Below are 56,387 nucleotides of genomic sequence, written 5' to 3'. Positions count from 1 at the left end.
GGTTACCGCGATGGTGATTGCAGCCCCGGGAATGATGGCAAGCCAAGGTGCGCTGCCCAGATATTGCTGGGCGCCATTGAGCATGTTGCCCCAACTGGGCAGTGGCGGCTGGATCCCGTAGCCGAGGAAACTGATGTAGGCTTCCATGAGAATGGCGCGCGCGACCGTCAAGGTGGAAGCGACGATAATCGGCCCCATGGCGTTGGGCAGTATCTCGCGGAACATGATGTGGGTGCCGCTCAATCCCAGCATTCGCCCGGCCAGGACGAACTCGCGTTCGCGTAACGAGCGGACTTCCGCTTCGACGATGCGGGCAACCTCCATCCAACTGGTGAGAGCGATAATGACGGTGATCATCACGGGACTGGGCTTCAGTGCGGCAGCCAGCGCCAGCAGCAGAAAGATCGATGGGAATGACAGGAATCCATCGACCATGCGCATCAGCGTGGCCCCGACCCAGCCACCGCGATAGCCGGCAATTACGCCGACCAGGGTGCCGATGAGCGTCGACAAAACCATGGCAAAGAAACCGACCAGCAGCGAGATTCGTCCCGCCATCAAAAGCCTTGCCGCCACGTCGCGGCCAAGCGGATCGGTACCTAGAAAGTGGTAGCCCGTCAGCGGGGGGGCAAAGCGGGCCCGCAGATCGATGAACAGTGAGTTATAAGGCAGGAGATGGGGGCCGAGGACGCAAGCGAGGCTCAGGAAGATGATCATCGCCAACCCGAGCAGCGCCAAGCGATGCCGCATGAAACGAAGTGCCGCGCGGTTGTTTCTCCATCGGCTTGGAGCTGCATTTGCGGTGAGAGCGGTCATATCGGCTGTCTCCTGTCGGGGAAGTTGCGCGCTCAAGCCAGGCGAATGCGCGGATCGACAATAGCGACGACAATGTCGGCGATCAGGTTTCCAAGCAGAACGAGGATGGCGGAGAACATCAGCAGCCCCATCACAACCGGATAGTCGCTGTAACCAAGGCTATCGAGGAACAACCGTCCCATTCCTGGCCAGGTAAAGACGGTTTCGGTCACGAGCGCGCCAGTGAGGACGCTGGGAAGCTGCATCCCGGCCAAGGTAATCATCGGCAAAAGTGCGTTGCCGACGACATGCTTCATCAGAATCCGGCGTTCACTCAACCCCTTGGCCCGGGCCGTCTTGACGAAGTCCTGGCTAATGGCGTCGAGAGTCGCCGTCCGCATGTAGCGGCTCCAGATCGCGACATGGACCAGCGACAGCACGATACTTGGCAGGATCAGATGGTGGAGGTAGCCCAGGATCGAGCCATCGCCGATCTCGGACATATTACCCGCGGGCAGCCAACCCAACTTCAGGGAAAAGACGTAGATGCCGACGAGTCCGAACCAGAAGGTAGGGACCGACAACGCGACCATGGCCCCGACAGTTGCGAGATAGTCGAACAGCGAGTAGCGGTGCGTGGCGCCGCGGATTCCGATCCAGGCGCCAATGGAGATCGCAATCGCGGTTGAGGACCCCATCAGCAGCAGCGTGGCGAAGAGATGGCTGCCAATGACCTCCAATACCGGCGCTCCGTCGCGGAAGGAGTGACCCCAGTCGCCCCGCACCAGCCGCCATGCCCAGTCCAGATATTGGATCCATATAGGCCGATCGAGGCCCAGCAGCCCCTTGAGACGCTCGATATCCTGCTGGGTCATTCCGGGATCGAGCCCAAATTGCGCCAGCGGGCCGCCGGGAAGGAGGTTCAGAATGCCGAAGCCGATGATCGAAATGATCACAAGCAGCACCAGGCTCTGCGAGAGGCGATTGAGCAGGAAGCCGCGCATTCGAGTCCTCCGTTGTGGGTTGACCATTTTAGTCTGTTGCCGCCGCCGCGGCGGAATCGGGCGGGGCGGCGGCAACTGCGTAGATTAGGCCTTCCACTGCCAGGCCGCGGCATTCCACGACGCGGTGCGGGTGTTGGCGTTAGGTTCGAAGCCGTCTAACCCTTTCTTGCGCCCGAGGACGATTGTGTACGCGAACAGCGGCAGGAAGGGCAGATCGTGGCGCACCACTTCCTGCACGCGATTATAGATCCCGCGCCGTTCTTCCGGATCGAAGCTGCGAGCGCCCTTTTCGAGCAGGGCATCGACCTCAGGGTTGGAATATTGCCCGGTGTTCGAACCGTGTCCGCCTTGAGCGGCGATTGCCTTCGTATGGAGCCGGTTTGTGGCGTCGGGGTCCGCGGCAATCAGATAGGTGACGCCCACCATGGCGGTGTCGAATTGCGACTTCAGCCAGAACTCGCCCCACATGACTGCAGCCGGCAAATTCGAGATCGTCATCTCGACGCCGATCTCGGCAAACGTCTGCTGCAGGAACTGCTGCGTCTGCTCGCGGAGGTTGTTGCCAGAAGTTGTTGAGTTGGAGAAGGACAGTCGCACCCCATCCTTGGCGCGGATTCCATCCGGCCCCGGCGCCCAGCCGGCCTCATCAAGGATTTGGCGCGCCCGGTCCAGATTGAACTCCTGAACCGGCAAGTTCGGGTCGTAGTAGTAGGACTCCTTCGGCATGAAGGTCTCGGTGAGGGTGCCCACGCCGTAATAGATCGTGTCGACAATCGCCTTCCTGTCCAACGCGGCGTAGAGCGCCTGGCGCACTGCCAACTCCTTGAACTGCGGGCGGCCCAAATTGAGGTAGATCGACTCCAGCGATGCCCCTGTCTCCAGTGTCACCACGCGGTCTGGTAGTTCGCGGGCTTCAGTATAATGGTCGGCGGTGATGAACGACTGATCGACCAGGTCCACGTCGCCGCTCTTGAACTGCGTGTAGAGCACCGTCATGTCGGGGATGTATTTGAAGATGAGCTGCTCGACATAGGGACCTTCGCCGGCGTACTCAGGATTGGCGACGAGCTCGATATGATCGCCCGCGACGCGCTGGCTCCATTTGAATGCGCCGGTGCCGACCGGCGCCTGGTTGAACGCGGCTGTATTCGGATCGGCCTCTTTCTCCAGAATGTGCTTGGGCACAATGAAGGTTTCGGCCAAGAACGAAAGATAGGGCGCAAAAGCCTCCTTCATCCGCCATGTGATCTCTGTGGGCGAAACCACTGTGATGTCCTGCACGAGCGAATGGCCGCTCGTGCGCCAAGCGCGAAACTTCGGGTTCGTGATGAGTTCAAGAGTGAATTTCACGTCCTCGGCCGTGAAGGGCTCACCGTCGTGCCAGCGGGCATTGTCGCGCAACCGGATGCGCCAGTTGAGACCGTCCTCCGAAATGCCGCCGTTCTTCTGGCTTGGCACCTCGGCTGCGAGGTTTGGATGTAGGCCACCTTGGGGATCCATGCGGACCAACGCATCGAAAACCGAGAAATGAACCGCGTCATCGACTTCGATATGCGCCATCAGCGGATTGAACACGGTCGGCTCTTGGGAGAGGCCGACGACGACGCGACCGGCCGGGCCGGCAGGAGGGGTCTTGGCGAAGGCGGGCTTGCCCAACAGATTGGGCGCGATGATGCCTGCAGCCCCACCTAGCGCCATCAGTCGCAGCGCTTCGCGCCTCGAGTAGTTGGACGTAGTCGATGAATTTTTGGTCATGGCAGTTCCTCTCTTGTTATCTGTTATGCGTTTGCTGCTACTGGACGGGCATTGCCCGGCCGCTCTCCTGGAATTGCCGCTACCAGTTGGCGCGTGTAGGCTGCTTGCGGGTTCAGGAATATTTGCGAGGGCGGCCCGCGCTCGACGATCCGGCCCTTCTGCATCACAGCGATTTCGTCGCAGATCTGGCTGGCGACGCGCAGGTCGTGCGTGATGAAGACCATCGACACGCCGGTCTCGCGCTGGATCTGGTCCAGAAGCTGCAGGATCTGCGCCTGGATCGACACGTCGAGTGCGGAGACCGCCTCGTCGGCAATCAACAGCTTCGGCTTGAACATCAGCGCACGAGCGATGCCGATGCGCTGGCGTTGCCCACCCGAGAACTCGTGCGGGTAGCGGCCAAAAGCGCCGGCATCGAGACCGACATGGGCCAGAAGCGCACGCGCTTCATCGCGCGCTTGGACATAAGGCATCCCGTGCGCCATCGGGCCTACCGTCATGATGTGACCGACCGTCGAGCGTGGGTTCAGAGAAGCGAAGGGATCCTGGAAGATCATCTGGATCTGGGGTCGAAGCGGGCGGAACTTCGCTTCGGAAAGCTTGGCTATGTCACATCCCTCGAACAAGATCCCGCCGCCGTCACTGTCCAGCAGCTTGATCAGCAGCCGACCCAGCGACGATTTTCCTGAACCGCTCTCGCCTACGACCCCCAGCGTGCGGCCGGGCGCCAGTTCGAACGAAACCTCGTTGACCGCTGTCACAACTCGTTGCGCGCCGAATAGCGCGCTGCCGCCGCGATAGGTCTTCACCAGACCCTCGACCTTCAGGATCGGCTCCTTGCTGGCAGCCTCCGGACGAGGGCGATCTTCGCCGGTCAAATGCGGTACGGCTGCAATCAGGCGCTGGGTATAAGGGTGCTTGGGCGACTTCAACACCTGCTCGGCGCTGCCCTGTTCGACGACATGGCCCTTTTCCATCACAACGACGCTGTCGGCGATCTCGGCCACCACGCCGAAATCGTGGGTGATGAACATCACGCTCATGCCCTTGCGCCGCTGAATGTCACGGATCAGTTGCAGGATCTGAGCTTGGGTGGTGACGTCGAGCGCGGTGGTTGGTTCATCCGCAATCAGCACCGTCGGCTCGAGCGCCAAGGCCATGGCGATCATGACGCGCTGCCGCTGCCCGCCCGAAAGCCGGAAAGGGTACTGGTGATACATGAGTTCGGGATCTGGCAGGCCTACTTCAGTGAGCAGCTCGATGGCGCGGTTGCGACAGGTTTGTGGCGTGCCGAAGCCATGCGCGGCCATGACCTCGTCAATCTGCGCGCCCACCGTCATCAGGGGATTGAGCGCAGAGAGCGGGTCCTGAAAGATCATCGACACGACCCGTCCACGCAGATTGCGCAGCTTGTCTGGCGACATGCCGATGATGTTCATCCCCTCCAGCTGGATGACACCCGATGAGAGGCGGATCACCTTTGGCAGAAGCCCCATGATCGCGTTCGCCGTGACCGACTTACCCGATCCGGACTCGCCTATGATGCAGAGGATCTGGCCGCGTTTCAGATCGAAGGAAATGTTCTTGACAGCATGGGTCCGTTCCATGCCTTGCGGCAAATTCACCGTGAGGTCGCGCACCGAAAGCGCCACATCGTGGGGGGCTACAGCCTGGATGCTTGCGACCATCGAGATCACCTCCCCTTTCAACCGAGCGCGTCCACCCTGTTGCGGACCGCTTCATCGCCCTTTGAGCTGAAGCGCCTCACCGTAGCGGCCGTAGTCTGGCCTTCTCGGCGCTTCGCGCGCTGAGGCTGCGAGAGACGGGTTCTGCTCATCCTGGCGGCTCCCTTGTGAAATCCGGTCCGTGTACCGGACTCTGTTCCCCTTCTTGGAGAACTCTCCGAAGGGGCAAGCCCTGCCTATCGGATGTCCTCTGGAGCCTGCCTTCCATAAGGGTTGCTCCGTTCTTCCAGCCAGTTTGACTGTTCCGTTTCCGCAGAGTCTTCGAAACTTGGCCCTCGCGCGGCAGGAACTTCTGAAAAGAACATCCAGTTCGGCATTTCACTCTGTTCCCGTTTCGGCGCGGAAACCGGGATCAGGCAACCATATCCTTCATCCGGCAATACGCGCCCATGAGGGATAGGACCAAGGCTTTCCGGTGTACATCGGCACCGTGTGCAGGCCATGCCGCCGAGCGGATTGGTGACCGTACGGCCCATCGCAATGTTGGCGCTGCCGATCAAGGTCGATGACGGCGCCGTGTGCCGAATTGCCCATGCCGAAGATCACGCGACTGCATGAAGTGTACCCCCGCTTGCCTCGCGCAGCGAGCTTTCGCACAATAATTGCCTGTCCTGAGGGCTGCTAAACGCAGGATATTCCGTCCAGGCACAAACTCCGCAGACTGCCTCTGCAGGCGGCAGGTTAGGATGCTTCAAATTACCGGAGTCCATCCATGTCCGCGCCGCTCATGCACATCGACTGCAGCCCTTCCCTCTCTCGCGAGGCGGACGTCGTCGTCATCGGCGGCGGCGTGGTGGGCGTGTTCAGCGCATACTATCTGGCGCGCCGCGGCCTCAAAGTCGCCCTGGTCGAGAAGGGGCGTATCGCTGCCGAGCAGTCCAGCCGCAACTGGGGCTGGTGCCGTCAGCAGAACCGCGATGCGCGTGAGCTGCCGATGGCGACCAAGAGCCTCGACCTCTGGGAGAAGGTAGCACAGGAGACCGGCCAAGACACCGGCTTTCACCGCTGCGGGCTCCTCTATCTCTCACAAGACGAAAATGAGCTGGCGGGCTGGGCAAAGTGGCGCGATTTTGCGAGAACGGTCGGGGTCACCACGCACATGCTGAGTGCGGAAGAAGCCACAGAACGGGGCAAAGCGACGGGCCGCAAATGGAAAGGTGGCGTGTTCTCGCCAACTGACGGAACGGCGGACCCTTCCAAGGCAGTGCCGGTTGCCGCGCGCGGCATCATGGCGGCGGGCGGCACCCTACATCAGCATTGCGCGGCGCGCGGGCTGGAGTTGAGCGCCGGCCGGGTGAGCGCTGTGGTGACCGAAGCGGGCACCATCCAGACAAAGACCGTGGTCATGGCCGGGGGCGCGTGGGCTTCTTCCTTCTGCAACCAGCTTGGTGTGCGTTTCCCGCAAGCTGCCGTGCGTTCGTCCATTCTGGCCGTGGCACCCGGCGCAAACAGCCTGCCGGATGCCCTGCATACCACGCGCGTCTCTCTGACGCGGCGCAGCAACGGTGGATACGCGCTGGCGATCAGCGGGCGGGCGCGTGTCGATCCAACGCCGCAGCAGTTCAGGTTCAGCCGCGAGTTTGTACCTATGTTCGCCCGCCGCTGGCGCAATCTCGCCCCGGGCGCCTTCGAGGGCTGGCGTCAAGGCCATGAAAGCCTGCGCAAATGGACCCTCGACGACATCACGCCAATGGAACGGAACCGGATTCTCGACCCGAAGCCCGACATTGGACAGATTCGGCTGACATATCGAAGAGCCTGCGAATTGATCCCCGAACTCCACCGCGTCGCGATCTCCGATGTCTGGGCGGGTTATATCGACAGTACACCCGATGGCATTCCCGCAGTCGGTGAAGTGGAGGGGATTCCGGGCTTCATCCTGGCGGCGGGATTCAGTGGTCACGGCTTCGGGATTGGCCCCGGCGCGGGGCATATGATCGCCGACATCATCACAGGCAGCGAGCCTATTGTCGATCCGCGTCCTTATAGGCCCGAGCGTCTGAAGACCGCTGCGTGGGGCAAGGTCGCTGAATTCTGAGAAGACCGTCTTGCCAAGGTACAATCGGTCGCGCACGAGATTGAGGCCACGAGGCGGCCAGCACCAAAAAACAGGGAAGTGACGATGCGCGAATATGAGATTGCCGCCATTCCTGCCGACGGGATCGGCCCAGAGGTGATTGCCGCAGGTCTCCAGGCGCTTGAGGCGCTGCAGCAGCGCTGCGGCGACTTCAAGCTGCGCGTCCAGCACTTCGACTGGGGCTCAGACTATTACAAGGCCCATGGTCGGATGATGCCCGAAGATGGGGTGGCGCAACTGAAGCGCTTCGACGCCATCTTCTTTGGCGCGGTAGGCGCCCCCGATCTGCCTGACGACATCACGCTCTGGGGCCTCCGGCTGCCGATCTGCCAAGGCTTTGATCAGTACGCGAATGTGCGGCCGACCAGGATATTGCCCGGGATTGTTTCGCCGCTGGCGGGCGTTGGCCCTGGCGATCTGGATTGGGTGATCGTGCGTGAGAATTCCGAGGGCGAGTATTCGGGCCACGGCGGCCGCGCCCATCGCGGCCTCCCCGAGGAGGTCGGAACCGAGGTCGCGATCTTCACGCGCGTCGGCGTCACCCGCATCATGCGCTATGCATTCCGGCTGGCGCAGTCACGGCCGCGAAAGCTCCTGACAGTTGTTACGAAATCCAACGCGCAGCGTCACGGCATGGTAATGTGGGACGAAATCGCAGCCGAGGTGGCGCGGGAATTCCCGGACGTCGCGTGGGACAAGATGCTAGTCGATGCTATGACAGTGCGTATGACGTTGAAACCTCGGAGCCTCGATACGATCGTCGCCACCAATCTTCACGCCGACATATTGTCGGACCTTGCAGGCGCGCTCGCGGGCAGTCTCGGCGTTGCACCGACCGCCAACATTGATCCCGAGCGGCGCTATCCCTCGATGTTCGAGCCAATTCACGGCTCGGCATTCGACATCGCCGGCAAGGGTATTGCCAACCCGGTCGCCACCTTCTGGACCGCTGCCCAGATGCTCGAACATCTGGACGAGAGCGCAGCGGCCGTCCGGTTGATGAGCGCTGTGGAAACGGTGACGAGTGAAGGCGTGCTAACGCCCGACGTGGGAGGGACAGCGACCACGCAGGAAGTGACGGACGCCGTCTGCCGGACGATCCGCGGTTCGAACGTGTGACAGGTTTCCAATGAAGCTCGACAAGATCGACATCAAGATCTTATCCCAATTGCAAAAGAACGGGCGGGTCACCAATGTCGAGCTTGCCGATCTGGTCAACCTTTCGCCGAGCCCTTGCCTGATGCGGGTGAAGAAGCTTCAGGCCGAAGGCTTCATCACCGGCTATTCCGCCCAGATCGACGTGTCCAAGCTCGGACAGACTCTAACGATCTTCACCGAAGTCACGCTCAAGCACCATCAACAGAACGACTTCGCGAGATTTCTCACCGCAATTCAGAAAGTCGATTCTGTCATCGAATGCCATCTGGTTTCAGGCGGCTACGACTATCTTGTGAAGTTTGTCACAGCGGGCATAAGCGAGTATCAGACGATCATGGAGCGCATGATCGAATTGGATATCGGAATCGACAAATATTTCAGCTTCGTCGTGCTGAAGTCACCGATCGTGAAATCCCATTTGCCTCTCGACATCATTTTCGACAGATGAGAACGCAGCTCCGGCTCGATTCTCAAGCGCGTGCGCTCGTGCCACGCTCCATCTTGTCGCGCGCGGCATTTGTCGAATCGATGTCACGTTTCAGGGGAGGCCGTCATTGTCACTCGTCTGAACGGTGCTTAGCCTAAAACTTCGACTGCATCTGGACACTTCCAGCGAACGCCTGTTGTCGCCTTATCCTCGTCAAATGATTAAATATATATATCATGCGATGATAAGTCTGCACGCACAGATGCTCGCAGAGTTGCGACAGTCTAGCCTCGGGTCACAGTTGGACCAAAGGCAACAGGCGAAAAAGATGAACAAGATCGACGCTTTGATCCGCCGAAGAGCTGACGATCGCCGGAAGACCGCGCAAGCCTGTGTATCGCGCATTCTCCGGAACGCCAAAGCCCGCGGTGTCGATATCTCCATTGTCGGATCCCTCGCGAAAGACCGTTTCCGCGTCCACTCCGACGTAGATCTGCTGGTTCACGGAAGCACTGATCCCGCGCACCGGGCCATGGTAGAGCGCTTGGTCGCAGACCAGCTTCGGGGAACGAACATTCCCTATGACCTGATCTTTGCCTCAGACGTTTCGTCCGAACGAGTGCAGGAATTGCTTGATGACAGCGTTTAAGCATCCGGCATTCGCAAAACTGTCGCCAAAAATCGCCCGCGGTGCGAAGGAACTGCAGCAAATCGAGGAATATCTGTCGGCTCATGGGAGTGAGATGTCACTGGGCGAATGGGGAGCGGTCGCAGCTGTTTCGCTGGCAGTCCACAATGTCTACAACGGCATCGAGGACATCCTGCTCAGCCTGTCCAACGACATAGACGGCCTCGTTCCCCAAGGGCCTACGATGCGCCAGGATGTGCTCGATCAGATGTCGGCGGAAATTGCAGGCATCCGCCCGGCTGTGCTCGACCCCGAGCTTTATCAGTCCCTGAGTGAGTTGAAGGGATTCCGTCAGTTGGTGAGGCATCGCTACGGCTTTGACCTGAAAACAGACAAGGTGCAGGAAAACCTCGACAGGGTGAAAGAGGCATTTCCGTCTTTCGTCAAGGCCATTGTTTACTTGGAAAGCACTCTTACTCAGGAAACACGCATGACAGTGATGGCGGCGGCGACGGCTCAGGAGGCGGGGCATCTGATGGTCCCTGAACCCAATGGCTCAGTCGTGTGCGCCGGAAGAGATTCTGTGGGCGTTGACCCCTGAGAATTGTCGGCTGGTGGCGCTGATCCATCGGTATCGACCGCAAAGCATCACGGAACTGTGCAGGTTGGCGGCGCCCCCGCAGCCGAACGTATCCGCTCCTTGGCGGCCCTTGAGCGGGCGGGAATTGTCTCAATGGCGGGCTCCAGGCCGAAGAGACCCGAACTCGCCGTGCAACGAGTCACGATCGACCTCGCTGAGCTTCAGAATGGCCGATGCGAGGTCGACGATTCGTGGAAAAAAATCGCCGGACCATCACCTTTGCTGTGCCATGAATAACAGGGGCAAAGTCGATCAGTGGGATGCGCAGCCGCCGCTGACGAGGTTTGGCAAGTATTGGACGTAAAGCCTCACGCCGAGCCGATCGCAGATAGTCCCAAAAGGAGAGCCGGAGTTTTTGGCAAGTTTCATTAGGCCCAGTAAGGTATCACGACAGGCGCGTCCTGCCTGTAAGCGGGTTTCGCCGGAAATCTTGCGCCGGATCACCTGGCATTGAATGTCGCTCTCGGAGCCGTTGGTATACAGAAGATTTCCCGGGCCGAGCGCGGACGGTTGCCAAGTCGGTCTTGTTGGCGCAGCACCTCGGGATTTGCTTCGGGAGAACGAAGCGTCTAGCCTGACACTTAGGCCGGAAACATCCGAAAGACCCGGACTGTGTGAGTTTCGCCCTGGTCGATGCGATGCCCGCTAGATGTCTTCTGGATTGACCGAGGTCGGTTCGGCGATGGCAATGATCATCCCTTCATCGCTGACCGTACGTCCTTGTCTTCGAGGGTTTGATCCAGCGTCATCCGCGTGCGTTCGAGGATTCCATCAATATCGTCGTCTGTGCAGCAGAGCGGCGGCGCATAGCCGAGGATGCCGCTGTTGAAGGCACGGATGACAAGGCCGTTCACCCACGCGCGTTCGAAGATGCGGCGCCCCGGATCGGCCGCCGCCGGCAGCGGCGTCTTGCGTGCCTTGTCGGTGACCAACTCGATTGCTGCCAGCATGCCGCGACCGCGAATATCGCCAACCAGCGGGTGGTCGGCGAACGAGCGAAGGCCTTCCATCAAGCGCTTCCCCACCTTCCGCCCATTCTCGAGCAAGCCATCTTCATAGAGACGCAGGCATTCGAGCCCGACCGCCGCGCTGACGGGATGGGCCGAATAAGTATAGCCATGGCCGACAGCCGCTTTGCCGGCTCCGTCCGCGATCGTATTGTATACGTGGTCCGACATGAAGACGGCGCCCATCGGCACGTAGCCCGAGGTCAGACCCTTCGCCGTGGTCATGAAATCCGGCACGACCTCGTCTTCCTCGCAGGCGAAGAGCGGGCCGGTACGGCCAAAGGCAGTGATAACTTCGTCGGCGACGAACAGAATGTCGTGTTCCTTGCATACGGCGTGCAGAGCCTTCAGCCAACCTGTCGGTGGAACGAGGACACCACCCGAACCCTGGATGGGTTCGGCGTAGAAAGCCGCAACGCGGCCCGCGCCGAGTACTGCGATTTTGGCCCGCAGGGCCGCGACCGATGCATCGATGATCGCCTGCGGGTCGGAACCGACCGGATTGCGATAGGCGTAGTGCGAGGGAATTTTGTGCTGCCAGTCGTAAGGCACGCCGAAACCCGCATGGAAAGCCGGGATCGCGGTCAGACCTGACCCTGCCGTCGAGGATCCATGGTAGCCATACTCGACCGAGATGAACTGGTCTTTTTGCGGCGTACCCTTGGCATGGTAGTAATAGCGAATGAAGCGGATCGTACTGTCGACTGCGTCGGAGCCGCCAAGCGTGAAATACACATGGTTCAAATCGCCGGGCGCCAGTTCGGCAAGCCTGGCAGCAAGGCGAATGGCAGGCTCGGATCCCAGCCCGAAATATCCCGTCGCATAGGGAAGCTCTCTTAGCTGCTTTGCTGCTGCTTCAACGACGCTTTCCTGGCCGTATCCGATGTTTACACACCATAGACCGGCGAATCCGTCCAGCAGGGTTTTCCCGCTTGCATCGGTCACTGTTGCGCCCTTGGCGGATTTGAGCACCCGCACGCCCGTCTCCTCGTGGCTCCGATAGCATGAAAACGGGTGAACCAGATGTGCGCGATCGAGTTCGATCAGCGAGTTTGCCAGCATTTCTTCCTCCGATTCAGTGTAGTGCCTGACTGGCGAGAGCATAAGTCCGGTGTGGTGTGGTTTCGTCCTTCAGGTCGTTTTCCAGCGTGATCTGCTGCGCGGTCATGGTTCATTCCGGGCCTGAATTCTCCTGGGCCCAAGGTAGGCTGCCGCGGACAGCAGTTCCTCCCGACCAGAACCTGAGCGATAGGCGTTTTGACTTTCCTTTGTCGCTGGCGCCGCATCTTATGCCGACGCACGGCTGAAAGATCGCGCTCCCGCCGAAGCTCGAAACGAACTCAGGCGCAACTCTCTGCCAAAGCTCTCACGCAATACAAAACAATCTGCTTCAGGGCGCATCGAATGCGGCGACTAGTCTTCTCCGGTTCTCATTATGATCCTTGCTGTTAAAGGCACGCAGTGCCGACAGGAAGGATCGACGCCCATGACCCAGTTCAGACCGAAATACATCACCTTCGACTGCTACGGTACACTGACCAACTTCGACATGGCCGGCGCGGCGAGACGCGTTTACGGCGCGCAGCTCTCCCCAGCTGGAATGGCGCAGTTCATCAAGGATTTCTCGGCCTATCGCCTCGATGAGGTTCTTGGCGCCTGGAAGCCCTATGTCGAGGTCGTGCACAATTCCGTGGAACGGACCTGCAAGCGCAACGGCGTCGCATTCCGGCCCGAGGATGCCCAGCGCATCTATGCGGAAGTGCCGACATGGGGCCCGCACCCGGATGTGCCGGCGGGCCTGGCCAAGGTCGCCAGGGAAATCCCACTGGTGATCCTGTCGAACTCCATGAAGAGCCTGATCATGTCAAACGTGGAGAAGCTCGGCGTACCGTTCCACATGGTCATCACGGCCGAGGAGACCGGCGCCTACAAGCCTTTGATGAAGGGCTTCGAATATATGTTCGAGAAGCTCGGCTGCGGCCCGGAGGACATTACGCACGTGTCGTCCTCATTTCGCTATGATCTCATGACCGCCTATGATCTCGGTATCAAGAGCAAGGTCTGGGTGAACCGCGGCCACGAGCCTGCGAACCCCTTCTACGAATATACCGAGATCAAGGATATCGGCGGTCTGGCCGGCGCCGTCGGACTGGAGCCTGTTCGGGAATTCGCCTGAACGTCTGTTTGCTGGCGCAGTCGCCAGACCGAGGCGCTCCCAAACGTTAATAATCACTGGTCGCAATAGAGAAGGGGCGGTTTTCACCGCCCCTTTCTTGTTGTTCCAACGCTCTAGGCTAAGTATTTCCACCTGCTTGCAAGATAACTAATTAAGCCCGCCAACATGAAGCGTCTTGACCTCGAGATATTCCTCGATGCCGAGCTGCGATCCTTCGCGCCCCACTCCTGACTGCTTGACACCGCCGAAAGGCGCAACCTCGGTCGAGATCATGCCTGTGTTGAGCCCGACCATACCGAACTCCAGCGCCTCAGCAACACGCCATGACCGCTTGAGGTTGTCGGTGTAGAAGTAGGCGGCAAGGCCGAACGGCGTACCGTTTGCGATCGCGATGGCCTCTTCCTCCGTCTCGAAGCGAAAGAGCGGCGCCACCGGACCGAACGTCTCTTCCGATGCCAGGAGCATCTCGGTGGTAGCCTCTCCCAGCACGACCGGCCGTGCATATTGCTTGCCCTCCGGCACCGTCTCGCTTTGGGCGATGACCCGCGCACCTTTCGCCTGTGCATCCGCGATGTGACGCTCGATCTTATCGATCGCGGCGGCGTTGATCATCGGCCCGATCTCAGTGCCCTCGTCGGTCCCTGCGCCAACCTTCATCCGCGCGACACGCTGGCTCAGCTTTTCGGCGAAAGCATCGTAAACGCCTTCCTGCACGAGAATCCGGTTCGCGCAAACGCAGGTTTGACCACCATTGCGGAACTTGGATGCGATCACCCCTTCAACTGCCTTATCCAGATCGGCGTCGTCAAAGACGATAAAGGGCGCGTTGCCGCCAAGCTCCAGGCTCAGCCGCTTGATGCTATCGGCCGCGCCGCGCATGAGCAGCGCACCGACGCGGGTCGAACCGGTGAACGAGATCTTGCGCACCGTCTCGTTGGCCATCAGTTCGTTGCCGATTTCGATGGGCATACCGGTCACAATGTTGATCACGCCGGCAGGGATACCTGCCCGTTCCGCCAGAACGCCGAGCGCCAGCGCCGAGAATGGCGTAAATTCCGACGGCTTGATGACAACCGTACAACCTGCGGCCAGCGCCGGTGCTACTTTGCGCGTGATCATCGCGTTGGGGAAATTCCACGGCGTGATGATGGCGCAGACCCCGACGGGTTCTTTCAGCACCAGAATGCGGCGATCGGCCGTGGGTGACGGAATGGTCGAGCCACCGATCCGGCGCGCCTCCTCCGCAAACCATTTCACAAAAGATGCGCCGTAGCGGATTTCCGCCAACGCCTCGGCAAGCGGCTTGCCTTGTTCCAGCGTCAGCAGGAGCGCAAGATCCTGTTCGTGCTGACGGATGAGGTCGTGCCAGCGCTCCAGAAATCCTGCACGCTCGGCATGGGTCCTTTTCTTCCAGCCTTTGAACGCCTCGGCCGCAGCGTCGATTGCGGCTCTCGTCTCGTTCTCCCCCATTTCGGGAACGGTGCCGAGAACACTTTGGCTGGCAGGGTCAATGACATCGACCACGCCCTTCGTTTCGCCATCCCACCAGACACCGCCAATCAGCGCCTGCTGGCGGAAAAGGTCGGAATCGTTGAACATACCAATCTTCGTCATCGCATTCATGGTCTTTCCTCTGCTCTTTCAGCTCAATCGTGCCAGCACGGCCTGCGTGATTGTTTCAGTCCTGTCCTTGCCCGCGATCGTGCCAATCCCCCGCGCGGTTGCGGACTCGATTGCCGACATCACTTCTGCCGCAGCCTGCCTCTCGCCCAGGTGCTCGAGCATCATCGCACCGGACCAGATCGCTGCGATCGGATTGGCGACGCCGAGATGCGCGATGTCGGGCGCCGAACCATGGACCGGCTCGAACATGGAAGGCGCGCTGCGATCGGGATTGATATTGGCGGAGGCGGCGTAACCCAGCCCGCCCTGAATGGCCGCTCCAATATCCGTGAGGATGTCGCCGAAAAGGTTCGATGCGACGATTACGTCGAGGCTTTCCGGCGCCAGGACCATGCGGGCGGCAATGGCGTCGATGTGGTACTGCGAGACCTCCACATCGGCATAGTCTTTCGCCAACTCGCGCGTGACCTCATCCCAGAAAACCATGGAGTGTTTCTGCGCGTTGGATTTGGTGACAGATGCGAGCTGCTTGCGACGCGACCGCGCCTGTTCGAAACCGAAACGGATGATCCGTTCGACACCCGTACGCGTGAAGATCGCAGTCTCGACCGCGACCTCATCGGCCGTGCCGGAATGAACCCGCCCACCGGCGCCGGAATATTCGCCTTCCGTATTCTCGCGGATGCACAGGATATCGAAACCATCGGAGCGGAGGGGCCCCTGAACGCCCGGCAACAGCCGGTGCGGTCGTATGTTGGCGTACTGCGTGAACCCTTTCCGGATCGGCAGGAGCAGTCCGTGAAGCGATACAGAGTCGGGCACTTCCGCGGACCAGCCGACGGCGCCGAGATAGATCGCATCGAATTTTCGAAGTGTCTCGATGCCGTCTGACGGCATCATTGCACCGGTCTCCAGATAGTAGGCGCACGACCACGGGAATCTTGTGTCATCAAGGGCGAAACCGCCCCGCTTAGCCGCCGCCTGCAGCACCTGCCATGCCGCCTGCGTCACGTCCTTGCCGATGCCGTCGCCGGGGATAAGCGCTATCTTGTAGGTCTTCATTGATGGGGGTCCTCATTCGCACTAGCGTCATCGGAACAATAATGGACCGCCGGCCGCATTTTCCGTCGTGGATGAGCCGCCCGACGGCGTCGAATCGCGTCAGGCGGAACCTGGAAAGCCGATTGTTCTGGAACGGCCGCGCGCGCTATTCGGCCCGACCTTGAGCACTGAACTCAATCATAAACGCAGACGTAGATCTTGCGCACGGTCTCGATCGTGCGCCAGACGCCGACGAAACCGGGCTTCATTACGAAACTGTCGCCGGCGCGGTAGGTCTTGGTCTCACCGCCCCTCTCCTCGATTTCGACGAGACCCGAAACGATGTGGCAGAACTCGTAGATAGTGCCCTTGATCGAATGCGTCTCGCCGGGCGTCGCCTCCCAGACGCCGGTCAGAACCTTCTCACCTTTCGAGGCATCCTGCGCCCAGGTCTTGAAGGATGGATTGCCCGAAATGAGCCGCTCCGGAGCCGGTAATGCCTCCTTCGGCGCGAAGTCTGGAACTGTGTCGATCGTGATCAGAAGTGACATGTGATGTTTCCTGGTTAGTAGCCGAGTGTCCGATCGACGAGGCCGATCAATTCTTCTCCGGCGCGGTGGCGCCGGATATTGTCCACGACGGATTGTGCCGCCGTATGCGGTTGCGTCACCGAGGCGATGTGCGGCGTTATCATCACCTTCGGATGCGACCACAGCGGATGGTCTTGCGGGAGCGGTTCTGGATCGGTGACATCAAGCATCGCCGCAGATACGTGACCGGTGTCGAGCGCGTCGATCAGCGCGGCCTGGTCCAGTTGCGGACCCCTGCCGACATGCAGCAGCTGCGCCCCGACGGGCAGTAAGTCGAAGAACTCTGCATCGAGCATGCCGTGCGTTTGTTCCGTGAGCGGGAGCAGGCAGACAAGAATATCCGTTTGCTTCAGAAAGCCCGCGAGTTGGTCCGTGCCGTGAAAACAGGCGACGCCCTCTATGCGCCTTTCGCTGCGGCTCCACCCGGCAACCGGAAACTGGAACGGTTCCAAGCGCTCGATAGCTGCGCGGGCCAGCATGCCAAGGCCGAGGAAACCAACCCGGCGTTCGGCCGCCTGTCGAGCGGCAATCGGTTGCCAGAGGCATCTTTTCTGCTGCTCGAGATAGGCGGGCATCTCCCGGTGGAGCGCCAACACGCCGAGCGCGACGTATTCCTGCATCATGCGTATGATGCCGTCCTCGACCATGCGCACAAGCTTCACATGGCTTGGCACCACGTCCTGCTTGAATTGGTCAACGCCCGCGCCGATCGAAAACAGCACTTCCAGATTGCGGTAGCGCGCGATCTCGTCCGGCACCGTCCAGGTGATGAGATAGCGCACCTTCTCCGGCTCCATCTCGTCCCCGGAATGGAAGAATTCCAGATCCGGGAGCTGGCGCGCAAAGATCTCGCGGAAGACCGCAGCACGCGCCGCATCGGAATTGAAAAGAAACGCCATGGTGACCGCCCTTCCTTCAGGCCGCAAGACGCGCGCCGAGCCCCTCGATCATCTTCCGGCAAGCGGCGAGTTCACCAATCTCGATATATTCGTCGGGACGATGGGCACGGCCGATGTCGCCGGGTCCGCAAACGACCGCATCGATGCCGGCCTGCTGATAAAGTCCGGCCTCCGTGCCGTAACTCACGGCTGTCAGCGGCTCCTGCCCCGTCAGCTCCGTCAGAACGGCCGCTAGCTCGCTCCCGTTGGCGGGCGCAAGGGCGGGATAGGTGCTCAACTCGTGCCACGCCACATCGAAGCCGCTGTCTCGCAGGGCGAAAAGCCGGGCCTTGACCGGCTCAAGCAGGGAGGCTGGAGAAACGCCGGGCACGGCGCGCGCCTCGATATCGGCAGTGCAGTGGCCAGGGATGATGTTGACCGCCTGCCCACCGGCGATGACGCCCACCTGCAAGGAAGAATATGGGGGCTCGAAATTTTGATCGAGCGGCCCGTCGGCGAGGGATCGGCCGTAGGCCACGGCGTGCGTGATGACGCCGGCCATGGCATGCACGGCATTGAGTCCGAGATCGGGGCGTGAGGAATGGCCTGATCGCCCGATCACCTCGAGCCGCGCGGCGGCCTTCCCCGTGTGCGCGCGCACAGGCTGCATCCGGCTCGGCTCGCCGACAATCGCGCCAAGCGGCCTCTCGCATAAGCTCGGCAACGCGGCTAGGAGATGCGGCACACCACGGCACCCCGCCTCTTCGTCGTAGGAGAATGCGAGATGAACTGGCTGCCGCAGGGTCATCGCCGCAAGTCCTGGGAGTGCGGCCAATGCGCAGGCGAGGAAGCCCTTCATGTCGGTGGTGCCGCGGCCGTATAGCCTGCCGCCCTCGCGGCGCAGGACGAACGGGTCCGAGCTCCATTCCGGCTCGCCGGCCGGGACGACATCCATATGTCCGGAGATGATGTAGCCCCGACCCTGGCACGGGCCGATCGTGAGGAAAAGGTTGGACCGGTCGCCCTCGGGACCGGGTAGAACCGTCACCTCGGCTCCGGCTGCCTGACAGTAGTCGCGGATCCAATCGACGATCGCGCCGTTTGGGGTGCCCACAACAGAGGGAAATCCAATCAGCGTCGCGAGGATTTCTTCAACGTTCATGGCGGTCCGATCTGCTTGCACACTATCACCGGGTGCAACCAGCCTATCCGTAGGCAGCAGTGTTCCCTGCCGAATCGCGTCGTGCTTTGGCCAAAGATTGCGAAAAAGCACCTCGAACCAGCGAAACCTGCTGGCTTTCCCGTGTAATGCTGCGGCAAAAGGGGCATGTCGCGATATGGTGATCGATGACAGGATCAACACCGCGTGCCTTGCGCATTCGTTGAAGGAGCGGATCGACTGAGATGCAGAGATCAGTACGCCTGAAATCCTTCGAACTGGTCGCGCGGGACATTGATGATGTCGACGTCAAGCTACTGCACGCGCTGTCGATCTCAGTCCGCTGGCCTCATCGGCCGAAGGATTGGGACTTTCTGCGCCGTGCCGGCCGCGGCATTGTTGCCGTTGATGGTATTGGACGCGTTTTCGGCAGCGCGATGTGGTTTCCTCACGGGGACGATTTCGCCACCATCGGCGTAGTGATCACAACGCCCCGCACGCAAGCGCAAGGAGGCGGCCGATGGCTCATGGACTTGGTGCTCGAGCAGTGCGGCGATCGCAACTTGGCACTCAATGCTACCCATGCTGCCTATCCTCTTTATGTCTCACTCGGCTTCACGACCGAGGCGATCGTATACATGCGCCAGGGGGAGGTCCCACAGACGCTCCCAACAATGCCGGCCCTGGACGGTCAATTGCAGGCGCTATCGAGCGACAGGCTGAAGGAGATCACGGCGCTGGATACGCGCGCGTTTGGGACAAACCGCGAGAGGCTGCTCGCGTTGCTCGCGGCCGATGCCTCAATCTGCACTTTGAGCCGCGGCGGCGAGATCGTCGGCTATTCCATATGTCGCGAGTTCGGACGTGGTCACGTGATCGGCCCCATGGTCGCGCGCAACGATCTTGATGCGGTCCATCTCACAGCCGTGCATCTGAAGGAACTGGCAGGACGGTTCGCCCGCGTCGACACCCGCGAGAAGGATGGCGTGTTTGCCGCGTTTCTCCAGCAGTGCGGCCTCGGCATTGCCGAGACCGTTACGACCATGTCCAAAGGGCGCCGCTTTCTGAACCGGGAAGACAATGGGCCTTGGGTCTATGGATTGGCCGGCCACGCCTTGAGCTGAATGCAGGCACGCTGCCGCGCTTCAACCAGCGGTCAGAGGATCAGGTCGATCAGTGCGCGCGTCGATCAACCGGCAAAATGCGGTTGCCGTCACGCGGCCGGAACGGCTGCCGCTTCGAATCTGCTCCGAATCCCGGATTCGGTTTCCGCTGCCGGCATTATGACCGTCCGACGCGCATCCGCCACGCCATCCACGATGACATGGCCGATGCCGCGCGAGCACGGCTCGATGCGCGCGTTGAGGTGATAAATGTCCCGCAGCAGATCGGATGTGATGACGGCCGGCGATGACCCGCATGCGACCAGCCGGCCGTCCGCGATGACCATTGTCTGATCGCTGAAGCGCAGGGCGTGATTGAGATCATGCAGGGCGATCAGCACGACCATGCCTCGCGCCAGAGCAAGTTCCCGCATGAGGCCGAGCACTTCCACCTGCCGAGACAGATCGAGTGCTGATGTCGGTTCGTCCATCAGCAGGATCTCCGGCTCGCGCACCAGCGTTTGTGCCAGGCTGGCGAGTTGCCGCTGGCCGCCGGAAAGCTCGCCAATGTTGCGGAAAGCGATGTCGGCGATGCCGAGCGCCGCCAGTGTCTCGTCGATGCGAGCCAGATCATCGTCGCTCACAGACCAGCCCATACCCTGCTTACGGGCGAGCAACACTGACTCATAGACGGTGAGCACCGCGTTGGCGGACGTTTCCTGTGGCATGTAGCAGATGCCGCTCTTCCCGCGAATGGCCCCCTCGACATGCATTGCTCCCGGTCCGTGCAGGAGGCCGGCGATGCGCCTGAAGAGCGTCGACTTCCCGGCGGCATTCGGACCGATCACGGCCACGATGTCTCCGCCCTCGAACGCTGGCGTCGTCACATCCCGAAGCCGGAGGCTCGTGCCGTAGCGCGCGCCGAGCGCCTCGAGCCGGATCGTCACCATGAGCGCCTCGTGCTGGACAGGATGAGCGAGATGAAGAACGGGATGCCGATCAGCGAGGTGACGATGCCGATCGGGAAGACCGTCCCAGCGATAAGCGACTTGCTGACGACCGAGCTAGCCGACAGGATGAGCGCGCCCGCAAGGGCCGAGGCGGGCAGGAAGAAGCGTTGGTCCTCGCCGATGACCATGCGCGCGATGTGCGGGCCCACGAGGCCGATAAAACCTATGGTGCCGACGAAGGCGACGGGAACGGCGGCGAGGAGGCTCACCAGGATGAGCGTCTCGAGCCGCAGGCGACCGACCTTGACGCCGAAGCTGGCCGCCTTGTCCTCACCGAGCCTCAACGCCGTCAGCGCCCAGGCGCGCCGGGCGAAAATGGGTAAGACTGCGAGGAGAATGAATGTGGTGACTGCAAGCTTCGGCCAGGTGGCCTTGGTGAGGCTGCCCATTGTCCAGAAGACGACCGCCGCCAGCGCTTCCGCCGACGCGAAAAACTGGACGAGCGCGAGCAGCGCGTTGAAGGTGAAAACCAGCGCGATGCCGAGCAGCACGATGGTCTCCGCGCTGACGCCGCGCTTTACGCTCAGCACGTGAATGAGGAAGGCCGCCAGCATCGCCATCACGAAGGCGTTGATCGGCACAACATACTCTACCGCGGCGGGGACTAGCCTCACGCCGAAGGCAAGTGCAAGCGCGGCGCCGAAGCTCGCGGCGGCGGATATGCCGAGCGTGAAGGGGCTCGCCAGCGGGTTGTTGAGGATGGTCTGCATCTGCGCGCCGGCCACGGCGAGCGCTGCCCCGACGACAATGGCCATCAGGGCCACCGGCATGCGGATGTCCCAGAGCACCACGCGCACCTGCTGCGGCACCGTGTCGGGAAACACAAGCGCCCGCACGACCTCGCCAAGTCCGTAGCGGGCGGGACCGACCGCAAGGTCGACGCACAGGCTGAAGAGCAGGGCAGCGCCGAGGCCGGCAAGGATCAACTGCCGCCGCCAGACGAGAGCGCGGTAACGCCCTCGTCCATCGGTGCTGTCGAGCGCGGTGCTGACGGCCGTCGATTCAATCGACATCGGTCAGCGAGACCCAGTGGCCGGGCCTATATGCGACGGGCAGGAATTTCTCGTGCAACTCCCTGAAGGTCGCCTCGGGATCGAGATCGGCGAAAAGATCCGGATGAAGCCACTTCGCCATCTGCTGGATGGCCACGAACTGATAGGGGCTGTTGTAGAACTGATGCCAGATGGCATGCACCGCGCCATCCTCGACGGCCTTCACGCCGGTCAGCGCCGGCCGCTCGGTCAGCGCCTTCAGCTTGCGCAGCGCCTCTGCCTGATCACGGCCGGGCCCGACGCCGACCCAGGCACCGCCCGGCACATAGGCTTCCCACCATCCGCCGGTGACGATGATCTGATCCGGGTCGGATGCGATGATCTGTTCGGGATTGAGCGTGCCGAACGTGCCGGGGATGATGTCCTTGGCGATGTTGTCGCCGCCTGCCATCTCGACGAATTTGCCGAAATTGTCGTCGCCGAAGCTCATGCAGCAGTCGTCGGAATAGCCGCCGGCGCGTTCGATGAGGACCTTGGGCCTTTCCGGCTTGGCCTTCTCGATGACATCGGTAACGCGCGCGATCTCGGCGGCGCGCCAGGTGATGAATTCCTCGGCGCGCTCCTCCTTGCCGAACAGCTTGCCGAACAGGCGCATGCTGGGTTCGGTGTTGGTGAAGGGGCGCTCGCGGAAATCGACATAGACCAACGGAATGCCGGCGGCGGCGAGCTTCTCGATATACTTGCCGTCTTCCGTAGCCTGCTTCGACTCGATATTCATCAGGATGACGTCGGGCTTGAGCGAGACGGCCTGCTCGACGTCGAAAGTACCGTCCTTGAAGCCGCCAAAAGTTGGGATCTCCGCCATCCTGGGGAATTTTTCGAGATAGGCGGCGTGATTGTCCGGATCCGCTTGGCTGAAATCCTCGCGCCAGCCAGCGATGCGCTTGAACGGATCCTCGGTGTCGAGTGCCGCGACGAGATAGACCTGCCGGCCCTCACCCAGGATTACCTTCTCGACCGGGACGTTCACCTCGACCTGGCGGCCCGTGATGTCAGTCACTGCAACCCTTTCGGCCCTGGCGGCCAGCGTCATCGACAGGGCGACGATAGCGGCCGCCATCGTCCCTGCTGGGATCCTTCCGAAATTCATCGCGCCCTCTCTTGAAGTGGACTAGCCAGAGGGTGGCTTATAAAAGATGACTTCAATTCTCAAGAAATATCTTTTAGAGCCATTCCAGACTGGTGCGACGACAAGGGGTCTGAAATGGCGGGCGAGCCCAATTATTCGCTGCGGGACGAGATACGCGACTATTGGTCGACGCGCGCCGGAACATTCGACCTTTCGGTGGGGCATGAAATCTTCTCACAGCGGGAACGCTTGGCCTGGCACAGGCTGATGCTCAAGCATTTGGGGCGCGGGGATGGGCGTCGCGCGCTCGACCTCGCTTGCGGCACCGGGGTCGTATCCCATCTCATGCACGACCTGGGTTATGCCGTGACCGGGCTCGATTGGTCAGAGACCATGCTTGCCCGCGCGCGTGCAAAGGCGACGCAGAGGGAAAGCGGCATCCGGTTCCTGGTCGGCGACGCCGAGCGCACCCTTGAAAAAGGAGAAAGCTATGACGTCCTCGTCACCCGTCATCTCGTCTGGACGTTGGTGGATCCGCGAGCGGCGTTCGCCGAATGGTTCTCGCTGCTCAAGCCTGGCGGACGGCTGCTGATCATTGATGGTGATTTCGTCAGTAAGACCTGGGTAACCTCTCTGCGACAAGTCCTGGAAAGGGCCATTGGCCGGACAGGCGAGCCGGTCCACGGACTGGATCAGGCGATGGCGGACCGCCATCGCAGCATCCTTTCGCGGCTGCACTTTTCGCACGGCGCCAAAGCGGACGAGGTTTGCGCGCTTCTCGTGGAGGCTGGCTTCGAGATACCGGTGGTCGACACCCGGCTCGGCGCGATTCATCGCGCGCAGGCACGGCACATGAACTTCCTCAGGGCGCTGGAACGCTCGACGCAGCATCGCTACGCGATCTGCGCGACCAAGTCGGCCTCGTAGTTGGGAAATTTCTAACGATTTCCACAACCCATCTATCGGCGATTATCGGCTCTCACCGCGCCATTCTTGATCTGACATCCGAACCGCAGACTGAATCCGATTGCTCGCAGCAGCCTCTAAAGACGGACAGCACAGGGCGAAAGACCACCGCGGAAACGTTAGAAAAGAAGCTGTACGGATTGTCCCTGCGCCGAAAGCAGTTTGACGGCCTTCCGATTAAACGAGACGAAAGTCTCCCCGCCAAGCCAGCCGCCTTCAAAAGCGATCACGCCGTCCGCGAAATCGCCGCCGGCATCGAGGACTGACAGCCCTGCCTCAACTGCGGGCCGGTTGACTACAACATTCGCGGTGTTCAGCAACGCCCGGATCGCCGCGGCAATATTTTCGCGCTCTGTCTGGTATTGCCGGGCCAGAACCCAGGCGAACTCGCACAAGGCCTGCAAGCTCACGGCCACGATGTCCGCTTTGGCCAGCAGGTCGACCGCAATGGCTGCCTACCCCTCATCATCGGCGACATAGGCGCGCAGAAGCACATTCGTGTCGGCCGTAACCCTCATTCCTTGCCGGACCCGGCCGCGGCGCCCGCTTCCGCTATCGCCTCGTTGATCTCCTCGATGCTGAGCGCCCGGCCGTTCGTCTTGCCTCTGAGGAAGCCGTGGAGGTCCCGGAACGACCCCTTCGCGCGTGCCGCCTTCAATTCTGCCCGACCGTCGGGCAGCAGATCAAGCTCGATCTTCTCGCCCGGCTTGATGCCCAGATGTTGCAGCACGTCCTTGCGGAACGTTACCTGTCCCCTTGTCGTCACTGTCAACGTTGTCATATCAAACATTCCCGTTCATCGCGTGCCAGCGTCCCTCGCCAAAGGGCCGATACGCATGACGGAGAGGTATGCATAACCACTCCCAAGGAAATAGAAAAATTCGAGTTGCCTCATCCGCTGTCTCCTCGACACTGTCTGGAGCCCGGGCGTTCAGCCGATCGTCGACACCACCACTACGTGCCAGCTGCCCTTACCAAGACTTCACGCGTCGCCTCCCAGTTTCCTGGTCGTCATGGCGCATCGAAGGCATCCTGCCCAAACATCAGGGTAATTGCTGAGTTCCTGTATTGCGCAAGCGAGATCTCTGTCTTCGTTCTGTGAAAAGGCTTGCCGAATTGCTTCCCAACCACGCAACGTTACAGTGGAAGAGACGATCCACCTGGCATCTTCCGCCTAGGCTGAAGCACAAGCTGCTGCCTTGAGCCGGTTCACGAGCTGCAAGGTATTCTCTCGTGATTTGGGCAAGGTCTAAGCTAAAGCCAACTATGGCCTCCTGCCTCTCGGCGCACACTTTCGCCCAACGTTGGAGCGTAGGCAATATTGTATTAGCGTCAATTTGAATACCGCCATCGTCGGTCCCGGCTCAGCCCCTGGCGCGGCGAATAGGCAGTGGTGGCGATCACCGCTGGGCGGCGCAGGGCGCGGGCCTATCCGCGTCTCAGCCGCAGCTCGCGCGTGACTCCCGGCGACGAAATTCGAACTCCGGACCCCTAGAGTCGAAGTTACTGGTGTCAAAAATAGTTGTTTTAGATGAATTACTTAATCAAAATGTCATTTTCGAAAGGCTGGAAAACCAAGATCATCGGATCGCCTAGAGTTGAGGCTTCGTTTCGCGCACTTCAGTCGCTTCTGTTCGCGTGATCGATCCAGCCGTTGGCGATTGAGCAGCATGGAATCGCCGAATTCATGCGTGCGATATCGGTGCTCGGCGAAGGCTGCGGAGGCCTTGGCGAGCAGGGCATCGTCGGCAAAGGCTCGCAGGAGCTCGAAATGGCTTTCGCCGGGCTGGTGGACGCCTGTTAGAATCGCATCGACCACGCGAAGTGGCGTGCCCAGCGCGATACGCCCTGTCGCAATGCCATTTCCGGCACGCACATTGCCGTCGGGGTTGGCAGCTGCCTCAAGCGCGCGCACCACGCTCGTGCCGATTGCGATGATGCGGCTTCCGCGGAGCTTCGCCCGCGCGACCTGCGCCGCCGTGCGCTCGGGAATGCGGTACGGCTCGTCGAGAGGGAGGCGCAAGTCGAGAGCGGGGTCCCCGGTGGAAGACACGCCCGCGGCATGCGTGAGTGTTGCGAAGCCCACGTCTCGCCGACGCCAGGCCTGGAGCGTGCGCCAGTTGAGTGCGAAGCCTGCCGATGGCGCCTCGAACGCCACCGGCCCGGCGGCAATCTTCGTCCAGACATTCCAAAGTGCCAACGGTTCGCGAACATGCGCATATTGGATCGGCCGGCCGTGCTGCGCCAGTCCTGCAAGCACCGCTGCGCGGTCGCCTGGGAAGCGCAACTCGAGAAGGCGAGGATGGTCGAGAAGGCACTCTATGACGGCTTCAAGCCGGCCGAGCCGGAGGTGATCGCCTGGTGATAGCGGGGGCGGAGGCAGCCGATTTTCCGTGCGCATTCGGTGATCGCCCGCGCCGAAGGCAATCGCCAGGAAGTTGGTTGGGTCGGGAAATGTCAGCCAGCCTGCCAGGCGGATCTCGATCGCCTCGTCGCTGGGAAGGTGCGTGCCGCGCAAGCTGGCAGGCAAGGTCGCGGCGTCATTGGCGATGACCAGATCGCCGGCATCGAACAGTATCGCGAGTTCAGTGCGCGACAGGTCGCGCGTCGCGCCGTCCGCCTCCACGACGAGCAGCCTGGCGGCGCGCCGATCCGGACGGTCGGCGGCAATCATCCGCGTGTCTCGGCGAGAAGTGTTGCGCCGGCCGGCAACGTATCGAGCATTTTTTCGATGATCTCGGCAGCAGCCAGGTCGGGACGCTTCAATGTCGACGGATCGGCGTTAGGAAGCGCCAGCGCGTGCAGCGGGGTGTCCATATCGCCGGGATCGAGCGCGAGGAGCCGGATGCCGTCGGCCTTCGCCTCCTCGTCCCAAATCGCCGTCAGGTGAGCAAGAGCGGCCTTGCTCGCACCATACGCGCCCCAGCCGGGATAAGCGTTCACCGCCGCGTCGCTGGAGATGTTGATCACCAGCGCGCCACGGCCCTCGCGCGCGGACGCGGCAAGTGCACCGAACAGTGCTTTCGTCAGCCGGAACGCGCCGACGAGGTTGACCGCGAGCGCTTTTTCCAGCTCTTCGCACTCGGTATCGGCAAGGAGCGCCAGTGGAACGGGCCCGAGGCTCGACGCATTGTTGATCAGAACGTCGAGCCCGCCTAGGCTCGCGGTGACCTGCAACGCGATCGGGTAGATGTCCTTTTTGCCGACGTCGCCGACGATGCCATGTGCGCCCGTCTCGTCAGCGATGCGTTCGACGTTCGCGGCAGTGCGGGCAACGAAGGCGACGAACGCACCCTCTCTGGCAAGCTGCCGGACAAGCGCCAGTCCTAGGCCGGACGTGCCGCCGGTGACTGCTACACGAAGTCCCTGAAGATCAATGTTGGTCAGCATTGACGATACTCCTTCAATCCATACAACCCATTGGTACAAGCTGAAGTTAACTTGAGGTCAAGCATTCATTCCGTGGATCGATGCGACCAGACTCACGTATCGCGGCGCACCTTCGCCTTGTCGGCCAGCGGGCTGATCGCATGCGAGCGGGCCGGAACGGGCGCAAGCGCAGCCGGATCGTGCCGAGCCGGATCGCCTTATCGTCTTGACGCCGCGTATTGGCTGTCGATCGAGGCATTGGCTCCGAGTTCGCCGTGATTATCGGGCCGGTGAAGGAAGCGTATCGCCGTGCAAGCGCCATCGGGTTGCGGCGGCGGAAACAATTCTCAACCTCGCCGAACGCCACCAGTACACTACCAATCTGCAGGCGCGGGGCTTGGGAGGCTCGCGATCGGGCCTGGTCGGACTGATGTTGCCCATCCACGACAATCGTTACTTCTCCGCCATGGCGCAGACTTTTGAGGGACATGTGCGCAGCCGGGGCCAATGCCCGGTCGTGGTCAGTGCCAGCCGCGACCAGGAGAGGAACGGCGGACGCGGAGACGTTTTCTCGATGACGGCGGCTTCGCCGGCTGACCAAGGCCCGCCGGCTGCACATGATCATGATCTGGACCGAGACGATCGGCTTCCTCGGAAGCTTCTCCACCGTTCTCACCTACTCAATGAAAGCCATGCTGTGGCTGCACATCACGGCGGTGCTGAGCTGTTTGTGCTTTGCCTATGGCGCCCTCATCGGCAGCTTATCCCTGAGCCTGTTGGAACTGATTCTGCTGCCGATCAATGCCTGGCGCCTGTTCGAACTTTTCCATCAAACTTAGCCGGGCCGAATTCAGGGGGCCTGAAAATGCCAACACCGCATCTCTGGCTGCTGCTCCGGTCGGCGCTTTCCTTCTGGGTGCTCGGCCGGATCTGGCTTGTGATCGCCGTTAGCGTGCGCTTTCAGGAAGTGGCAGAGCTCGTCGCAACGGCCGAGACGAGGCGCAAACTCGCCTAGCGCCTCAACGCCGCATAGTTCCGCTTTTGATGGGCGACAGTGGACCGGCGGCTTTCGGGATGACCATCTTCCCTGCCGAACAGCTGTGATGCGGCGCACTGCTGAAATCCAGCCCCGTAACTGACCGCTGGCTTTTCAGAACATGATGGCCTCTCGGCGAAGTCGAGAGGCCGTCGTGATCAGATCTCGGTTCCCTCGGCGAGTGTGAGCGCGTCCCCGATCTCGACATCCGGATGGCGAACCGTATTCTCGATCTCGGTGTGCCCAAGCAGGATCTGAACCGCCCGGAGGTTGCCTGTTGCCTTATAAGAAGCGGATCGAAACCGGAAGTTCGACGCGAATTCAACAGAGAGCTCGCCCGCTGTTCACGGCTGCTCTACGCGCTCAGTCCTAAGACAAGCCGCCAGAGAACTGGCCTTCCAGAAGCGACGCGGGTCAAGGGAACGTCGCCTCGCCGGGCATCTTTGCAACCGCGACGATCACTCTGGCACGCCGGAGATGCCCAGCGCCTCGACGTAACGCTCGGCGAACACCTCGTCCAGCCACGGGTTGATCTGTCTCTGCAGGGTGAGCGTGTAGGTCGGGAATGCCTTCATAAGCCGCCGCGCCGCCGCCTGCGCCTCGTCCAGCCGGTTGAGTTTGACCAGCGCCATGATCACCACCCGGTGCGAGGAGCCGTAGTTCGGCATCTCGTGCAGCGCGCGTTCTCCCCATGCCAGCGCTTCCTCGTAGCGCTCGAGCATCAGGTAGCTCATCCCGATGCCGGAGAGCGCGATGCCCTTCTCGGGGTCGACCGGGCTCAGCCGCATTGCCCTGTGAAAGTGCTCGATGGCGACGAGCGGGCGGCTGGAATGTGCGTTCACCCAGCCGCTGCCCGTATGGCCCTGCGCCGAATTGGGGTTGAGCAGCAGGGATCGCTCGATCGTGCGCAACGCCATCTCGTAGTCCTTCGCGCTGTAGGCGATCACCTGCGCGGCGAAGCGCAGGGTCGTGGGATCGTCGCGCGCTTCCGCCAGTACCTCTCGCGCCATGCGCGCGGCGACTCGGATATCGTCGGGCTCGTGCCAGCACTGGCTCACGGATAGGCTGCGGATATAGGCGCCGAGTGCCTTCGCCAAGTTGAAGCCAGGGTCGATGCTGAGCGCCTCGTTGGTGAGCCGGCGCACGTCGGCAAAGCCTTCGCGCGTCATGCTGTAGAAGCGCGGCAGCGCGCGAAGGTAGAGGTCGTAGGCGCTGATGTACTCGGTCGGCTTCATGCGCGCCTGCTTGATCTCCTCCAGCCGGATGCTCGGTTCGACTGCGCCGACGACGCTCTCGGTCACCTTGTCCTGCAGGTCGAAGATGTCGCTCACGTCGCCCTCGAAGCGGTTGGTCCAGACATGATGTCCGCTGATCGCGTCCACCAACTGTCCACTGATGCGCACCCGCGATCCTGCTCTGCGGATGCTGCCTTCTAGCACGTAGCGGACGCCCAGCTCGCGCCCGACCTGGCGCAGGTCCACCGCCCGGCCCTTGTAGGTGAAGGACGAGTTGCGGGCGATGACGAAGAAGGAGTTCACCCGGCTCAATCCCGTGATGATGTCCTCCACCAGCCCGTCGGCGAAGTATTCCTGGTCGGGGTCGCCGCTCATGTTGGTGAAAGGCAGAACCGCGATCGAGGGTTTCTCGGGCAAGGGAGGCGGTGCAGCCACCGAGGCGCTGGCGTCGGTCTCGACGCGGTAGGCGCGCACGGGCCGCTCGATGTTCTTGAGGCGCAGGTTGCCGAGCGGCGTGAAGCCGCAATCGAGCTTGCCCTGAAGGTGGTCGTAGGCGGTGCCCGAGACGACCACGGTGCCGGGATCGGCGATGCTTTCGAGTCGGGCGGCGATGTTGACCCCGTCACCGTAGAGGTCGCCGTCCTCCTCGCAGACCACGTCGCCGAGATTGACGCCGATGCGCAAGCGAATCCGCTCTTCCTCGGACCTCTCCGCCTCGTGTTCTGCCAGGGCCTGCTGGATCGCCATCGCCGAGGTCACCGCGTTAACGACGCTCGCGAACTCGCACAGCATCCCGTCGCCGGTGAGCTTGACAATCCGACCCTGGTGCTCAGTGACCAGCGGTTCGAGGAGGTCCTTGCGGTACATCTTCAGCCGCTCGAGCGTGCCGCGCTCGTCGCGCTCCGTCAGGCGCGAATAACCGACCACGTCGCAAGCCAGGATCGCTGCGAGGTGGCGCTGCGTGGTCATTGCACCGGCAAGCCAAGCGCCTGCACGGGGGCCGCCCCGCGTCCGGGTCCTGCCAACTTCCTGACGCCCCACGTGCATCGTATCCATCTTTCCCAGTCGCTGGCCGTTGCCGATACAGAACGGAGAACGCAGCTTGACCTTGCCTTCACGAGATTTCGCTATCCGGCTTGCGAGGCGTGGAGCGTTCCAGTCGCCGCGCCTACGCAGACTCTGGAGACGTTGACACGTCACTCCCAGAAGGCCGGAGATATTTCCTGTCCTGTGTAACCGGTTGACGCCACCGTGGCGGTGCTTTTGTCACGGCGATGTAACAGCGAGATGCCCTACGAGCGCGCGCATCAGCCATTACACCAGACGTTTGCGCTTAGAGGTGCTGAGGTCGGCAGGTGGTGCGAGCGCGACCTTCAGCATGGTCAGCTGCGATGTCTGCTTTTGGGCGAAAGCAAAATCCGCCTCTGCGGCCGATATTGAAGCGCAAAACTGCCGTTCACTTCGTGATAGATGTAGGCCGGCTTCAATTCAGAACCGACCTCGGCCAAAGGCTACCTTTGAGCCAAGACGACCTTAGTTGCATGTGATTGGGCAAACAGGCCGACTTCCTCAGTCAGCTATTGTCAAGCCGCTCGGGTTTTCATGTCTTCGCCGCTCACCATTTTGGTCACGGCGGGGAAATCGAGCTTGCCTGAGCTGAGGACAGGCACTTTCGCAACGACGCGCACCTCGGGCGGTACCCTCAGGTCCATGGCGCCATGGGCCTTGGCGAAGACCAGGAATTCGGCACGCGTGGCGCTGACGGCCTCGGTGATGAGGATCAAAGCAGTCGAATTCGGCATTCCGACACGCATACGTATTGGTGGTCAGACTCGCTGGTGGACGCCCTGTTCCGCCTCCGGTTGGCGCGAGCTAGCCTTTCGAGCCGGCTGGGGCGATTGCGCCTGGAACAATATCCGTGTTCTGAGCCACCTTGATTCGCCATCCCGACTGCCCTTCTTGGGCAATCAGAAGCAATATGCCTTTCCTAACCCCGGCCGGGGAGCCGTTAGGAGCAAATGCTCCTGTTAGGGTCCAAGTGTAATGAACAGCAGCAAGCCCCGGAGCCAATTCCACAACCGACGAGATATCGCCTTCTAATCGGCTATCCCGAAACATGGTGTCATGGGTGGCTCGGTGCGCCGCTTCGATCTCGGATCGGTTCTTCCACCAAACACCTACGACGTTAACGAACTTAGCATCGGAAGCGAACAGAGACGCAAACTCATCCATGTCATGCCGGTTCCAAGCGTTCGCAAAAGCGGTAGCGACATGCTCGGGCTTACCAGACGTCACGCTCATGACCCACGTCTCCTGCGTACCTCCGCTAAGCATATAGGAGCCGGGACCGGATGCGACACGGCAAAGGTCAAATTTCAAACTGACGCACTACCGGCAGCGGAGGAATTGCGACATCCAATGTGGGATCCTGTTACGATCCCCTATGGCCATCCGAATAGTGGTTATCCTGGCGCTTCTTTCCGCCTTCGCCTACGGATTCGCAAAACTCGTTGAACGTTATGGCGGCGTTGGCGATCAGCCTTCTCCATGTGAGGAAGGCTCAACCCTTGATTGCCCAGACCGCAATGCGCCGCCACCTTAAACCTGAGCCTAAGCATTCGAGCGCGCTTGGAATAGGAAGTCGCGTTCGCGCCAATCAAGCGGAAGACCAAAGTCTGCACGGCAGAAGAGCGAATTGATGGCTATCATCGTGACATGATAGCGTTGCCGCACCTTGCCCGAGGACGGTGTCTTCGCGCCATTCCATGCACATGCCATGCGTCGCAGTTGCGCCACAAATGCTCAGGGCGCCAGTCCGGCCTTCCCCCCAAGTGACGATCATGGCGTCGAGGCGCCGCAGGCTGATGGATGTTGTCTGATCGATCATCTTTGATGAAACCGTACCGGATGAAGATGCCGAAGGGGGCGGAAGCCGACTAAGAGCCCGCCAATTTCGTCTAAGTTCATGTCCGCCGTTTGCAAGTAAAAATGCGAAAAGCCACTACGATGCAAGGACTTAGCTTGCGTTCTTGAGCCTTCGACCTTTTCTCTAGCACGCGGCAGTAGCCCGGAGCAGTGGGTCTGAGTGCCCCTATTCTGCTCCTAGTTTTTGACGTTCGGAGACGACTAGATGGCCAAAATCAAGCTAACGAAATCTGCGGTTGACGCCGCCGCCCCGCAGGACCGCGATTACGCATCCGGCAGGGTGAAGACGGTGCAGGGCGCCGCGATGCCGCGCAGCACGTGTTCGCCCAGCGGCACCAGCGGTGTGGTGGTCTCGGCGGCGACCGCGCCCGAGATCAGCACCGAGCGGCCGAGCGGCCGGCATAGCCCCTCCAGCCGGCTGACCAGGTTGACCGCGGGGCCGATGGCGGTGAAATCCAGCCGGTCGACGGCGCCGATATTGCCCCACAGCATCTCGCCGAGATGCAGCGCCGCGCCGAACGGCAGCCGCGGCAGGCCCTGCGCCTGCCGCCCCGCATCGAGATGGGCCATGCCGGCGCGGGCGGCGACGACGGCGCGCAGCGCCGCCTCGCAGGCCTCGGCCGGCGCAGCGGTGACCGGGAAAATCGCCAGCACGCCGTCGCCGATGAATTTCAGCACTTCGCCCCCGAAGGCGTGCACCGCACCGGCGACGCGGTCGAACCAGGCGTCGAGCGCGGCGATCACCGCCGCGGGCTCGGTTGCCTCGGACAGGGCGGTGAAGCCGCGCAGGTCGGCATAGAGCAGCGCGGCGTGAATGGTTTCTCCGGTGCCGCGGCGCAGGGCACCGCCCTGCACCCGGGCGGCACTGCGCCGGCCGAGATAAGCCTCGAGCAGCGCTGTCAGCGCCGCCCGCGCCGCAAGTGCGGCAAGGGGCGCCGCGGCGAAGCGCGCGGCCTGGCGCAGCCGGGCAGCCTCGGCGGGGCCGAACGGCCGGGTTCCGGCCCAGCCCAGCACCGGACTATCCGGCGCCCGGCCAACCGGGCCCTCCTGCACCGGGCCGAGCTCCGCCAGCCAGTCGCGCCCGGCCTGGCCGAGCGGACCGCCGGCGAAGCCCAGCGCCTCGATCACTGCCCCGGTCTCCGCCCGCCAAAGCCAGGTGCGGCGGGTGATGATGGGATGCGGCACCGCGAGCGTCAGCGCGCCGCCGGCCAGCGGCAGGCCGTCGGCCAGAAGTCGGCCGCCGAGCTCGGCCAGAAACCGGTCGGGGGCGGCCGAGGCGCCGGCCTCGTCCACCAGCCAGGCGAGAGGCGCGGGCAGATCCATGGTGCGATTATGCGGCCACCGCGCCCGGCCTGTCATCCGCGCCGTGACGATGCGCAGCCGGCCCGCCGATCTATCCTCCCCCCGCCCCCCGGCGCTGGTACGGTCCGATCCTCGATGGCGCCGGGTTCGACACGCCCTGCGAGCCGGCGTCCGCCGTCAAATTGCAACGGGCTCACGGGCGGCGATATCGAGCGCGGAAGGCCGTCACCCCCTGCCCGTGTGGCCGTATTTGGGATCCGGGCCGGGATCACGCCCGGCTGCAACCTCGCCCAGCCTGCCGAGGTAATGAGCCCAGCCCTCCGCATGGCCGGCGCATTGCTCGGCATTGGGCAGGCCGGTGTGGGTCAGGCGCAGCAGCGTTCCGTCCGGCTGCTCGATCAGATCGATCTCGACCAGGCTCGATCCCGGCGGCACCTCATCGCTCTCTTCCCAGCCGAAGCTGTATGCCAGACGGTGCACCGGCACCACCTCCCGGAAGGAGCCGCGAGCGACGCGAGCCCCGGTAACATTGACGAGATAGAGCCCGCCGGGCTGCGGCTCGAGCTGCGCCTCCGTTCCCATCCAGCGCAGGATCTTCTCCGGATCGGTCAGGAGGGCAAACAGCGCAGCGGGGGGCGCCGGGATGTGTGTCTCGCGGCGGACGACGAGGGCCTCTTGCATCGGCTTCCTCCATAGTTGCGACAGTTGGAGCAATTGTAAACCAGTTGGCTGCTCGTGCGATAGAATAGGATCGGACATCGACACTGGAGTGACAAGTGTGGCGAGATTCCCATGGCCACTCGCCAAGGAGCCGGTCCGTCTTGGCAATCCTGCCGGTGCCTTCGGCGAAGCGCCGGGCCGGTGATCTGAACATTCCCTTTTTCGGCGAGATCTTCGGCAAACGAACGGCGGGAGTTGGATATGAGACCGGAAATGTTGCTCGACACAAAGGGTCTCGCCAAGTCGGCCATAGGCGAGTGTTCAGGTTCTGAGCAGCAGGCTTGAACTTCTGTACGACAACCGATCTCAGCCTGATCATTCTCCCAATTGACTGCCGAAAATGACCGCCTTCCTACAATTAGCCGCCAAGCCACATTTGGCACTTGCAAACTCGCGCTGGGGTGTCGACCGCTTCTCTCACGCTCCCCCCATATAGATTTCCATGATCTGCCGGTCGTCGCGCACGTCCCGACGCGTCCCCTCGAAGCGCTTTTCGCCGGCCGCCAGGATGTAAAGCTTGTCCGCAATCGGCATCGCCTCGCGGATGTTCTGCTCCACCATCACAATGCCGATGCCGTGCGCGGTGAGGGTGGTAATGCGTTCGAGCGTCTCGATGACCATGGCCGGCGACAATCCGGCGGAAGGCTCGTCCAGCAGAATGAAGCGCGGTTCCGAAACCAGCGCCCGCGCCAGCGCAAGCATTGCCTGCTCGCCGCCCGAAAGCGAACCGGCCGCGGTACGGCGCCGCCGTGCCAAAGAGGGATATTGCTCGATCAGCGCCTCGATGCGCTGTTCGACTATCCGCCGGTCCGCGATGGCGTAGCCACCCATGCGCAAATTCTCCGTCACTGTCAGGCGCGGAAACACACCGCCGCCCTGCGGCATCAACACCAGCCCCTGGCGCACCACTTCATGGACGGCAAGGTTGGAGAGTGTTGATTCGCCCAGGCTCGCCGTGCCGCTCCACACCGGCAGCGCGCCGACAATGGCTTTGAGTAGGGTCGACTTGCCACTGCCGTTCGGCCCGAAGATGCAGGTAATCTTGCCAGCTTCCGCGCTCAGCGAGACGCCATGGACGATCTCCTGCTTGCCGTAGCCGGTAACGATGTTGTCGGTGGTGAGCGTGGTGCTCATTGCGGCCGCCCCAGATAGGTCTGCATAACCTCCGAATTGCGAACGATGTCGTTGAAAGGCCCTGTGGCCACGACACGGCCCGCATCCATGACGATTATGCGGTCGCACACGTTCCGCACCATTTCCATGTCGTGCTCGATGACCAGGACGGTGGTGCCGCGCTCGCGCAGCCGCGCGATGGCATCCACGATGATCCTGCGGATGCTGGGATGCACGCCCGCCGTCACCTCGTCGAGCAGAATGAGCGAGGCCTGGCGCATCACAACGCGCCCGAACTCCAGCAGTTTCTGCTGGCCGCCCGAAAGATCGGATGCGCGGTTGTCTGCGACATGCTCCAGCTTGAGCAGCGCCAGCGTATCGGCCGCCCGTTCGCGCGCGCCCTGCCAGTGGCCCTCGGCCGCAGCCGCCAGCAGGTTTTCGGTGACGCTCATATTGTCGAACATGGCCGGAATCTGGAAGGTGCGAGCAAGCCCCAGCCGCGCGATCGCGTGAGCCTTTCGGCCGCCGATTTCGTGACCGTCGAAGCGGATCTGGCCACGATCCGGCGTCACCGTGCCCGATATTAGGTTGAACAGAGTCGACTTGCCAGACCCGTTAGGTCCGATCAGGCCGGCGATCTCGCGCCGACCGACGTCAAGGGAGACACCGTTGACGGCCTTGATGCCGCCGAAATGGCAGTGGAGTTCGCGCACGACGAGAATAGGCTTGCCGGTGCCAGCCGTTTTGCCCTCGGCGGCGCTCAACTGGGCCGTCCCGGGCCGCCGCCGACAAGATTGCCGACCGCCTTGTCCAGCACGGCGCCAGACTTGGCCACGCGCCTCGAAAACAGGCCGGCGATGCCGTTTGGCAGGAACAGCACCACCAGCACGATGGCCGCGCCCAATATGGCGATATAGAAGGCGGTGTCACCCCAGTACATCCAGATGATGCGGTTTACGACAAAGAGCGCCACAGCGCCCAATGCCGGCCCCCACAGGCTGCCCAGCCCGCCCAGCAGCACCATCACCACCATCTGATCGGTGATGTCGCCGCCGAAGACGCTTTTCGGATTGATGAACGTGACCCAGTAGGCGAAGATCGCGCCGAATACCGAGGCGGTGACGGCACTGAGCACGAAGGTCTGCAGCTTGACCAGCGAAGTGTTGATACCGATAGCCTCGGCCGCCGGCTCATGATCGCGCAGCGCCTTGACCTTCAGCCCGAAACGCGAGCGCTCGAACAGCGCCCACGTAATGAGATAGGTGAGCGCAGCCGCGCCGAACATGGCGAAGTAGAAGAAGCGCTCGTCAAGAAAGGGCGGCAGCCCAATGCCGCCGATGCCGCCGGTGAAGTCCATCACCGAGGCGAACTGTATGAGCACCTCGGCGAAGGCCCAGGTGGCTATGGCGAAATAGGCGCCGCGCAGGCGCAGCGTCGGCGCGCCGATGATGATGGCAAACAGCGCCGTCACCACGATACCGGCCGGGAGGGTGGCGAAGAAGGGCCAGGCGAGCCTGTCGCCCATCAGCAGCGCCGTAACATAGGCGCCGAGCCCGAAGAAGGCCGAATGGCCGAAATTGATGTAGCCGGCATAGCCGCCGAGCATGTTCCAAGAGCAGGCCAGCCCCGCCCACATCAGCGCGCCAGTGGCAATGCGCAGCCAGTAGTTGTTGACCAGCATCGGCAGCAGCGCCAGCACAACGATCACGGCGATCAGCAGGAGGAGGCCGGCCCAGCTTGGCTTCATGTCCCGCCTCACAAGCCGTGCCGCAGGATCCCGCGCGGAGACACGAGAAGGACGAGGAATAGGGTGCCGAAGATCGCCAGCAGCGAATAGCTCGACCCGACATAGGTCGCGACGAAGGCTTCGATGACGCCGAGCAGCAGCGCGGCGACGAGGGCACCGCCGACGGAGCCCAAGCCGGCAAGCACAGCCACGAAAAATGCGAACAGAGTATAGCGCAGGCCGACTTCCGGGTTCACTGAAAAGATTGCACCCATTAGTACGCCGGCCATGGCAGTGATGCCTGCGTAGAGCCCGTAAACAGTGGCGCTGAGGCGGCGGATGTTGACGCCCATCAGTGCGGCGTTCTGCCGGTTTTCAGCCGTCGCTCTGATCGCCAACCCATAGCGGGTGCGGTAGAGGAACAGGAACAGTCCGCCGGCGATGGCGATCGCGAAGACCGCCGCGGCCACGCGGATCAGTGGCACCGTCACGGGCCCGACGGCGAGGCTCTCGCCGCTCAACACGGTCGGCACGCTGTGGGTATTGAAGCCCCACGCGGTCAGCATGCCGCCGCGCAGCAGCGTGAACAGGCCGAAGGTCAACGCAAGCGCCATCAATTCCGGCCGCGCCGTGCGGCTGTTGCGGACATTGTAGAGGATCGGCCCGATCAGATAGCCGATGGCGCCGAACAGCACGAAGGCCACCGGGATCGCCAGGAATCCGTCGACACCCAGTCCGGCACCCATGTAGTAGCCGAGATAGCCGCCCAGCACGACCCAGCCGCCCACCGCGAAATCGATGACGTGCAGCACGCCGAAAGCGAGCTGGAAACCGATCGTAAAAGTGGCGATAACGCCGCCGATCAGAAGGCCGTTCAGCAAGGTCTGTAGGAATAGATCCAACGCGGGAACCGTCCGTCAGCCAACGAAAGAGCGGAGTGCCGCGGCAAAGCGGCCGTACACACGATAGCATGGTCCGTCATTTTCCGAGCACGCGCAACCACCGTCATTGCGCCGGGCAAGGGTGATGGCGACGAGGCCCGCCCGCACCCTGCCCAGAACCGGCTATTTCCAAGCTGGCAGCGGGTAGGTGAGGTCCGCTGCCGCGGCCTCTTTCGGCCCCACCGCTACGGTCTTGCCACCCTGAATCTGGATCAGCACCGGCACCGGCTGGACGTTGTCGTGGTAGTGGATGCCTTCCTTCTCGAACTTGATCGGTCCGTAGAAGGTCTGGATGTCGGTCGCGGCTATCGCGTCCTTAAGAGCCACCCTGTCTTCAGGCGTGAGCCCCGGCTTCTTGCCAAGCCGCTTGACGGCATCGCCGAAAACGAGACCGCTGGCCGCGCAGGCCGCTTCGGTATAGTCGGGCTCGTGCCCGGACTTCTTTTGCGCCATCTCGGCAAACTCCTTTGCGGTGCCGAAGAGGTCGTCCTTATATGGAACTGACGGCAGCCACACGGAGACGCCGCAGGTGCCGTCGGCGTCCGTGGCGAGCGCCTGGGCGAAGGCCGGGTCGGTGACGCCATAGTGCATTATCAGCGCCTTGGGCCGGAAATTCAGCGACTTGGACGTCTTGACGACATTGATGAGCGGCTCCTCATGGCCGCCGACGGCGACGATATCGGGATTAAGCGCTGCGATCTTGGAGATGACGGGGGTAAGGTCGCCCGAGGCCGGCACCAATTCGTAGGCGACGACTTCCAATCCGGCCTCCTTGGCCCCGTCGCGAAAACCTTCGCCGGTTTCCTTCGAGAAGGGTTCGTTGACGCCGATCACAGCAATCGTCTTGGCCATGGGGTTAGACAGTTTCGCCAGCACGGCTAGCGATTTGCCCGCAGTGGTGTCCACGGCCGGGATGATGCCGAAGTTGAATTCCGGCTTGGCCTTCCAGACGTTTGGCGATTCCGCGGAGCCGGAAATCATCGGCACCTGGTACTTCTGGCAGATCGGCTGCACGGCGATAGTCGAGCCGCTGGTGTAGGGGCCGAATAACACGTCGACCTCGTTCTGGACGATCAGGCGCTCGGCGGCATCGGCGCCGGTCGCGGGGTTGCTTTGGTCGTCACCGTAGAACATGTCGACCTTGAAGCGCTCGCCGGCGACTTCAACCCCACCCTTGGCGTTGATGGCCTCGGCCCATAGGTCGTAACCGCGTTTGGTCAGGTTGCCGCCGAGGATGTTCTCGCCCGACAGCGAGGTGATAACGCCGGCCTTGAATGTCGTCACCTGCGCGCGTGCCGCTCGCACAAACGGGCCCAACGGGCCGGCTGCGAGGGCGCCGGCGCTGACGCCGAGGAACCGACGGCGCGAAAAACGTTTGCTGTTCGTGAACATCACTCAACTCCCTTCATCCGGTTATCAGATTGGAAACCGACGATATCTCTTGTTTATACCACTGTATGCCTTTTGTGCGGACAGAGAAGATATGCCTGGGTCAACAGGCGATGCGTAAGGCGGCTTCGGGTCATCAACGCGTAGAGGCGCCGCAGGCCGTGGATGCTCAATGCCTCGTCGTGCACCAGCTTCGTCGACGAATGCCTTTTGGGCGCCATTGGCGCCGCGAGCAGTTGTAGACGCGGCTCCTATTCTGCACCTAGACAGAGCAGCAGGTGCTCCCGATCGGTCGCTGGCGATGCAGGGCGTGGGAGCCAGCCCGCATCGTCAAATTCGCCGGCCACTCGCTGCGCGCTGACCTCGCCTCGTCGGCCGAGGTCGACGAACGCGATGTGCAAAAACAGCTCGGCCATACCTCCTCGGAGATGACCCGCCGCTGTCAGCGCCGCAGACATCGCTTCCGCATCAACCTGACCAGGGCTTCCGACCTCGAGGCAAAAAACCCCTCCTCTGCCGTTATTCCGCCGCTCAGGTTCGCGCGAACGCCTTCACCCTGAGCGCCAACAGACTGGTTTCTGCCATTCGGGCAGCCCCGGAGCCTCCAGGCCTGTTTCATCGCCAGGACAGCTGGTCTTTCGGCAACCGACCGCTCGGATCGAACACGTTCACTTTGTGCGGAAGATCGGGGCCCCAGTACCATAGCACCAGATTGCGGTCTTCCGTCTCCGCGCCCGGAGCAAAACTCGGCACCAGAATTCCAGCGATGCCTTCAGGCCGCAGCCGGTCATGGATGGACCAGGATGCAGGTCGCTCTCCGTTGCTGAGAGCCGTGGCCCAGGCGCTGCCCATGTCCGCAAGCGTGACAAAAGATTCTCCCCTCCCCCGCTCGGTTGTCAGATCAGTGATGTCCTCGCAGTCCACCTCATAAGAGCACAGCACGCAGGGGTCGATGCGATGCGCGAAGCCCTGGTTGGCTTCCTTGACAGCTGTCATGACGGTCAGCGCCAGATATAGCGCGGGCACACCTTTGGGATTGAATCGAGCGCCCCTGATCGCCGCTCCATCACCGGAACTCGGCTTGAATGCCCAACGTGGATGATGCGCCCGGTAGCAGGTTCCGACAAACCTCAAGCAAAGCCACCCAAGGCCATGTGATCGAGGTAGTCGCGAATAGCAGCGGCCTTGCCGTCCTTCACGAGGGCTTCGGCGGTCCGTCCACCGAATGCCGGCAGCGGCTGGGCTCGGTACCAGGCCATGGCCTGTTCCTTGCCTCCCGCCCAATCCGTCACGCGGCTGATGATCTCGAGCATCTCGCGCAGACGGCCCTGCGTCTTGGCCGTTCGGCTGCGCTCCAGCCGATAGAGGGTTTCGCGGGCAAGCCCGGCCGTCTGAGCCAACTGAGCCTTGGACATTCCAAAGCTGTCGGCCACCTGGTCAACGGCAATTTTCCCGGCCCGGTCCATATAGGACAAAACCAGGGGTTCCTTCTGCACGGATTTCTTGAGGACCTGCCCCATGGAGTTCCTTGTCATATTAACAGCCGCATTTACTGTGCAAAACATATGGCGTTTTTCGACTGGTTTCAAGCTCCAAGCGCATGGCGCCCCGAGAACCGGTCTTTGCACAGCTCCGAACACGACGGCAGCGCTGGATGAGGCGCGCGCCGTCAATGCGGGAACAGGACAGCTTGCGGAGTTGCAGCCCGGTGGTGAAAGTTGGGCGGAGGCCTATGTGGCGAGCGGTGACATGGCGGAGGAAATCGGGAAGTTGAAAAGCCCAAGAGGGCAAGCCGATCATCGCGCACGGCGGAGTGAGCTTTGCCCGCAGTCTCGCCGCTCAGGGACTGGTCGACCAGCTCGCCCTGATGGTGGTGCCCGTGGCGCTGGGCAAAGGCCTGCCGCTGTTCTCCGAAGTCGCCGCGCCGATGTCTCTCAAGCTGACAAGCTCGAAGGCATTTCCGGGGGCGCGGTGGCGCAGATCTATCGGCCGGCGTGAGCCCTGGCGAAAGTCCGGTTGCCGGCAATCTATCTACTCATGGACAACTTATTCATTCGGCGCGTGCCACCCTTCCATCAGACTAGCTAATTTCCCAGGCGATGAATCGGCAGGCTCTTCGGCACGGTGCGTGCGCTGCATGGCGTCTCCCAATACGCAACAAGGCCCCTCACGGGGGCCTTGTCCTGTCAACTTTTGCTCTGAACTCATTTCCCCATCAACTGCTTGGCATTCTCTGGCGTGATCGCGGTCGTGGCCACCGTCACCGTCGGCTCCACCGACGATGCACAATCAAGCAGAATCTTCTTCGACATCTCGATCGCCTCCTTGGCGCCGGTCGGGTAGGTGAAGGTTGCCGCCCAGTCGCCCTTGGCCACGGCCTCGATGCCACCGGCTGGGCCCGGCAGGCCGTCGGTGCCGATAATCTTGACCTGCTTGCCCGCGCCCTTGGCTGCAAGCAGCGCGCCGGCTGCCATCATGTCGTTCGAGGCGTAGAGCACCTTGATGTCGGGGTGCACTTGCAGCATGGCAGAAAAAGCGGTCTGAGCTTTGTCGGGCACCCAGTCGGCGGCCTGCTCGGCCACCACCTGGATCTTGTCATTTTCCTTCACACCATCCTTGAAGCCGTTGAGTCGCTCCACCGCCGGCGTCGAACTTGGCAGGCCTTCAAGCACGGCTGCCTCGCCGCCTTCCGGGAGCAGGGTCTTTGCGGTGTATTTGCCCGCTTCGAGCGCGATCTTGTAATTGTCGCCGCCGATGAAGGCGGTGTAGTCTTTACCTGGGTCGCCTACCGTCTTGCGGTCTAGCTCGATCACGGGAATGCCGGCATCCATCGCGCGCTTCACCGCCGGGGTCAGGGGCGCTGCCTCGAAGGGCGAGATCAAGAGCAGATCGACTTTTTGAGTGATGAAGTTGTCGACCTGCGATGTCTGCGTGTTGACGTTGCCGGCGCCATCGGCGATCTGCAGCGTGAACTGAGACACTTCCTTGACCGCCGCGCTCAGTTCGTCATTGACATGCTGGCGGTAGGGCTCGGCGTTGTTTGCCTGCGAAAAGCCAATGATGAACTGGCCGTCCTTGGCGCAGGCCTTGACCATAGGGTCGGCGGCCTCTGCGGTGCCCGCCATGCACAGGCACGTGCCGGCGAGCAGTCCAAGCCGCCAGGCACGCCACGATCCTCGTTCTATGGTTCTCATGCTCTCTCTCCTCCTTTTGGGGCCGCTGCGGCCAGACCTTGGTTTTAACGCCTTCCACTTGCTCGCCGTCTGCCTGCTATCTGCCCAAACCCTCGCGGCGGCGAACAAGGGATTGAAGCACTGCCGCCAGCACGATGATCGCGGCGGTCGCGAGCAACTGCATGGCCGGGGTAATGTTGTTGAGCTGAAGGATGTTGGCGAGCGCGCCGAGCATGATAGTCCCGGCGACGGTGCCGACCATAGAGCCGGCCCCACCGAACAAGCTGGTGCCGCCGATGACCACGGCGGCAATCGCGGTGAGCTCATAGCCCATACCGTCATTGGCGCTGCCGAAGTTGAATTGACCAGCATGCACGATGCCGGCAAGGGCGGCGGCAAAGCCGGTGATGGCATAAACTGACATCTTGACCACCGAGACCGGCACGCCGGAAATACGCGCCGCCCGCTCGTTGCCGCCGACGGCAAAGACATAGCGGCCGAAGCGCGTCGTGTTCAGTACCAAGGTGGCAATGGCGGCGAAGACGATGAAGACAATGGTCGCCACCGGCACGGTGTTGTTGAACAGACGCTCGCCCAGCACCGCGAAAACAGGTGGCGCCAGGCCGGGACCTTCGCCGTAGGAAATGTTGATGTACTGGTTGCCGGAAACGACCAGCGCGAGACCCCGCGCCGCCTGCAGGCCGGCGAGCGTGACAATGAACGGCTCGAGGCGAAAGCGGCTGGAAATCATGCCCTGGATCATGCCGAAGACGGTGCCCATCAGCAGCACGGCGAGGACGGTCGGGATAAGCCCGAAGCCGCCGGAGATCATCATCGTTGCGGTAACCACGCTGGAGAGACCGAGCACGGCGCCCACTGAAAGGTCGATGCCGGCGGTGATGATGACGAAGGTCATGCCGATGGCAATGATGCCGGTCTCAGACACCGCGCGCACGATGTTGGCCATGTTGTCAGGCGCAAGGAACAGGATCTCGCCATGGCGCCTCGGCGAGAAGATGACGCCGCCGATCGCCACCAGCACCAGGCCGATCAAGCTCTGGAAGCGCACGACCAAAGCGAGCGGATCGCGATGCACGGGCGCTGCCGCCAACGGGCCGCCTGCAACCGAAGTCGTCTCGTCAGACATCAGGCCTCCTTGCCGTTTGCTGCGGCCAGCACCGTGTGCTCGTCGATGCCGCCGATGAATTCCGCCACATTGCGCCCCTGGCGCAGCACCACGATCCGGTCGCAAAGGCCGATCAGCTCAGGCATTTCGCTGGAGGCGACCAGAATGCCCAACCCTTGAGCGGCCAGTTGCCTCAGCCGCGCATAGATCTCGCCTTTGGCACCGACATCGACGCCGCGCGTCGGTTCGTCGAGCAGCAGCAGACGCGGATTGCCTAAGATTTCCTTGGCCAGTACCACCTTCTGCTGGTTGCCACCCGAAAACGCGCCGACGGCGATGTCGGGGTTCTTTGGCCGGATGTCGAACTGACCGAAGGATTGTTTCACCGCCTCCGCCTGCCGGCCCGGCGACATCAGTCCGGCCGGCGAGAGGCGGCGGATCACCGACATGACCAGGTTGAGGCCGACCGCCATCCTCAGCATAAGGCCGCTGCCGCGACGGTCGTCCGTGACGAAGGCGATGCCGGCCGCTCGCGCCGCCCTGATCGAATTGAGCTTCACCTGACGGCCGTCGAGGGCGACGTCGCCCTCCCAGTGGCCGGAGAGGCCGGTGCCGTAAAGCGCGCTGAGAAGTTCGGTCCGCCCTGCCCCCATGATGCCGGCCAGTCCGACGATCTCCCCTTCATGCACATCGAGCGAAAGCCCTGTCGGGGCCTGCCAGCCGGCACTGTCGCGCGCAAGCCGGAAGCTTGCATCGCGCAAGCTGAGCAGTGCCCGGCCGACTGCTTTAGCGCGCTGGGGATAAAGCTCGTCGAGCGGACGCCCGACCAGCAGCCGCACCAACTCGGCTTGCGGCGCGTGCGGCTCGGTGACACCGGCGACGCGCCCGTCGCGCATCACCGTCACCCGGTCTGCGATCTCGGGCACTTCCTCCAGCCGATGCGAGATATAGACGATGCCGATGCCGCTGGCTGCGAGCTTGCGCATGATGTCGAACAGCCTTTCGACCTCGCCCACCGTCAGGGCGGCCGTAGGTTCGTCCATGATCAGCACGCGCGACGCGTAGGACAGCGCCTTGACGATCGCCACCACCTGGCGCTGGCCGATCGAGAGATCGGCGACCAGTCGTGCCGGGTCAATGGCGAGTTCGATCGCTTCCAGCCGCCTGTGGGCCTCGCGGCGCATCGCCGCCACATCGAGCAAGCCGCCCGGGCGCATTAGCTCGCGGCCCAGGAAGAGGTTCGACGCCACATCGAGCGTCGGTACGAGATCGAGCTCCTGGAAGATGGTGGCAATGCCGGCGCCCTGCGCTTCGCGTGGATTGCTGAAGCGCACTGGCTTGCCGTCGATCTCAATCGTGCCTTCGTCCGCCGCGTAGACGCCCGACAGCAGGTTCATCAACGTCGATTTGCCGGCCCCGTTCTCACCGAGAAGGGCGTGGATTTCACCGGCCTTGAGGTCGAAATCGACGCCGCGCAGAGCCTGGACACCACCGAAGCACTTGACCGCGCCGGTGACCGAAAGCAGCGGCGCGCTCATCTCGGCCTCGCGCAGGATTGGCGGGCATGAAGCGTGGCCTGGAGTCGGACGGTGCGCGGCTCCGTCGCGGAGGATGCGATGCGAGCGCTGAGCAAAGCGGCCGCCTGCCGGCCGATCTCGGCGCAAGGCTGCGCCACCAGCGTCAGCCGCGGCTCGAAACAATCGGCCCATTCGAAGTCGTCGAAGCCGGCGAGCGAAAGATCGCCCGGTATCGCCAGGCCCATTTCGCGGATCGCGCGGACTGCTCCGATCGTCGTCATGTTGTTGCCGGTGACCAAGGCCGTGGGTGGCGACGGCAAAGACAGTATGACGCGGGTAGATGCTGTCGCGGACGCGGTGTCGACGTTCCCGACCGACAAATAGTGCGGCAGGCAGTCAAGTCCGTTGGCGGCCAGGGCGGACCGGAACGCCTCGACGCGTTCGCGGGTCGTCGCCAAGCCCGGCTGGCCAGCGACGAAGCCGATCCGCTTGTGGCCGAAGGAGGCGACGTGATCGATAAGGGCTCGCATTGCCGAATGGTTTTCAACGCCGATCTGGTCGAAGCGCTCGTCGGCCAAGCGGTCGATCAAGACGCAGGGCAGCTTCTTCTCGGCCAGATAGTCGATCGCCCGCAGCGGCGCCCCCGATGGCGCCAGAATAACGCCGTCGACCCGCCGCTGATGGAAAGCACGAACTACCGAAAGCTCGCGATCCGGGTCGTCCTGGGTGTCGGACAGAAAAACCATGAGGCCCAGACGCGCGCACTCGGCCTCCACTGCGCAGATGATGTCGGTGAAATAGGGATTGGAAATTGCCGAGATTGCCAGGCCGACACTGTTGGTCGTCGAGACCTTCAGGGACCGTGCCAGCTCATTGGGCTGATAGCCCATCGAGGCAATCACGTCATTGATGAGCTTCGCTTTCTCGGGCGATACAAAACGGGTGCGGTTGACCACATGCGACACGGTCGAAACCGACACGCCCGCGCGGCGCGCCACTTCAGCCATTGTCGGCATGGCGGCTCAAATGGGGTGCTCGCAAGCGCTCCTCCCTATGCTGCGTTTGCCATCCGCTCTTGTAATTGGCGGATTGAGCGAAGGATACTGCAATCGAAACGTTTGCGCAATCGTTTCGATGCCGGAAACGAACTCAGCAGCCGTTGCGGCTGATTGTCAAATGGCGCAATGATGAGGGGCCGTTTCCAACCTCTCGAAAATGGCCAATTGTAGCGCTGTCAGCCGCAATGCCTGGAATAGAATTCTGTATTCTGGCCTAGCTGTGGTGCTAGGCGCCGCAATGATCTGGCTTGGCCTCGACACCGGGCCCTTCACTCGCTGGTCTTCGGCGATAGCCAACAGCGTTGAACAAGACCTCATTGTCACAATCTTAGGTGGGAGAACCTGGTTGACGCATCAGGCGCCCGTTCGGCGCTATGCCCGTGGTCGCCATGCTTGCAGCACCCCAGTGGCTGAAGTCGTCGAAACTGTGGGTTGGCGATGGGGTGGTAGCGGACGTTGGGCGGGGATGGGTTACAAGCCAGTGACGCTTCGAACGGCCGCCGAGTATTTCGTTCGCTCCTTCCCTGAGCTTCGAAGTTTGTCGCTGGGTCCCCGCCTTTTATCGTGTTATGCTAATAGAGACCCAAAGACCTTCCTTGAAGGGAAACGGAAATGTCCGCCATGTCAGCGTTGACGCGGACTTTCATTGCCGCTGTTCTTGTCGGCGGCGCGCTCGTCATGTCGTCGGCCATCGGAGCGGGAGTTACCGACGATGTCGTGACGGCAACGCGACTCGCGGAATTGCTCCGGGCGGGGCGAAGCATCATCTCGAACTATCAGACGCTCATCAATGATCCTGCTCTTGGCGACAAGCACCTCGACGGTGAGCGCATTGCGAGAGAGGCCATCGCCGCTTACTCAAAACACACTGGTCACGACCCGCTTTCCGGCGAATTGACTGAGCGCGACCGTCGTCTGCTTGAGGCCCAGATTGAGGCGATGCGAGAGGTGGTGAACGAACAGCAAGATAACATCAACCGCCCGGGAACCGCTTTCAAAGGGTTCGTGCCAGCCGTGTTTGCGCGTCTGATGAATGACAAGTTCGCCGCCAAGGCCGGCAACGAAGCTCGGGTGCGGGTGACTGCGCCAGAGCAACTCGTGCGCAACCGCAAATCGCTTCCGGACGCCTGGGAAGCACAGATCATCAAAAGCGTCTTGCTAGATCCGCAGAGAGCGAAGGGAAAAGCCTATACGGAAGTCACAGGGGTGGATGGACGCCAGGCATTTCGAATGCTGCTGCCCGAATACTATAGTGGCTCCTGTCTTTCGTGTCACGGCGAGCCGAAGGGCGAGATCGACGTGACAGGATATCCAAAGGAGGGCGGCAAAGCGGGCGATCTGGGAGGCGCGATCAGCATCGTCTTGTTCAAATGAGCGCTTTGGAACAATCACCGCACCGAGTGAAAGCGGTTTCGGCGCCGGCGAGGCCCCCTACACGTCGCTTTGCGAATCTACCGATTTCGGCGCGCATAGCTGCGCTGACAGCGGCCGGCCTTATCAGCCTCATCGTATCCTCCATTTTTCTCACACAGGCACTTTATCGCAGTGCAGATCGAACCGCGGAGACCAAGGCATTTTTCGACGCCGCGTCCACTGCGGCTGCGGCGCACGTAACATTCGGCGAATTGCGATACTGGCTGACCGACCTGTCGGTTAGCTTGTTGATGAATTCCCAGCGTAATGCCGAGCAGGCGCGCGAGCGACTGCTGGCACACCTGGACCGCCTTTCGAAATCATCACCGGATGCGGTCAGGGAAATCCGCGTTGAGATCGATGCCTATGTCAAAACAGCGTTAGAGGCGGCAGACAGCTATACTCAAGACAACCGCATCATCGGCAACACTCTCCTCGCCGAGGCGCGCACCCACAGCGCAAATGTGGATGCTGCGCTTAACAAACTCGTTGAACGAGCGAGCGCCGAGGCAGAAGCCGCCCGGAACGAGGTCGTAACGGAAACCCAGAAAACGGCGACTACTGCTGCTGTTCTGGTGGCCATCGTGGTGACGATCGGGTCGCTTCTCACCATCCTTGTCCTTCGCTCGATCGTCGGCCCGTTGCGGCGGTTAAACCGGGTGATCGGAAATCTGACGGAAGGACATTACGACGTCGAAATACAGGCAGAGGGAGGGGACGAGCTCGGCGCGATGGCGCGGACGCTTCGGCTTTTCCGGGCGAGCGCAATTGAAAAGCAAAGACTGGAAGATGAGGCGGAGCGGCAAAGACGGACGATCGGAGCGGCACTCGAGGCGATTTCTGACGGATTTGTCCTGTTCGACTCGGAGGACAAGGTCCTTCTTGCCAACAGCAAATACTGCGAAATCTTTCCCGATAATGAGCGAACTGATCTGCCTGGGAAAAGCCTTCAGGATATTCTGAAAAGACGCTTGGCGAGCGGGCACGTCGACCTTGAGGGCGCGTCGCCGGAGGAGTGGATTGCGAAGAGGCTGCGCATCCAGAAGGATCCGGCAGGCTTCGTCCACGAGGGTCGCTTCGGAGAACGCTGGGTCCGCGTCAGCAAACGAAAGACGCCTGACGGCGGGACCGTCGCCATTTACACCGACATCACGGAACTGAAGCAGAGAGAGGTCGAACTCGAGCGGGCCAAGAGTCATGCTGAAGCGGCAAATGAAGCCAAGAGCAGCTTTCTCGCGTCCATGAGCCACGAGCTACGCACTCCACTGAACGCGATCATTGGCTACAGCGAGATGCTGATCGAAGAGGCGAGCGGCCAGCAAATGAACGAGTTCGTGCCAGATGTGGAAAAGATCGCCGGGGCCGGTCGCCATCTCCTCGCGCTCATCAACGACATCCTCGATCTGTCGAAGATCGAGGCAAATAAGATGGCAAATTTCCTGGAGACTTTCGACGTCGCCGATTTGTTGCGCGATGTCCAGGCCACAGTCGCGCCACTGATGGCGAAAAACCGAAACAGTTTCGTTCTGGACCTCGTGGGCGACCTCGGGAAGATGCATTCGGACCAGACGAAGTTGCGTCAGAACCTCTTCAATCTCCTCAGTAACGCAGCCAAGTTCACCGAGGGGGGCCGTGTAACGCTGGCGATTCGACGCGAGAGGAGATCGGACGGCGACTGGCTGATATTCAGAGTATCCGACACCGGGATCGGGATGACGCCAAAGCAGCAAGAACGGCTCTTTGACGCTTTTACGCAGGCAGACGCCTCCACCACTCGCAACTATGGCGGGACGGGATTGGGCCTCAGCATAACCCGGAGTTTCTGCCGCATGATCGGAGGCGTCGTAACCGTCAAGAGCGAGTTCGGAAAAGGCTCGACCTTCACAATGGAGATTCCAGCCGAGTACAACGAAGAACCTGGCGAGCAGAAACCCGCCGAGCCGCCGTCGTCGAGGCCGTCGGAACAGGCGGTTCTGATCATAGATGACGAGCCAGCCGCCCGAACTCTCATCGCCAAGGCCTTGGCAGAGGCGGGACTGGCATCGATCGAAGCAGCAAGCGGCGAGGAAGGCATAGCCGCAGCGCGAGCGCATCGCCCGGCCGCAATCATTCTCGACATCATCATGCCGCATCAGGACGGCTGGTCAGTGCTGCGCTCACTGAAGGGCGATAAGGAGCTCTGCGAGATCCCGGTAATCCTTGCGACGATACTTGCAGATCGCGAACTCGGCCTCTCACTCGGTGCGGTCGAATACCTCACGAAGCCGATCGACACCCGGAGGCTTATTCGAACGATAGAGGCTTGCGGCGGCGGCAACCGCGATGTGCTTGTTATTGACGACGATCAAGCCTCGCGCGACTTCCTTCGGCGTATCCTGATCAAGAAGGGTTGGCGGGTTCACGAGGCAAGCGATGGCTTGCGGGGCCTCAAGCTGATGAAGCGATTGCTGCCGCGTCTGGTCCTGCTTGACCTGCTGATGCCCGAAATGGACGGGTTCCAGACGCTGAACGAGATGCAGCAGGTGCCCGAACTGCAAAACATTCCGGTCGTCGTCGTAACTTCGAAGGATTTGTCGGCGGACGAACTCAAATGGCTTCGCGACAGGGCGGTCTCGGTTGTGACCAAGGGCGCAAACAGTCGGTCCAAGTTGGTCGAGGCCCTCGAGCGCCAGATCTTCCCACTTGAGTCGACGGGTGCCGGCAACGCCGATTGCGGAAGCGCCCCTATAGTTGAAGGAAGCCAAAGATGACGAGGATCCTTCTCGTAGAAGACAACGAATTGAACCGCGACATGCTCTCGCGACGGTTGTCGCGGCGTGGGTTCGAAGTCCTCATTGCGGAAAACGGACAATCGGGGGTGGAACTCACCGTTTCGGAAAGGCCCGATCTCATCCTCATGGATATGAGCTTGCCGGTCATGGACGGGTGGGAGGCGACGCGGCGGATCAAGGCTGATCCGGCCACCTCCGGGATCCCGATCATTGCGCTTTCTGCGCACGCGATGGCCAGCGATCGCGAAATGGCGCTCGAGGCCGGCTGCGATGACTACGATAGTAAGCCGGTGGAACTGTCGCGACTTGTCGGGAAAATTGAACAATTGCTCGCCGCGAATCGATGAGGCTCGGGCGGACGGTATGAAAATATGACTGCCAAGAACAAGTTCCAACGGCATGCGATCGCCGTCCATCTGGCACAGCAGCTCGCCGGACCGGCGCGGGCAATCTCAGGACTTCAGGAGTTGCTGACCGAACAGGTACAGAGCCTCGGTCTGGTCCACATAACACCCGACCTACAGAAGGTCGGCGCCGCTGCTTGCGAACTGAATAGCCTGATCAACAGCCTGATCCACGGCAAAGCCGATAATGAGAACCGGGCAGGGGCCGAGATCGAGGCGAAACTGCGCCATGACTTGCGAACGCCGCTCAACGCGATCATCGGCTATTCCGAAATGATTCGTGAAGAAGCCGAAGAATTGCGCGAATATGCGCTGGAAGAGGATGTCACGGTGATGCTCGCCGCGGCGGCCGAGTTGTTGGCGCATGTCGATGCAATTGCCGGCCTCTCACGCGCACCCGGCAGCGAGGAACCGCGGACCACGGATCAGGCTGAGATCGATGCGGCAGGGCTCGAACGGGCACTGATCAAGGCAGAGCACGACGCAAGCTCCGGCCACGGTGGCCGCATACTTGTCGTCGACGACATCAACAGCAACCGCGGTCTCCTCTCGCGCCGCTTGCAACGTGACGGTCATCAGGTAGTCACTGCCGAGTCCGGTCCATCAGCGCTGGCTCACCTCGCGGAACACGAGTTCGACCTGGTTCTGCTTGACCTCCTGATGCCGGACATGAACGGCATCGAGGTGCTCTCGCGATTGAAAGCGGAGCGCCGATGGCGGCATATCCCTGTCATCATGATATCGGGGTTGGACGAAGTGGACGCGGTGGTCCGCTGCATCGAAGCGGGGGCGGACGACTACTTGCCTAAACCTTTCAATCCGGTCCTGCTGCGCGCCCGGATCAACTCGAGTTTGGAGAAGAAACGTTGGCTCGACCGCGAGCACCAGTATCTTCAGCGGATCGAGGCGGAGAAGCGGCGGGCTGACTCGCTTCTCCATGCGATCCTGCCCGGTCAGATCGTGGCACGGCTGCAACGGGGCGAAGAGTTCATTGCCGACCGGTTCGATGAAGTGACCATCCTTTTTGCCGATATTGTCGGTTTCTCGAGCATAGCGGCAAGGTTGCCGCCGGCGGACCTGATCAAGCGCCTCGATGGGCTATTCAGCACGTTCGACGTCTTGGCGGAGAAGCATTCCGTGGAGAAAATCAAGACCATCGGAGACGCCTATATGGCTGCAGGCGGTGTTCCGGAACCGGCAGCTGACCATGCCGACAGGATCGTGGCACTGGGGAAATCGATGCTGGACGCGTTGAAGCCCTTAGCGTGGGGCAACGATAGTTTTCGGATCCGCATTGGCGTGCACACGGGACCGGTGATCGCGGGCCTGATCGGCCGGCATCGATTCGTCTACGACGTCTGGGGTGAGACCGTGAATATTGCAAGCCGGCTCGAGTCTCAGGGCGTGGCCGACCGCATGCAGATTTCGGAGGCAACCAAGCAGGCCCTGCGCACCTCCTGGAAGCTCGAACCGCGCTGCAATGTAGAACTGGCAGGTGTCGGCAGGATTGAAACCTATCTCGTTCAACACTGATGGGAACAATGTCTGACTACCTAAGGGAATTTCGCGAAGCGATGCTTGGGGTCGCAACGATTGCATGCAGCACTAGCGTTCCACTTTCACCCGGAGTTACCTCATGAACAGGCGTCAGAGCCTTCTATTTCTCGCCGGAGCATCGGCCGCCGCAGCCAACACAAGCTTGTTAGGCGCCGCGGCCTTGGCGCAGGCGACCGAACCCTTCAAGCTTCCGCCGCTTGGCTACTCGAACAACGCATTGGAGCCGCACATCGACGCGACCACGATGATGATCCATCACGACCGTCATCACGCCGCTTACGTGAATGCCTATGCCACTTTGGCCTGAGCTCGCCAGCACGCCGATGGAGGCTATTCTGGCAGATTTGGGCAAGGTCCCGGAAGGCGTGCGCAGCGGCGTGCGCAACAATCTTGGGGGACATTGGAATCACACTTACTTCTGGGAGCTGATGACGCCGGGGGGACCCAACCAGCCCGGTGGCGACCTCAACGCCGCCATAAGCAGCACCTTCGGCAGCTATGCGGGCCTGACCGAAAGCTCACGGCGGTTGGCCTTGGCCGCTTTGGATCCGGCTGGGTATGGCTTGTCGTGAACAAGGACAAGAAGCTTGAGATCGTCAGCATAGCCAACCAGGACACGCCGCTCGAGCTTGGGGCTCATCCAGTGATTGGCGTCGACGTCTGGGAGCACGCCTATTATCTCAAGTACCAGAACCACCGCGCCGACTACCTCAAGGAATGGTGGAGCGTGGTGAACTGGGACAAGGCGCTCGCCAATTTCAAGAAGGCGATCGGCTGAGGGGGCCGTAGGTCGCACCGCCTCAACCCTTCCGCTCGGCGGCAGCCGGCCGCGTTCGCGGTCACAACTGTGTCTTTTTAGCGTCTCGCGCGAATACCGAGCGGTTCGCGTCCGGGGTAGCGCCTTCGGTTCAGATCCCGGTCGCCAATTCCGCGACTGGCGTGTCTGTCGTATCAGCACCTTTGACAGAGGCCATATTTTCACTACCTTGCCCGGACATCCCCAAGCTGTGACCGATGGGCTGCAAAGGGTCAGAGACGCGACCTTCGCAGCATCACTGGGAAGGGTCCGCAAGTGGCGCAGACGTGCGTCTCGCCTGTTCACTCGGATGTCTGCGTTTCGGATCCGGCTATGGTCTGCTCAACGACGGACATGCGGCGCATTGCGGTCATTCGGAAACGCGGGCGGCGGAAGTCACCGATGAGTCAAAATCTTTCGGGTTCGAAATGATGGGAGCCAGGTTAAATCTCTAGGTTCGCCAATTGATCGCCTGCACATACTGCATTCGGTACAGCATGACCCAACGACTGTGTCCTAAGCTTTGCAATTTCTTGTCTTTTTCGTTCACTCCGTCCCCTCCATCATTGTCCTGACTCGCAATTTCAAGCTCGTGGTGCTCGATCTCGATTTGTTGTCAGGCCGCTTGCCGACGATAGCAAAAGAACGCCTCCTCTAGTGGGTCTTGCGATATGGCGGTCTACGACTCGAACCCCGACACGTTTGCCAATTGTTGACGTATCCGACAGGACTCTGAGGCATAGCGAGGATTGCTATAGCTCACCTTTCGGGGCATCATGAGTTATAGAAAGGTGCTCTATAACTCATGGTATGGAATTGGGAGCAGGCTGACTGGCCGCACTTTACCTACGATAAGAAGGTATTGGAACCGCTGGAAAGCGAGTTCCGGTTGCGATCGGGCGAGTTCCTGGGCGTCTTTCGTCATGTCGGTGCCGACGATCGCGACCAAATCCGCATCGACCTTATCAGCGAAGAGGCTTTGAAGACATCCGCGATTGAAGGGGAATACCTCAACCGCGAGAGTTTGCAATCATCCTTACGCCAGCAACTTGGCCTGGGAAGCGAAACCAGGCACATTCCGCCGGCCGAGCGCGGCATCGCTGAAATGATGGCCGATGTCTACTTGCATTTTGCCGACGCACTCTCGCACCGCACCCTCTACGCCTGGCACAAGATGGTGATGTCGGGTGAGCGGCGTATCGAGAGCATCGGCAGCTACCGCCAGCATGCCGATGCCATGCAAATCGTTTCCAATCGGCTGGATAAGCCCAAAGTGCATTTCGAAGCGCCGCCGTCGGCCCGGGTGAAGACCGAAATGGACGCCTTCGCGGCTTGGTTCAACGAAACCGCGCCCAAAGGCAAAATACCGATTCCGGCGCTGACGCGTGCCGGAATCGCGCACCTTTATTTCGAGAGCATTCACCCGTTCGAGGATGGCAACGGGCGCATAGGGCGTGCCCTCTGCGAAAAGGCGTTGGCGCAAAGCCTGGGTGAGCCCAGTCTCATCGCTTTGGCGTACACCATTGAATGCCACCGCAAGGCCTACTACGACAATCTGGAGGCCAGCAATAAGAGCAACGCGATTACGGATTGGCTGCTTTACTTCGCTAACACGATCCTTGAAGCGCAGCGCGTAACGCTTGCCCGTGTCGAATTCTCCGTCGCCAAGGCCAAGTTTTACGAACGCTACCGCAGTCAGTTCAACGAGCGGCAGGAAAAGGTCATCACCCGGATGTTCCGCGAAGGTATAGATGGTTTCAAGGGCGGTCTCAGCGCCGAGAATTACATCGCCATCACTCAGGCATCCCGCGCGACAGCGACAAGAGATTTGCAGGACCTCGTTGCGAAGGGTGCACTAATAAGAACCGGCGAACGACGACACACACGTTACGCATTGAACATTCTTGCTGGCCGAGCGTAAACCACAACAAAGACAGAAGAAGCAGGCTGTCAAAGAGCCTGCCTGCCGGAGCATCGAGGGGTGGCGGGCTGCAACCTGGCAGGAGGTCCTCGAGGCCATCGCATCACAGCATGCCCTGTTCGCCTCTTCGCCAAAACAGAACCGAAAGATGGGAGAAATTTGTGTGCAGCGAGTGTGCACGTCGCCCTCTAAACACTGGTTCCTATTCTGATGCCCAACCCATCACTGGATACCTCAGAGCACCCCGGATGACCAAACGCTAATTCGGCGCCGGCATGGTCGGCCTTCAAACTTCGTTGGCCGGAAAGTTGGTACGGATAGTCGGAATCAGGCAACACCAGTTTCCGAACTGGATTTTGAGCGGCTATAATGAACGTACCGAATGCAAGTAAGGTCGAGGAGGCCTCGAACAATCGGCATTAGAGGAGATTACGTCGATGACGAATGTTCGCGCCCTTGTCCTTGAACGCCAGCACGAACTCACGCTGCGTGAGATCGATGTGCCACAGACCGTAGGCGCGGGCGAAGTTCGTATCAAGATCCATACGGTGGGCATCTGCGGCTCGGACGTGCACTACTACACGCATGGCCGCATCGGCCCGTTCGTGGTCGAAGCGCCGATGGTCTTGGGCCACGAAGCCGCCGGCACTGTCGTCGAAACAGGGGAAGGCGTCGAGCATCTGAAGGTCGGCGACCGCGTCTGCATGGAGCCGGGTATCCCCGATCCCAATTCGCGGGCGAGTCGGCTCGGTCTCTACAACATTGACCCGGCTGTCAGATTCTGGGCAACGCCGCCGATCCACGGTGTGTTGACGCCCTATGTCGTCCACCCCGCCAACTACACTTTCAAACTGCCCGACAATGTTAGCTTCGCCGAAGGCGCCATGGTGGAGCCTTTCGCTGTCGGAATGCAGGCGGCTGCCAAAGCAAAGATCGCGCCGGGCGACACGGCGGTGGTGATCGGCGCAGGGCCGATCGGCACGATGGTGGCG

The 56,387-nt window shown here is 61.5% G+C and carries 52 protein-coding genes and 4 pseudogenes (2 of these 56 cut by a window edge); 22 read left to right on the top strand and 34 right to left on the bottom strand.

Translation table 11 applies throughout. The features are described 5' to 3' along the window. From NKH13_RS18640 to NKH13_RS18625, 4 genes are all read right to left on the bottom strand, one after another. A protein-coding gene (locus NKH13_RS18640; RefSeq protein ID WP_352913589.1) for an ABC transporter permease crosses the window boundary here: on the bottom strand, positions 1-816 show its 5' portion. The gene continues 63 nt to the left of window position 1, outside the view; only the first 816 of its 879 coding nucleotides appear in the window; its start codon is at positions 814-816; the stop codon falls past the left edge of the window. Between the two features lie 32 nt (positions 817-848). Continuing rightward, positions 849-1,799: an ABC transporter permease gene (locus tag NKH13_RS18635; protein WP_352913586.1), complete on the bottom strand. Its 951-nt coding sequence runs from the start codon at positions 1,797-1,799 to the stop codon at positions 849-851. Between the two features lie 84 nt (positions 1,800-1,883). Further along, the gene (locus tag NKH13_RS18630) at positions 1,884-3,554 is read right to left on the bottom strand and encodes a peptide ABC transporter substrate-binding protein (RefSeq protein ID WP_352913583.1); all 1,671 of its coding nucleotides are present in this window, start codon (positions 3,552-3,554) and stop codon (positions 1,884-1,886) included. A 23-nt stretch (positions 3,555-3,577) separates the two neighbouring features. Continuing rightward, a complete protein-coding gene (locus NKH13_RS18625; protein WP_352913580.1) occupies positions 3,578-5,242 on the bottom strand; it encodes an ABC transporter ATP-binding protein in 1,665 nt (554 codons plus the stop codon). Between the two features lie 769 nt (positions 5,243-6,011). Between NKH13_RS18625 and NKH13_RS18620 the strand changes: the two genes are divergently transcribed. From NKH13_RS18620 to NKH13_RS18600, 5 genes are all read left to right on the top strand, one after another. Next, entirely contained in the window at positions 6,012-7,337 is a 1,326-nt protein-coding gene (locus tag NKH13_RS18620; RefSeq protein ID WP_352913578.1) for an NAD(P)/FAD-dependent oxidoreductase, read from the top strand. An 84-nt stretch (positions 7,338-7,421) separates the two neighbouring features. After that, positions 7,422-8,495 (top strand): tartrate dehydrogenase, encoded by a 1,074-nt coding sequence (locus NKH13_RS18615; RefSeq protein ID WP_352913576.1) that lies wholly within the window; start codon positions 7,422-7,424, stop codon positions 8,493-8,495. Positions 8,496-8,505: 10 nt separating this feature from the next. Beyond that, positions 8,506-8,982, top strand: coding sequence for an Lrp/AsnC family transcriptional regulator (locus tag NKH13_RS18610; protein WP_352492386.1), 477 nt, complete (start codon positions 8,506-8,508; stop codon positions 8,980-8,982). Between the two features lie 307 nt (positions 8,983-9,289). Continuing rightward, the gene (locus NKH13_RS18605) at positions 9,290-9,610 is read left to right on the top strand and encodes a nucleotidyltransferase domain-containing protein (protein WP_352913574.1); all 321 of its coding nucleotides are present in this window, start codon (positions 9,290-9,292) and stop codon (positions 9,608-9,610) included. After that, positions 9,597-10,190, top strand: a complete 594-nt coding sequence (locus tag NKH13_RS18600) for a ribonuclease toxin HepT-like protein (RefSeq protein ID WP_352913572.1) — start codon at positions 9,597-9,599, stop codon at positions 10,188-10,190. Before NKH13_RS18605 ends, NKH13_RS18600 begins: the two co-directional genes overlap by 14 nt. Before the next feature lie 731 nt (positions 10,191-10,921). Here the strand turns inward: NKH13_RS18600 and NKH13_RS18595 are convergent. Then, complete coding sequence (locus tag NKH13_RS18595) at positions 10,922-12,298, bottom strand: aspartate aminotransferase family protein (RefSeq protein WP_352913569.1); 1,377 nt, start codon at positions 12,296-12,298, stop codon at positions 10,922-10,924. A gap of 424 nt (positions 12,299-12,722) precedes the next feature. Between NKH13_RS18595 and NKH13_RS18590 the strand changes: the two genes are divergently transcribed. Further along, positions 12,723-13,412 carry a haloacid dehalogenase type II gene (locus tag NKH13_RS18590; protein WP_352913567.1) on the top strand — a complete coding sequence of 230 codons (690 nt, stop codon included), beginning with the start codon at positions 12,723-12,725 and terminating at the stop codon, positions 13,410-13,412. Between the two features lie 147 nt (positions 13,413-13,559). Here the strand turns inward: NKH13_RS18590 and NKH13_RS18585 are convergent, their stop codons facing one another. The 5 genes from NKH13_RS18585 to argE form a co-directional block, all read right to left on the bottom strand. Continuing rightward, positions 13,560-15,035, bottom strand: coding sequence for an NAD-dependent succinate-semialdehyde dehydrogenase (locus tag NKH13_RS18585; RefSeq protein WP_352913565.1), 1,476 nt, complete (start codon positions 15,033-15,035; stop codon positions 13,560-13,562). 18 nt (positions 15,036-15,053) lie between these two features. Then, complete coding sequence (locus NKH13_RS18580) at positions 15,054-16,097, bottom strand: tartrate dehydrogenase (protein ID WP_352913562.1); 1,044 nt, start codon at positions 16,095-16,097, stop codon at positions 15,054-15,056. A 173-nt stretch (positions 16,098-16,270) separates the two neighbouring features. Continuing rightward, the gene (locus tag NKH13_RS18575; RefSeq protein ID WP_352464152.1) at positions 16,271-16,627 is read right to left on the bottom strand and encodes a cupin domain-containing protein; all 357 of its coding nucleotides are present in this window, start codon (positions 16,625-16,627) and stop codon (positions 16,271-16,273) included. Positions 16,628-16,641: 14 nt separating this feature from the next. Then, positions 16,642-17,565 (bottom strand): 2-hydroxyacid dehydrogenase, encoded by a 924-nt coding sequence (locus NKH13_RS18570; protein WP_352913559.1) that lies wholly within the window; start codon positions 17,563-17,565, stop codon positions 16,642-16,644. A 16-nt stretch (positions 17,566-17,581) separates the two neighbouring features. Further along, entirely contained in the window at positions 17,582-18,706 is a 1,125-nt protein-coding gene (gene argE / locus NKH13_RS18565; protein ID WP_352913557.1) for an acetylornithine deacetylase, read from the bottom strand. A gap of 242 nt (positions 18,707-18,948) precedes the next feature. Here argE and NKH13_RS18560 point away from each other — a divergent pair, with 242 nt between their 5' ends. Continuing rightward, complete coding sequence (locus NKH13_RS18560; RefSeq protein ID WP_352913554.1) at positions 18,949-19,827, top strand: GNAT family N-acetyltransferase; 879 nt, start codon at positions 18,949-18,951, stop codon at positions 19,825-19,827. 89 nt (positions 19,828-19,916) lie between these two features. Here NKH13_RS18560 and NKH13_RS18555 read toward each other — a convergent pair whose 3' ends face one another. From NKH13_RS18555 to NKH13_RS18545, 3 genes are read right to left on the bottom strand one after another with little or no spacing between them, the layout of a single operon-like run. Continuing rightward, positions 19,917-20,756: an ABC transporter ATP-binding protein gene (locus tag NKH13_RS18555; protein ID WP_352913552.1), complete on the bottom strand. Its 840-nt coding sequence runs from the start codon at positions 20,754-20,756 to the stop codon at positions 19,917-19,919. Next, the gene (locus NKH13_RS18550; RefSeq protein WP_352913549.1) at positions 20,750-21,829 is read right to left on the bottom strand and encodes a FecCD family ABC transporter permease; all 1,080 of its coding nucleotides are present in this window, start codon (positions 21,827-21,829) and stop codon (positions 20,750-20,752) included. Before NKH13_RS18550 ends, NKH13_RS18555 begins: the two co-directional genes overlap by 7 nt. After that, positions 21,819-22,928 (bottom strand): ABC transporter substrate-binding protein, encoded by a 1,110-nt coding sequence (locus NKH13_RS18545; RefSeq protein ID WP_352913546.1) that lies wholly within the window; start codon positions 22,926-22,928, stop codon positions 21,819-21,821. The genes NKH13_RS18550 and NKH13_RS18545 overlap by 11 nt, the downstream gene beginning before the upstream one ends. Positions 22,929-23,072: 144 nt before the next feature. Between NKH13_RS18545 and NKH13_RS18540 the strand changes: the two genes are divergently transcribed. Beyond that, positions 23,073-23,864 (top strand): class I SAM-dependent methyltransferase, encoded by a 792-nt coding sequence (locus NKH13_RS18540; protein WP_352913544.1) that lies wholly within the window; start codon positions 23,073-23,075, stop codon positions 23,862-23,864. Positions 23,865-24,022: 158 nt separating this feature from the next. On the opposite strand, the pseudogene NKH13_RS18535 reads toward NKH13_RS18540, so the two are convergent. The 4 genes and pseudogenes from NKH13_RS18535 to NKH13_RS18520 form a co-directional block, all read right to left on the bottom strand. Next, a pseudogene (locus NKH13_RS18535) lies at positions 24,023-24,421 on the bottom strand (type II toxin-antitoxin system VapC family toxin). Beyond that, a complete protein-coding gene (locus NKH13_RS18530) occupies positions 24,418-24,684 on the bottom strand; it encodes an AbrB/MazE/SpoVT family DNA-binding domain-containing protein (protein ID WP_352718798.1) in 267 nt (88 codons plus the stop codon). The pseudogene NKH13_RS18535 and the gene NKH13_RS18530 overlap by 4 nt, the downstream one beginning before the upstream one ends. A 771-nt stretch (positions 24,685-25,455) precedes the next feature. Next, entirely contained in the window at positions 25,456-26,577 is a 1,122-nt protein-coding gene (locus NKH13_RS18525; RefSeq protein WP_352913542.1) for an S-adenosylmethionine:tRNA ribosyltransferase-isomerase, read from the bottom strand. Beyond that, on the bottom strand, positions 26,574-27,293 hold the full coding sequence (locus NKH13_RS18520; protein WP_352913540.1) for an SDR family NAD(P)-dependent oxidoreductase: 720 nt from the start codon (positions 27,291-27,293) through the stop codon (positions 26,574-26,576). Before NKH13_RS18520 ends, NKH13_RS18525 begins: the two co-directional genes overlap by 4 nt. 313 nt (positions 27,294-27,606) lie before the next feature. Between NKH13_RS18520 and NKH13_RS18515 the strand changes: the two are divergent. The 3 genes and pseudogenes from NKH13_RS18515 to NKH13_RS18505 form a co-directional block, all read left to right on the top strand. Then, positions 27,607-27,816: pseudogene (locus tag NKH13_RS18515) on the top strand (LacI family transcriptional regulator); the annotation flags it as partial. 79 nt (positions 27,817-27,895) lie between these two features. Further along, complete coding sequence (locus tag NKH13_RS18510; protein ID WP_352913538.1) at positions 27,896-28,111, top strand: cyclic nucleotide-binding protein; 216 nt, start codon at positions 27,896-27,898, stop codon at positions 28,109-28,111. Between the two features lie 26 nt (positions 28,112-28,137). Then, the gene (locus NKH13_RS18505) at positions 28,138-28,287 is read left to right on the top strand and encodes a hypothetical protein (protein ID WP_352464145.1); all 150 of its coding nucleotides are present in this window, start codon (positions 28,138-28,140) and stop codon (positions 28,285-28,287) included. Positions 28,288-28,466: 179 nt separating this feature from the next. On the opposite strand, the pseudogene NKH13_RS35660 reads toward NKH13_RS18505, so the two are convergent. The 11 genes and pseudogenes from NKH13_RS35660 to NKH13_RS18455 all read right to left on the bottom strand — a co-directional run. Next, positions 28,467-28,604 (bottom strand): annotated as a pseudogene (locus tag NKH13_RS35660) (integrase); the annotation flags it as partial. A gap of 162 nt (positions 28,605-28,766) precedes the next feature. Continuing rightward, the gene (locus NKH13_RS18500; protein ID WP_352913536.1) at positions 28,767-30,512 is read right to left on the bottom strand and encodes an adenylate/guanylate cyclase domain-containing protein; all 1,746 of its coding nucleotides are present in this window, start codon (positions 30,510-30,512) and stop codon (positions 28,767-28,769) included. Positions 30,513-31,126: 614 nt separating this feature from the next. Beyond that, entirely contained in the window at positions 31,127-31,345 is a 219-nt protein-coding gene (locus tag NKH13_RS18495; protein ID WP_502908401.1) for a hypothetical protein, read from the bottom strand. Positions 31,346-31,415: 70 nt separating this feature from the next. Then, a complete protein-coding gene (locus NKH13_RS18490) occupies positions 31,416-31,844 on the bottom strand; it encodes an SgcJ/EcaC family oxidoreductase (protein ID WP_352913534.1) in 429 nt (142 codons plus the stop codon). Positions 31,845-32,732: 888 nt separating this feature from the next. Beyond that, positions 32,733-33,791, bottom strand: a complete 1,059-nt coding sequence (locus NKH13_RS18485) for an adenylate/guanylate cyclase domain-containing protein (protein ID WP_352913533.1) — start codon at positions 33,789-33,791, stop codon at positions 32,733-32,735. 204 nt (positions 33,792-33,995) lie between these two features. Then, the gene (locus tag NKH13_RS18480; RefSeq protein WP_352464137.1) at positions 33,996-34,451 is read right to left on the bottom strand and encodes an SRPBCC family protein; all 456 of its coding nucleotides are present in this window, start codon (positions 34,449-34,451) and stop codon (positions 33,996-33,998) included. Positions 34,452-34,907: 456 nt separating this feature from the next. After that, positions 34,908-35,624 (bottom strand): ABC transporter ATP-binding protein, encoded by a 717-nt coding sequence (locus tag NKH13_RS18475; RefSeq protein WP_352913532.1) that lies wholly within the window; start codon positions 35,622-35,624, stop codon positions 34,908-34,910. Then, positions 35,621-36,367 carry an ABC transporter ATP-binding protein gene (locus tag NKH13_RS18470; protein ID WP_352913530.1) on the bottom strand — a complete coding sequence of 249 codons (747 nt, stop codon included), beginning with the start codon at positions 36,365-36,367 and terminating at the stop codon, positions 35,621-35,623. Before NKH13_RS18470 ends, NKH13_RS18475 begins: the two co-directional genes overlap by 4 nt. Next, a complete protein-coding gene (locus NKH13_RS18465) occupies positions 36,364-37,350 on the bottom strand; it encodes a branched-chain amino acid ABC transporter permease (protein WP_352913528.1) in 987 nt (328 codons plus the stop codon). Before NKH13_RS18465 ends, NKH13_RS18470 begins: the two co-directional genes overlap by 4 nt. 8 nt (positions 37,351-37,358) lie before the next feature. Continuing rightward, positions 37,359-38,231 carry a branched-chain amino acid ABC transporter permease gene (locus tag NKH13_RS18460; RefSeq protein ID WP_352464127.1) on the bottom strand — a complete coding sequence of 291 codons (873 nt, stop codon included), beginning with the start codon at positions 38,229-38,231 and terminating at the stop codon, positions 37,359-37,361. A gap of 162 nt (positions 38,232-38,393) precedes the next feature. Next, positions 38,394-39,662, bottom strand: coding sequence for an amino acid ABC transporter substrate-binding protein (locus NKH13_RS18455; RefSeq protein WP_352464125.1), 1,269 nt, complete (start codon positions 39,660-39,662; stop codon positions 38,394-38,396). Positions 39,663-39,973: 311 nt separating this feature from the next. On the opposite strand from NKH13_RS18455, the pseudogene NKH13_RS18450 reads away from it, so the two are divergent. Further along, positions 39,974-40,153, top strand: a pseudogene (locus tag NKH13_RS18450) (integrase); the annotation flags it as partial. Between the two features lie 121 nt (positions 40,154-40,274). On the opposite strand, the gene NKH13_RS18445 reads toward NKH13_RS18450, so the two are convergent. After that, on the bottom strand, positions 40,275-40,793 hold the full coding sequence (locus tag NKH13_RS18445) for an RES family NAD+ phosphorylase (RefSeq protein WP_352464123.1): 519 nt from the start codon (positions 40,791-40,793) through the stop codon (positions 40,275-40,277). Continuing rightward, a complete protein-coding gene (locus NKH13_RS18440) occupies positions 40,790-41,179 on the bottom strand; it encodes an antitoxin Xre/MbcA/ParS toxin-binding domain-containing protein (RefSeq protein WP_352464121.1) in 390 nt (129 codons plus the stop codon). The genes NKH13_RS18445 and NKH13_RS18440 overlap by 4 nt, the downstream gene beginning before the upstream one ends. 293 nt (positions 41,180-41,472) lie before the next feature. Here NKH13_RS18440 and NKH13_RS18435 point away from each other — a divergent pair, with 293 nt between their 5' ends. After that, entirely contained in the window at positions 41,473-41,901 is a 429-nt protein-coding gene (locus tag NKH13_RS18435; RefSeq protein WP_352464119.1) for a dihydrofolate reductase family protein, read from the top strand. Here NKH13_RS18435 and NKH13_RS18430 read toward each other — a convergent pair. The 4 genes from NKH13_RS18430 to NKH13_RS18415 form a co-directional block, all read right to left on the bottom strand. Then, entirely contained in the window at positions 41,864-42,853 is a 990-nt protein-coding gene (locus NKH13_RS18430) for a substrate-binding domain-containing protein (RefSeq protein WP_352913682.1), read from the bottom strand. The genes NKH13_RS18435 and NKH13_RS18430 overlap by 38 nt on opposite strands. Positions 42,854-42,929: 76 nt before the next feature. After that, positions 42,930-43,979, bottom strand: a complete 1,050-nt coding sequence (locus NKH13_RS18425) for an ABC transporter permease (RefSeq protein ID WP_352913523.1) — start codon at positions 43,977-43,979, stop codon at positions 42,930-42,932. Further along, complete coding sequence (locus tag NKH13_RS18420) at positions 43,979-45,496, bottom strand: sugar ABC transporter ATP-binding protein (RefSeq protein WP_352913520.1); 1,518 nt, start codon at positions 45,494-45,496, stop codon at positions 43,979-43,981. The genes NKH13_RS18425 and NKH13_RS18420 overlap by 1 nt, the downstream gene beginning before the upstream one ends. Then, positions 45,493-46,491, bottom strand: coding sequence for a LacI family DNA-binding transcriptional regulator (locus tag NKH13_RS18415; RefSeq protein WP_352913517.1), 999 nt, complete (start codon positions 46,489-46,491; stop codon positions 45,493-45,495). The genes NKH13_RS18420 and NKH13_RS18415 overlap by 4 nt, the downstream gene beginning before the upstream one ends. A gap of 654 nt (positions 46,492-47,145) precedes the next feature. Here NKH13_RS18415 and NKH13_RS18410 point away from each other — a divergent pair. The 9 genes from NKH13_RS18410 to NKH13_RS18380 all read left to right on the top strand — a co-directional run. Further along, entirely contained in the window at positions 47,146-47,907 is a 762-nt protein-coding gene (locus tag NKH13_RS18410; protein WP_352913514.1) for a Tll0287-like domain-containing protein, read from the top strand. After that, positions 47,904-50,696, top strand: a complete 2,793-nt coding sequence (locus NKH13_RS18405; protein WP_352913511.1) for an ATP-binding response regulator — start codon at positions 47,904-47,906, stop codon at positions 50,694-50,696. Before NKH13_RS18410 ends, NKH13_RS18405 begins: the two co-directional genes overlap by 4 nt. Then, a complete protein-coding gene (locus NKH13_RS18400) occupies positions 50,693-51,064 on the top strand; it encodes a response regulator (protein ID WP_352913508.1) in 372 nt (123 codons plus the stop codon). Before NKH13_RS18405 ends, NKH13_RS18400 begins: the two co-directional genes overlap by 4 nt. A gap of 24 nt (positions 51,065-51,088) precedes the next feature. Continuing rightward, complete coding sequence (locus tag NKH13_RS18395; RefSeq protein ID WP_352913505.1) at positions 51,089-52,654, top strand: adenylate/guanylate cyclase domain-containing protein; 1,566 nt, start codon at positions 51,089-51,091, stop codon at positions 52,652-52,654. A gap of 103 nt (positions 52,655-52,757) precedes the next feature. Beyond that, positions 52,758-52,985 (top strand): hypothetical protein, encoded by a 228-nt coding sequence (locus NKH13_RS35655; RefSeq protein WP_502914572.1) that lies wholly within the window; start codon positions 52,758-52,760, stop codon positions 52,983-52,985. A 16-nt stretch (positions 52,986-53,001) separates the two neighbouring features. Beyond that, positions 53,002-53,250 carry a hypothetical protein gene (locus tag NKH13_RS35650; protein ID WP_502914571.1) on the top strand — a complete coding sequence of 83 codons (249 nt, stop codon included), beginning with the start codon at positions 53,002-53,004 and terminating at the stop codon, positions 53,248-53,250. Continuing rightward, positions 53,247-53,456 (top strand): superoxide dismutase, encoded by a 210-nt coding sequence (locus NKH13_RS35645; protein ID WP_502914570.1) that lies wholly within the window; start codon positions 53,247-53,249, stop codon positions 53,454-53,456. Before NKH13_RS35650 ends, NKH13_RS35645 begins: the two co-directional genes overlap by 4 nt. An 823-nt stretch (positions 53,457-54,279) precedes the next feature. After that, positions 54,280-55,395 carry a Fic family protein gene (locus NKH13_RS18385; protein WP_352913502.1) on the top strand — a complete coding sequence of 372 codons (1,116 nt, stop codon included), beginning with the start codon at positions 54,280-54,282 and terminating at the stop codon, positions 55,393-55,395. 437 nt (positions 55,396-55,832) lie between these two features. After that, a protein-coding gene (locus NKH13_RS18380) for an NAD(P)-dependent alcohol dehydrogenase (RefSeq protein ID WP_352913499.1) crosses the window boundary here: on the top strand, positions 55,833-56,387 show its 5' portion. Its footprint extends 492 nt past the window's final position; 555 of the gene's 1,047 nt are visible here — the first part of the coding sequence; the start codon lies at positions 55,833-55,835; its stop codon lies beyond the right edge, outside the window.

The sequence above is a fragment of the Mesorhizobium sp. M1348 genome (assembly GCF_040317925.1).
GTDB lineage: Bacteria > Pseudomonadota > Alphaproteobacteria > Rhizobiales > Rhizobiaceae > Mesorhizobium.
This window is presented reverse-complemented; position numbering and strand designations above follow the sequence as displayed.

What these genes read in the sequence shown, in the direction of transcription:
- NKH13_RS18635 (WP_352913586.1), bottom strand. Translation starts at nt 1,799, where the DNA reads ATGCGCGGCTTCCTGCTCAATCGCCTCTCGCAGAGCCTGGTGCTGCTT.
- NKH13_RS18630 (WP_352913583.1), bottom strand. Translation starts at nt 3,554, where the DNA reads ATGACCAAAAATTCATCGACTACGTCCAACTACTCGAGGCGCGAAGCG.
- NKH13_RS18625 (WP_352913580.1), bottom strand. Translation starts at nt 5,242, where the DNA reads ATGGTCGCAAGCATCCAGGCTGTAGCCCCCCACGATGTGGCGCTTTCG.
- NKH13_RS18620 (WP_352913578.1), top strand. Translation starts at nt 6,012, where the DNA reads ATGTCCGCGCCGCTCATGCACATCGACTGCAGCCCTTCCCTCTCTCGC.
- NKH13_RS18615 (WP_352913576.1), top strand. Translation starts at nt 7,422, where the DNA reads ATGCGCGAATATGAGATTGCCGCCATTCCTGCCGACGGGATCGGCCCA.
- NKH13_RS18610 (WP_352492386.1), top strand. Translation starts at nt 8,506, where the DNA reads ATGAAGCTCGACAAGATCGACATCAAGATCTTATCCCAATTGCAAAAG.
- NKH13_RS18605 (WP_352913574.1), top strand. Translation starts at nt 9,290, where the DNA reads ATGAACAAGATCGACGCTTTGATCCGCCGAAGAGCTGACGATCGCCGG.
- NKH13_RS18600 (WP_352913572.1), top strand. Translation starts at nt 9,597, where the DNA reads ATGACAGCGTTTAAGCATCCGGCATTCGCAAAACTGTCGCCAAAAATC.
- NKH13_RS18595 (WP_352913569.1), bottom strand. Translation starts at nt 12,298, where the DNA reads ATGCTGGCAAACTCGCTGATCGAACTCGATCGCGCACATCTGGTTCAC.
- NKH13_RS18590 (WP_352913567.1), top strand. Translation starts at nt 12,723, where the DNA reads ATGACCCAGTTCAGACCGAAATACATCACCTTCGACTGCTACGGTACA.
- NKH13_RS18585 (WP_352913565.1), bottom strand. Translation starts at nt 15,035, where the DNA reads ATGAATGCGATGACGAAGATTGGTATGTTCAACGATTCCGACCTTTTC.
- NKH13_RS18580 (WP_352913562.1), bottom strand. Translation starts at nt 16,097, where the DNA reads ATGAAGACCTACAAGATAGCGCTTATCCCCGGCGACGGCATCGGCAAG.
- NKH13_RS18575 (WP_352464152.1), bottom strand. Translation starts at nt 16,627, where the DNA reads ATGTCACTTCTGATCACGATCGACACAGTTCCAGACTTCGCGCCGAAG.
- NKH13_RS18570 (WP_352913559.1), bottom strand. Translation starts at nt 17,565, where the DNA reads ATGGCGTTTCTTTTCAATTCCGATGCGGCGCGTGCTGCGGTCTTCCGC.
- argE (WP_352913557.1), bottom strand. Translation starts at nt 18,706, where the DNA reads ATGAACGTTGAAGAAATCCTCGCGACGCTGATTGGATTTCCCTCTGTT.
- NKH13_RS18560 (WP_352913554.1), top strand. Translation starts at nt 18,949, where the DNA reads ATGCAGAGATCAGTACGCCTGAAATCCTTCGAACTGGTCGCGCGGGAC.
- NKH13_RS18555 (WP_352913552.1), bottom strand. Translation starts at nt 20,756, where the DNA reads ATGGTGACGATCCGGCTCGAGGCGCTCGGCGCGCGCTACGGCACGAGC.
- NKH13_RS18550 (WP_352913549.1), bottom strand. Translation starts at nt 21,829, where the DNA reads ATGTCGATTGAATCGACGGCCGTCAGCACCGCGCTCGACAGCACCGAT.
- NKH13_RS18545 (WP_352913546.1), bottom strand. Translation starts at nt 22,928, where the DNA reads ATGGCGGCCGCTATCGTCGCCCTGTCGATGACGCTGGCCGCCAGGGCC.
- NKH13_RS18540 (WP_352913544.1), top strand. Translation starts at nt 23,073, where the DNA reads ATGGCGGGCGAGCCCAATTATTCGCTGCGGGACGAGATACGCGACTAT.
- NKH13_RS18530 (WP_352718798.1), bottom strand. Translation starts at nt 24,684, where the DNA reads ATGACAACGTTGACAGTGACGACAAGGGGACAGGTAACGTTCCGCAAG.
- NKH13_RS18525 (WP_352913542.1), bottom strand. Translation starts at nt 26,577, where the DNA reads ATGATTGCCGCCGACCGTCCGGATCGGCGCGCCGCCAGGCTGCTCGTC.
- NKH13_RS18520 (WP_352913540.1), bottom strand. Translation starts at nt 27,293, where the DNA reads ATGCTGACCAACATTGATCTTCAGGGACTTCGTGTAGCAGTCACCGGC.
- NKH13_RS18510 (WP_352913538.1), top strand. Translation starts at nt 27,896, where the DNA reads ATGATCTGGACCGAGACGATCGGCTTCCTCGGAAGCTTCTCCACCGTT.
- NKH13_RS18505 (WP_352464145.1), top strand. Translation starts at nt 28,138, where the DNA reads ATGCCAACACCGCATCTCTGGCTGCTGCTCCGGTCGGCGCTTTCCTTC.
- NKH13_RS18500 (WP_352913536.1), bottom strand. Translation starts at nt 30,512, where the DNA reads ATGACCACGCAGCGCCACCTCGCAGCGATCCTGGCTTGCGACGTGGTC.
- NKH13_RS18495 (WP_502908401.1), bottom strand. Translation starts at nt 31,345, where the DNA reads ATGCCGAATTCGACTGCTTTGATCCTCATCACCGAGGCCGTCAGCGCC.
- NKH13_RS18490 (WP_352913534.1), bottom strand. Translation starts at nt 31,844, where the DNA reads ATGAGCGTGACGTCTGGTAAGCCCGAGCATGTCGCTACCGCTTTTGCG.
- NKH13_RS18485 (WP_352913533.1), bottom strand. Translation starts at nt 33,791, where the DNA reads ATGGATCTGCCCGCGCCTCTCGCCTGGCTGGTGGACGAGGCCGGCGCC.
- NKH13_RS18480 (WP_352464137.1), bottom strand. Translation starts at nt 34,451, where the DNA reads ATGCAAGAGGCCCTCGTCGTCCGCCGCGAGACACACATCCCGGCGCCC.
- NKH13_RS18475 (WP_352913532.1), bottom strand. Translation starts at nt 35,624, where the DNA reads ATGAGCACCACGCTCACCACCGACAACATCGTTACCGGCTACGGCAAG.
- NKH13_RS18465 (WP_352913528.1), bottom strand. Translation starts at nt 37,350, where the DNA reads ATGAAGCCAAGCTGGGCCGGCCTCCTCCTGCTGATCGCCGTGATCGTT.
- NKH13_RS18455 (WP_352464125.1), bottom strand. Translation starts at nt 39,662, where the DNA reads ATGTTCACGAACAGCAAACGTTTTTCGCGCCGTCGGTTCCTCGGCGTC.
- NKH13_RS18440 (WP_352464121.1), bottom strand. Translation starts at nt 41,179, where the DNA reads ATGGGGCAGGTCCTCAAGAAATCCGTGCAGAAGGAACCCCTGGTTTTG.
- NKH13_RS18430 (WP_352913682.1), bottom strand. Translation starts at nt 42,853, where the DNA reads ATGAGAACCATAGAACGAGGATCGTGGCGTGCCTGGCGGCTTGGACTG.
- NKH13_RS18425 (WP_352913523.1), bottom strand. Translation starts at nt 43,979, where the DNA reads ATGTCTGACGAGACGACTTCGGTTGCAGGCGGCCCGTTGGCGGCAGCG.
- NKH13_RS18420 (WP_352913520.1), bottom strand. Translation starts at nt 45,496, where the DNA reads ATGAGCGCGCCGCTGCTTTCGGTCACCGGCGCGGTCAAGTGCTTCGGT.
- NKH13_RS18415 (WP_352913517.1), bottom strand. Translation starts at nt 46,491, where the DNA reads ATGCCGACAATGGCTGAAGTGGCGCGCCGCGCGGGCGTGTCGGTTTCG.
- NKH13_RS18410 (WP_352913514.1), top strand. Translation starts at nt 47,146, where the DNA reads ATGTCCGCCATGTCAGCGTTGACGCGGACTTTCATTGCCGCTGTTCTT.
- NKH13_RS18405 (WP_352913511.1), top strand. Translation starts at nt 47,904, where the DNA reads ATGAGCGCTTTGGAACAATCACCGCACCGAGTGAAAGCGGTTTCGGCG.
- NKH13_RS18400 (WP_352913508.1), top strand. Translation starts at nt 50,693, where the DNA reads ATGACGAGGATCCTTCTCGTAGAAGACAACGAATTGAACCGCGACATG.
- NKH13_RS18395 (WP_352913505.1), top strand. Translation starts at nt 51,089, where the DNA reads ATGACTGCCAAGAACAAGTTCCAACGGCATGCGATCGCCGTCCATCTG.
- NKH13_RS35655 (WP_502914572.1), top strand. Translation starts at nt 52,758, where the DNA reads ATGAACAGGCGTCAGAGCCTTCTATTTCTCGCCGGAGCATCGGCCGCC.
- NKH13_RS35650 (WP_502914571.1), top strand. Translation starts at nt 53,002, where the DNA reads ATGGAGGCTATTCTGGCAGATTTGGGCAAGGTCCCGGAAGGCGTGCGC.
- NKH13_RS18385 (WP_352913502.1), top strand. Translation starts at nt 54,280, where the DNA reads ATGGTATGGAATTGGGAGCAGGCTGACTGGCCGCACTTTACCTACGAT.